Origin of the sequence: Bradyrhizobium sacchari (assembly GCF_002068095.1) — a bacterium.
GTDB classification, from domain to species: Bacteria; Pseudomonadota; Alphaproteobacteria; order Rhizobiales; family Xanthobacteraceae; genus Bradyrhizobium; species Bradyrhizobium sacchari.
The window spans coordinates 287,350-343,687 of the sequence record NZ_LWIG01000012.1 but is presented as its reverse complement, the minus strand read 5'-3'; the positions used below and the strand labels follow the sequence as shown (position 1 = coordinate 343,687).

Below are 56,338 nucleotides of genomic sequence, written 5' to 3'. Positions count from 1 at the left end.
ACGCGCGGCGGCAATCCTACGTCGATTCCAAGATGGCGGATCAGCAGACCCAGGGTCAGCAAATGCTGGATACGCTGAGGCTGACGCCCGGCGTTGATCCGAACGCATTGCCTGCCGACCCCACGGCGAGCCCGCCTCCTGCGGCACCGACGCCGACCGCGTCCGCATCAGACGCGCCGCTGGATACTNCCGGCTCGTCGCTTGCGCCCTTGGATCTCGATCCGGCGAACATTGACGGGCTCATGCCCACCGACATCGGTTTTGACGGCAATCTCGGCGCAACGACGGCCACCCCCGCTTCACCGCTGTCGCTGGGCACGACCGGCCTGCCGTTCGACAGTGGCTTGAACTCGAGCCTCGACCTGAACTCGAGCCCCGACCTGAACTCGAATCTTGGCCTGAGCCCGAGCCTCGATACCGGATCGACATCTGATCCGAATAGCAGCGCTCCACTCGGTCTGGATCCGGGGCTGGGGAGCAGCCTCAATATCGGGCTGGACAGCGGTCTCAATTCGGGTCTCAACAGCGGCTTCAATACAGGCTTCGACGGTGGCCTCAACTCGAGCTTCGACAACAGCATCAATTCGAAGCTCGACAACAGCTTCAATTCAAGCCTCGAGAGCAACTTCACCTCGAACGTGGGCAGCGGGTTCAATTCGGGCCTCGACAGCAGCTTCGGATCAAGCCTCGACAACAGCTTCAGCTCGAGCCTCGACAGCGGCTTCGGTTCAAGCTTCGACAGCAGCTTCAACTCCGGCCTCGACAGCGGTCTCGGGTCTTCATCGGGTTTCAGCGATTTCGGTGACAGCAGTTTTGGCGGCGATTCGTTCAGCAGTGGCTCGTTCGGTGGCGATATGGGGCCGGTGGTACTCGACCTCGCAGACCAGGGCATCCGGATCAACGGGCTCGACGATTCCAAGGCAGCGTTCGATGCCAATGACAACGGCGTGCCGAACCGGATCGCCTGGACGACGCCCGACGAGGGCCTGCTCGCATTTGATGCCAACGGCTCGGGCACAGTCGACCAGACCAAGGAGCTGGCGCTGCGGGAGTGGACGCCCGGCGCCCAGACCGACCTGCAAGGTCTCGGCACCTTCGACACCAATCATGACGGCGCGCTCGATGCGCCGGATCAGGACTTCGGCCGCTTCGGCGTATGGCGCGACGGCAATAGCAACGGCATCAGCGATCCCGGGGAGCTCAACTCGCTGGTCGAATCCGGCGTGAGCGCGATCTCGCTCGCCTCCGACGGCGTGCAGAGCCATCTGCCGGACGGTTCGACGATCTACGGTCAGGGCTCGTTTACCCGCACAGACGGCAGCAGTGGCCGGTTGGCCGACGTGGCCCTCGCCTATGGGTCCGACATCAATGCCGCGCGCGATCAACTCGTTGGCGCGATGGCTGTCGGGCCCGGCGGGGCGGCGGGCGCAACTGCGCCAATGTCGTCCCCCGTCGCGGTCATCGGGCCGATGCTCGCGGCCGACGTCGTGTCGCCGCTTCATGCAAGAGCTGCGTAGCGGCGCACCGCAGCTCTCGTTCCTCGACGAAGCCCGTCTAGATTGCATTGCGATCGGGCGAGTTCGGCCGATGGCTTGATTTGAAGGCGGCTTTCGCGCGCTCGCGCAGGCGCTGAAAGACCACGTAGAGCATCGGCACCAGGAATATCCCGATCGAGCTTGCGGCCAGCATGCCGGCAAATACCGCCGTGCCCACCGCGCGGCGGCTGAGCGCTGCAGCGCCCGTCGCGACGACCAGCGGCAGCAGGCCGAGGATGAAGGCGGCCGAGGTCATCATGACGGCGCGAAAGCGCATATGGGCGCCCTGGACGGCGGCCTCATCGAGCGCCATGCCCGCCTCGCGCTGCTCCTTCGCGAATTCGACGATCAGGATGCCGTTCTTGGCGGCGAGCGCGATCAGGACCACGAGGCCAATCTGGCCATAGAGATCGAGATTGAGCCGGGCGATCTTGATGCCGAGATAGGATCCGAGCACGCCGACGACGACCGAGAGCAGCACGGGGATGGGGATCACCGTGCTCTCATAGAGCGCGACCAGGAACAAATAGGCGAACAGCACAGCCAGCATCAGCACGATGCCGGTCTGGCCGGCGGCCTGCTGTTCCTGATAGGCGGTGCCGGTCCATGCGAAGGTGTAACCCGACGGCAGCACGGCATCGGAGATCTCGGTCATGGCAGCCATCGCGGTGCCCGAGGAGATGTTCGGCGCCGGGCTGCCGTTGACGGTCACCGAGCGGTAGTTGTTGTAGCGGGTGATGACCTGCGGTCCGGTTACGATCTTCAGCCCGGCCAGCGATCGCAACGGCACCATCTCGCCGGTGCTGTTGCGCACATAGATCCGCCAGATGTCCGAGGTGTCGGCCCGGTCGAACGCCTCGCCTTGAAGATTAACCTGCCAGGTCCGGCCGAACAGGTTGAAATTGTTGACATAGATGCCGCCGAGCGTGGCCTGGAGCGCGGTGAAGATGTCGCTAACGGTGACGCCCAGCGCCTGGGCCTTGCGGCGATCGATATCGAGATAGAGCGACGGGTTGGTCGCGGTGAATGTCGAGAACACGCGCGCAAGCCTTGGGTCGGCATTGGCGGCGCCGATCAGCGCGTTCGTCACGCTGGAGATTGCGGCTGGAGTCTGTCCCTCCAGCGCCTGCAACTGATATTCGAATCCGCCTCCGGTCGAGAGCCCGATGATCGGCGGCAGGTTGAACGGCAGCACGTTGGCCTGTCGAATCTGCGCGCCGGCTGCAAACATCCTGGCGATCAGCGCCTGCGCCGAATCCGCCGCCGCCTTTCGGTCGGCGAAGGGTTTCAGCCGCGCCACCACCAGCGCGCTGTTCGGCTCTGAGGCGCCGTCGAGCAGCGAAAAGCCGATCACGGCCAGGACGTGGTCGACGGCCGGCATCTGTTTCAGGATGTCCTCGACTTGCCGCGTGACTGCGCTGGTCCGCGCCACCGATGCGCCATCGGGCAATTGCACCGAGGTGAAGAAGGCGCCCTGATCCTCCTCCGGCAGGAATCCCGTCGGCGTGACCAGCGACAGGCCGAAGATGCTGCCGGCAAAGACCGCCACGAGCAGGAGCGACAAGGAGGCCATGCGCACCAGGTGGCGGACGCCGTCGCTGTAGCGATCGCGCACCCAGTCGATTCCGCCGAGCACGCGGCCGATGAGGCCGCGGCGCGGGCCGCCGTGGCGCAGCAGCAGGGCGCACAGCGCCGGCGAGAGCGTCAGCGCGTTCAATGCCGAGATCATCATGGCGGCGCTGATCGTCACCGCGAACTGACGGAACAGCGTGCCCGAGATGCCGGGGATGAATGCGATCGGGACGAACACCGATAGCAGCACCAGAGTGATGGCGATGATCGGCGCGGTGATCTGCCTCATGGCCTTCTTGCTGGCCTCCGGCGGCGACAGGTCGGGCTCCTCCGCCATGACGCGCTCGACATTTTCCACCACGACGATGGCGTCGTCGACGACGATACCGATGGCGAGCACCATGGCGAGCAGGGACACCGTGTTGGCCGAATAGCCGAAAGTGAGCAGGACGGCGAAGGTGCCCACCAGGCTGACCGGTACGGCAATGGCCGGGATCGCCGTGGCTCTGAGGTTTCCGAGGAACAAATAGACCACGACCACCACCAGGACGAACGCCTCGCCCAGCGTCCGCAACACCTCCGCGATCGTGTCGCGGACGAAACTCGTGGAGTCGTATTGCACGAGATGGCTGAGGCCTGCAGGAAACCGGGCGGACAGCCGCTGCATCGTCTGTGCCACCGCGCGCGCGGTGGTCACCGCGTTGGCGCCCGGCGCGAGATAGATCGCGACCGGAACAGCGGCGCGTCCGTCGATCCGCGCTTCGCTGTCGAGATTTTGCGCCCCCATCTCGACGCGGGCGACGTCTTTCACCAGCAGCGACGATCCGTCCGGATTGGAGCGCAGCACGATGCTTGCGAATTGATCGACGGTGGCGAGGCGGCCCAGTGTCTGCACGTTGAACTGGAACTGCTGATCGTTGCTGATTGGCCGCGCGCCGATACGGCCGACAGGGGCCTGGACGCTCTGCGTGCGAATTGCGGCGATCACATCCGCCGGGGTCAGGCCGAGGCTGGTGAGCCGCTGCGTATCGAACCAGATCCGCATCGAATAGTTCATCCTGGCGAACAGATTGGCCTGGCCGACCCCGGGCGTGCTGGCAATCGCGTCGAGCACGTTGATGATCGCGTAGTTGGTGATGAAGAGCGGATCCTGACGGCCATCGGCACTGTACAGCACCAGGAACTGCAGGATCGACGAGGACCGCTTCTGCACCGTCACGCCCTGCTGCTGCACCTCCGTGGGCAATTGCGACAGCGCACTCTGCACGCGGTTGTTGACGTTGACGGTGTTAATGTCGGGATTGGTGCCGAGCGCGAACGAAACCGTCAGCGTGTAGCTGCCGTCGTTGGCGCTGGTCGATTTCATGTACAGCGCGCGGTCGACGCCGATGACCTGAGCCTCCAGCGGCTGGGCCACGCTGCTCTCGACCACTTCGGCCGAGGCGCCGGGAAAGGTCGCGGCCACGGTGACCTGGGGCGGAACGATATCCGGAAACTGCGCTACCGGAATCTGCGTCATCGCCAGCGCGCCGGCGATCGTGATGATGAAAGCGATCACCATGGACAGCCGCGGGCGATCGACGAAGACGTCCGATATCATGGGCTGCCGTCCGCCGGCCGCGTCGGGGCACGGGTTGCGTGGTCGGCCAGTGGCGCCGGCCCGGTCGGTGCGCCCTTCATGCTCGACAGAATGAGTGCGCTCGCCGGATCCGGAGCGACGGTCTGGCCGGCACGAACCCGCTGCAGGCCCTCGGCGATCACCTTGTCGCCAGCCGCTAGCCCATTGATGACCGCGGCGATCGTCGGGGTCGATTGTCCGAGCTGAATGCGCCGCTGCTCGGCCTTGTTGTCCGTGCCCACCACGAGAACATAGTCGCCCCGCTGGTCGGACAGCACCGCCGAGCGTGGGATCGCCAGCACCTCGATCGGCTGGACGCCCTCGAGCACCACGGTCACGAACTCACCATCGGTCAGCTCGTGCGCGATGACGCCTGCCGCGGACGGCGCGCGCAGGATCGGATTGGCGATTTCGCCCCGCACCGTGATCGTGTCGGTGTTCTGTGCGATGCTGTTGTCGACGAAGTTCAGCTTGCCGGACTGGCCGTACATGCGGCCGTCGGGCAGCCGCAATCGGATCACCACCGCCTCGAGGCCGCCTTGCGGACCGTATCGCTCGCGCAGCTCGAGCCCTTGGCGCAGCGGCACCGGAAAGGTGACGTACATCGGATCCTGGCTGACAATCGTGGTCAGCACGCCGGAGGACGGGCTGACGATGTTGCCTTCCGTCACCGCCGTGCGTCCGATCTTGCCGTCGATCGGCGCGCTGATCACGGTGTAGTCGAGGTTGATCTGCGAGGCCTGGACCTGCGCCTGCGCGGCCTGCACCTGGGCTTCCAGGCTGCGCTGGTTTGCAATCGCAGCGTCATAGGTCGACTGCTGCCCGGCCGGTCCTCCGAGCAGGGTCCGTGCGCGCTCCGTTGTCAGCCTGGCATTCTCCAGCGTCGCCTCGAGCTGCGCCACTTGCGCCTTCTTTGCGGCAAGATCGGCTTCGAATGGACCGCGCTCGAGGCGATAGAGCTGGTCACCCTTCTTGAGCTCGGCGCCCTCGTTGAAGAGCCGCTGTTCCAGAAAGGCGGTGACGCGGGCGGCAACGTTGACCCGGTTGATCGCCTCGATGCGGCCGAGAAACTCGCTGCTCTCGGTGATCGGCCGCCGTGTCGCTTCGACGATTCCAACTGAAGGCACGGCGGCGGCAGGCTGCGTCCGGGCAGCCCCGCCGGCCAGCGCGATCATGAGATCTGCCGCCAGCAGTCGGATCGCGACGTCGGCAAGGTTCATCGTCCGCTCCTTGCTCCAGGCTCGGCACGGCGGACCGGGTCACTTCCGCGCGGTCCTGTCGCTGCGTGCGGGTTCGTCGTAGCCCTTGCGATGGCTGTAGAACATCAGTGCGATCAGGCCGCAGCCCGACACCAGGACGAGGACCGCAGCCCCGGCCAGGATGACATTGCCGTAGACCGGCATCGCCGGCGTCGAGCGCCAGACCGATACGCAAAACCAGGTCGCGGCAACGAGAAGTGCGGCCAGCACGGCGGCGAAGACCCATTGGTAGTTGTTGCGCACGATTGCCTCCATCACCTTGGCAAGGGCTCGGCAAGTGTCCTAGCGCCAGCGCCATCCGCAATGACGACGGCCGCGATGCCACCAGCAAACCCAGCGGCGGCGGCGACGACGCGGCGGTGGGGGACCCCAGCCGGGACGCGGTGGCGGCGCGCCCCAGCCCGGGCCCCAACCCGGACCGGGTCCCCACTGCGCCGGCATGACAGGGATCGCTGACCCGCCGGCCCGCCCGGGATCGGGGTCGACCGGCATCGCCTCCGCGACGCCGATGAGGCGAACGCCGACGGTGCCGATCGCGGCCGCGGCAATGGCGCTCGTTGCAAGACCGAGGAAGGCACGGCGGTTGGGAGCATTCATTGTGCTTGTCTCCTTTGTAATTCGGCCGTCCGCAGCGACTGCAGCGCGTAGAGCAACCACGCAAGACCATGCGAGATCAGGTCGACACCGAGCAGGAAGCCAAGCGCCCAGACGCTGATGTCGGGGAAGCTGAACAGGATGAGCACGCCGGCGATGACGGCGAAGATGCCGGAGATCAGCATCATCCAACCGTTCAGATGCCAGTAGGCAAAACTCAGCACGCACCGGATGACGCCGGACGCGAACAGCACCGCGCCGAGGAAATAGGTCAGGATCAGTGCGCCGGAGGCCGGTTGGGTCAGCAGGATGAGGCCGAAGACGAGGTAAAGGGCGCCGAGAACGATCCGCCACAGGAAGCCACCCCATTCCTTGGTCCAGAACGCATGCGCGATCTCGAATCCGCCGGCGGCGATCGCGGTCAGTCCGATGAACTTGACGCTGATGATGGTGGCAAAGGCGAGGTCGCCGAGTGCAAAGAAGCCGGCGGCGATCAGGACGGCACCGAGGAGAGCACAGACCCAGAGGGGCGGAGGGCCCAGCACGTCGATACCGGATCGGCTGTCATAGGCTGTCATGCGATCCTCCGGACAACAATGGTTCCAACGACAGACGGTGAAGCCTAGCGGCGAACCTGTCACGCCGACATCGGACGAAACCCTGAGCCACCGGCGGGGAATGTTCGCATCCTTATTGCGGCCCGCGCGGCCCCAATGTCAGATGGGTCACGCCGGCCGCGAGATTGAGCCCGATCGATCTCTCGATCGAGATCGGCTGCAGCATGATGCTCCGCCTCGAGCCGCCGATCAGGACATTGGCGCCGAGGCCCGGACCCAATGCAAAATTGCCGCTCGCGCCGACATAGCTGCCGCGGAGCGTGCCAGGGCCAATCCGCGAATTCCGGGCGAAGACCGCCCAGGACAGTGTACCGGCGCTGGTCACGCCAAGATCGAGCCCGACTCGCCTGATCCTTCCCTCGTAGACGTATTGCCGTGGCGGACGCAGGCCGGTGAACACGCAGCGCATCGCCTGTGTCGATCCGAGCACCAACCCGACGCGAGGTTCGGAGAAGCACAGCAGCCTGCCAATCCTGAACCTCTCGGCGCGCGCGGACACGGTGGTGCAAAGAACGGTCAACGCGCAGATGGCCGCAACAAATCGCAATGTTCGCATTCAAGCCTCCGTCTGGTGTTGGGCTCTGGTCGCTGCGCCCGCAGGGCGACCGTCCTGGCGCAGCCAGAACGAGATCGCGAGGCCGATCAGCAGCACGGCGCCGAGCAGGAAGAAGAAGATGGACTGCTTCAGCCAGGATATCGCCGGGACGGCCGCGCCCATCGCAAGGCCGAGAAAGGCGATCTGCAGCGACAGAAGACTCACGCCCGCAAGGAACGTGCCGAGCGCGAGCAGCGTCAGCAGCACGAGACCGGTCGCCGGCGTCGGGAGCATCTGCTGAACCCCGGAGACCAGCATGATGTTCATCGTGATCAGGACCGCGATCCAGTGCAGTGCCTGGGTCCATATCAGGCGGATACGCATCTGCCTGCCTTGCGTCTCCGGCCATTTGGTGATGACGCAGACCACGCCGATGGCAAGCGCCAAAAATTCCCAATAGCCGACGAGCGGTTGGTGCGAGACGTTCGTATAGGCGACGCCTGCGATGGCGAGCAGCAGCGCTACGGCATACGGAAGCTGTTGCCAGAGAAAATGGCCTGCCCCTGCGTGCGTCGGGGGAGGCTCGGGGACATCGCGTGGCTGTGCATCGATTTCGCTCATGGCGGGTCTCATGAATTTTCCGTGGTCGGCTCGCGGCGGTCGCCGAGGTAGTCCTCGACGTAGAACCGGATGATCGCGACCCGTCCGACGGCGACGAGCGGCATCGCCAGCGCAATGCCCATGACGCCAAACAGGGCGCCGAGCAGGACGATCGCAACCAGCGTCCAGGCTGGGGGCGTCTCGACCGCCCGGCGCTGGATCAGGGGGCCGATCACGTAGCCCTCGATCGACTGGATGATGGTGTAGACGGCGACGGCCCAGATCAGCAGCGAGGCGCCGAGCGGCATCGCCACCAGCGCGATCGGGATCGCGGCGACGATCGGCCCGAGATAGGGGATGAAATTCGACAAGCCCGCCTGCAGACCCAGTAGGAACGGCCCCGGAAGTCCGATGAGATAGAGCGCGGGCCAGACGCAGAGAGTCATCAGGATGATGCGGATCAACTGGCCGACGAACCACAGCCGCATGACGTTGCCGATCTCGTCCATCACGGCGCGCGTGCGAGCGCGATAGGGTTGTCTGACCAGCACGACCAGGCTCTCGCGGTGGCTGGTGGGATCGAAGGCAAAGAGAATACCGAGGAACACGACCACGAGCACGCCGGTCAGGAGGCTTGAGGCGCCGCCCAGCAGGAATTGCGCGTGGCGGAGGAACCGGCCCTGATCGGCGAACAGCCATTGGGCGAAGTCGCGCCCCCATTCCGGTCCGAGCAGGTCCACGCCATAGGACAACAAGTGTTCTTGAAGAATATCGACCTGTGCATCCATGACTTTCAGCAGCAGGCGCGTCTGCTCTGGCAGCTTGCCGGCGCCCCAAACCAGTCCAAAGCCCGACAAGGCCGAGAGCAGCATGAGAACGAATGTCAGGCGCCAGATGCGGCTGAGCGGGAGGACCGGCGCCAGGGCGCGCGCTGCGGCATCCAGGAAGGCGGCGAACAGTACCCCCGCGAAGACGATGAGAAGGCTGGACACCGTTTGCCACACCAGGAACAGGGCAACGGCTACGGCGAGCAAAGTGAGGCCGATCGCGAGCAGGCGCGGCCCTCCGGCCTGTTCGGATTGGTCGACGGAGCTCTCGTGCAGAACGACCCCGCGCACCCGCTCTGGTCCGATCCTGGGATCGCTCATTGATCGGTCCGCCGCCATGTGGCCATGCCTCAGGTGCGAACGCGGCGGCTGCCGTAATGCGGATGCTTGCCGCCACGATGACGCCAATAGCGATGCTTGAACGGATTCGTATTGGTGTTGGGTCTGGCGTCGACTGGCGCGGCCGCGCCGGTCTGCTTCGGTGCCGCGACGGTGCCGTCCTTCGGCTGTGCCACGCAAATGGTCGATGGTGACACGACGGCCACCACTGCGCCCAGCATCAAGCTGCGATACACGGTCCAGATGTTCATACTCGCCTCCATGCGGTCAGCGACGATCAGTCAGATCGAGATGGCTCCGACAGCCAGCCCATAGATCCCGGCGCCTGCCGCGATCGCGATCGCGCCGAACAGGACGGACTCGATCGGCCTGAACAGCCTCTCCTTGCGCTCGCGCTTGGCGATCAGGAACAGCAACGTTCCCGGCGCGTAGAGAATTGCGGACAGCAGGAGGAATTTCGGGCCGCCGGCGTAGATCATGCCGGCCGCGTAGAGCGTCGCCACCGCTGCAACGATTCCGTCGGTGGTGCGGGTGCGCCCGCCGGCATGATACGCCTCGCCGGTCGATGCGAGCTTCAGGCCGTACGCCGCGACGAGAAGATACGGGATCAGCGTCATCGCGCTCGTCATCTTCAGCGCGAGCGTGAAGGCATATTCGGCGAACCAGCTCACGAGGAGAAATGCCTGTATCACGCAATTCGTGAGCCAGAGTGCGCCGACAGGCACCTTGTGCGCGTTCTCGCGCGCGAGAAAGGCCGGCATGGTGCGCTGGACCGCCGCCGAGTGCAGGATCTCGGCCGCAAGCAGCGACCAGGACAGGTAGTTTCCGAGGATCGAGATCAGCAAGGCGATGCTGATGAACACGCCGCCCCAGCGGCCGACCATCGCTTCCATCACGCCCGCCATCGACGGTGTCGGCAGACCTGCGAGCTCACCCCGCGGCAGGATGCCGTAGGACAGGAGCGTCACGAGCACGAGGAGACAGAGCACCGTCAGGAAGCCGGTGACCGTCGCGATGCCGATGTCGGAACGCGTCCTGGCATAGCGCGAATACACGCTTGCGCCCTCGATTCCGACGAAGACGAACACCGTGAGCAGCATCGTGCCGCGGACCTGGGCCAGTACGTCCCGCGCGTCCGGCCGCTCCGCACCCCAGAAATTCTCCGAGAACAATTCGCCGTTCAGGGCGATCGCGGCCACGATGATGAACAGCAGGATCGGAATGATTTTCGCGAAGGTCGTGGCGGTGTTGAGCGCGGCTGCCCCCTTGATGCCGCGCAGCACCAGGACATGGACGCTCCACAACAACAGGGACGCCGAGGCGATCGCGACCGGCGTCGTGCCGTCGCCGAAGACGGGGAAGAACTGCCCGAGCGTAGCCTTGATCAGGATCAGACAGGCGACGTCGGCGAGGCAGCAGCCGATCCAATAGCCAGCGGCGGAGGCAAAGCCGATATAGTCGCCGAAGCCGTCCTTGGCGTAAGCGTAGATGCCGGCGTCGAGCTCCGGCTTGCGCCGGGACAGCGACTGGAACACGAAGGCCAGCGTCAGCATGCCGGTGCCGGCAATCATCCACGCGATGATCGCGCCGAGAGCGCCGGTGGTGCGTCCGAACTGGGCCGGCAATGCGAAGATGCCGGAGCCGACCATCGACCCGATCACAAGCGCAATCAGCGCGTTGCGCGAGAGTTTCTGATCGGCCTCGTTCGCCGCCATGACGGATGGCCTTCCAATCCGAGACGGCCGCAGTTGCAACGGCCGCCTCATGCGAAGACCTTAGAGGTCCGCACCCCGTGCGCCCATCAGGGATTCTCTGTAGGGAGCAAGGCAGGAAATCGGCGGGAGCGTGGAGCGCCAGGTGCGGACAGTGTCAGCCCTTGCGAAGCAAGGCGGCGGCGCTCTCCTCGCTCGCAGAGCGGGAGAGGGACCCCGTGGCCCGGGCAACGAGCACGACACTGCCACGGAAGAATTCGCCGGCCTTTGCCAGCTCGGCGGCTAGGCGGCTGGCATGCAGAACGGCTGCGTCCTGCTCGGCATATTCGCATCCGATCCCGTCGGTCGAGACACCGTACTTGTCGGCGATATGGAAGAAGAAGCGCATGCGCGCGGAATAGGCCGGACCGCGGCCGGCTTCCAGTGACAACGGTGTAAGGTGCCTCCGCCAAAAGACTTAAGGGCGGCAGACGGAGGTTCCCGAGTTGCGGATTGGTAATGCACTGCTGCTGCGGAACCGCTCTGGCGCCGCAGGCGATTGGATGGGAGGAGGGTGGTTTTCACCGACGGCCATCGGGAGATTGTCCGATGTCAGTCGGCAGATTCAAGGGCTAGCGTGACCTCACGCGGCGAGTGCCAAAGGAGGCGAGCGATGTCGAACTATGATCACAACCTGACGGCCACGGACGCTGCCGGCGGTTTGACCGCGGTGGATGCCGGATTGCGCGATTACATGCTGCGGATCTACGGCTACATGGCGGCCGGTGTCGGCTTGACCGCCGTCGTTGCCTGGGTGACCTACCAGGCCATCGGCCCCGAGTTGCTCCAGAGTCCCCTGATGTGGGTCTTCATCCTGGCGCCGCTTGCCCTGGTGTTCTTCATCGGCTCACGCATCAACACACTGTCGGTGTCCACGGCGCGGATCCTGTTCTTCGTCTATTCGGCGCTGGTCGGCGTATCGCTTTCGATATTGCTGCACATCTATACCAGTTCGTCGATCACCCGCGTCTTCTTCATCGCGGCCGCGATGTTCGGGGCGCTTAGTCTCCTCGGTTACACCACCCGGCGCGACCTCTCCGGATTGGGCACCTTCCTGTTCATGGGCCTGATCGGAATCATCGTCGCGAGCGTGGTCAACCTGTTCCTGGGGTCGACCGCGCTCGACTGGCTGATCTCGATCGTGGGCGTCGGCGTGTTTGCCGGCCTGACGGCCTACGATACCCAGCGGATCAAGGGGATGTACGACATCTCGGATGACCACACCGTCGCGGGCCGCAAGTCGGTCGTTGCCGCGCTGTCGCTCTATCTCAATTTCCTCAACCTGTTCTTGATGCTGCTGCGACTTGCGGGCGGCCGCCGTTGAGACGCCGGAGCGCGGCGGCTCAGGCCGCCGGCCGCTCCACGCTACTGGCGAGCGCCTCGCGCAGCGCCGCTTCCTTGGTCTCGTCGAGCGAGGTCTTGAGCACGACGCCGCCGGCATCCTTGATTTCCTTGATCACCTTGTCCGCCGTCATATGCTTGATCAGGACGAACAAGGCGGCGTTACCGGGCTGGAGACTCCCCGACAGATTCTTCATGAAGGAATCGTCGATGCCAAAGTCGGAGAGCGCGCCACCCAGCGCGCCCGACGCGGCGCCCACCGCGACCCCGAGGATCGGATTGAGAAAGAGGACTCCGATGAGGAGGCCCCAGAAGCTCCCGGTCATCGCGCCCATGGCTGTGGTGTTGACGAGCTGATTGAGCTTGATGCCACCCGAATCCGACTTCACGGCGATCACGGCGTCGCTGATCGTGATCAGATATTCCTTCTGCAGCTTGAGCAGCCGCTGACGCACTTCTTCGGCTTTTGCCTCGGACGGATAGACGATCGCGACCAGATCGGACATGGAGACCTCCCGTTGGATCGAGAATGCGGACCGCAATGCTGGTGCGACGGTATCCCGCGTGCGCCGCCTCCGGGATCAGAGGAAACCCTGCCCCCGGCGGATGAATGTCCCAATAGGCACTGCAGCAGCGCCCCGCCTTGGAGGTTGGGCGGCGCGTGAGGCTCTCGCTACTGGATGATTGCCTGATCACCTGCACCGCGCGTCGGTCGATCATGTCTCGGGCAGGAGGCGTCGATCACGATTGTATCCGCGGGCGCTCAGTAGATTTACCGATACAAGGACGATGGTTGCTCGGCAAAATCATGTCTGGTGAAGTCGATCGGTGATCACCTCATGCCGACGCTCAGGATGATGGTTGTTGCAGGCGCGGCCGCGCTGCTGCTGGCGGCCTGTGAAAGGGACGCTGCCAGCGACATCGCACCGGCGCCACGCCCGGTTCGCACGACAACAATCGAGAAACGGGAGTCGCCGACGCCCTTCGTCTTCACCGGACATATCGAAGCCGAGGACGAGATGAGCGTCGCGTTCCGAATTTCCGGGCGGCTGCTCGCGAACAACATCAGGCTCGGCGATCGCGTCGAGGCCGGCCAGCTTCTGGCGCAACTGGAATCGCAGAACGAATTGAATGCGCTGCGTCAGGCGCAAGCGGCTCTCGCCGCGGCGCAAGGACAGCTCACCCAGGCACGCAATCATTTCGAACGCCAGCAGACATTGCTCGCCCAGGGATGGACCACACGCGCCAATTTCGAGGCGGCAACGCAGGCGCAACAGACGACGCAGTCCCAGGTCGACGCCGCCGAGGCCCAGTTGAGCGCCGCCCACGACCAGGTCAACTTCACCGAATTGCGGGCCGATGCGCCGGGCAAGATCATCGAGACGGGGCCGGCCGCCGGCGAGGTGATCCAGGCCGGACAGACCATTGCGCGGATTGCGCGGCAGGATGGCCGCGATGCGATCTTCGAAGTGCCCGCCCAATTGATCCGCGCGGCTCCCGCCAATCTGCAAGTGACCGTCAGCCTGACGGACGATCCGGCAGTGAGCGCGCACGGGCGTATCCGGCAGGTTGCCGCACAGGCGAACCCGGTCACGCGGACTTTCGAGGTGAGGGTGGGGCTCACCGATCCCCCCGCCGCGATGCGGCTGGGGGCCACGGTGGTCGGTCGCGCCGAGGCGAGCGCCGGACCGATGATCGATATTCCGGCAACAGCGCTGACCAGGATGAACCGGCAGCCGGCCGTCTGGATCCTCGATCCCTCGACCAAGACGGTCTCCGTCCGGAACGTCGATGTGCTGCGGTTCGATCAGGCGCAGGTCATCATCTCGCAAGGGCTCGACGCTGGCGAAATCGTCGTGACAGCGGGCGTCCAGGCGCTTCACCCCGGCCAGAAGGTGCGCATTCTCGGGTCGGAGCCATGACCGGCTTCAACCTCTCGGAATGGGCGCTCGAGCGCCGCTCGCTCGTCATCTATCTCATGCTTGTCGCCGTGCTCGCCGGCGCACTGTCCTATGTCCGGCTCGGCCGGAACGAGGACCCTGCATTCACCATCAGGACCATGGTCGTCCAGGCGGCGTGGCCGGGGGCGACGGCCGCAGACACGATGAAGCAGGTGACGGAACGGCTCGAACGTCAGTTGCAGGAGACGCCGCATCTCGACTTCCTGCGCAGTTTCACCCGGCCCGGCCTCACTACGATCTTCGTGAATTTGAAGGGAAGCGCCAACGCGAGGGATGTCTCCGATACCTGGTATCAGGTGAGGAAAACCATCGGGGATATCCGCCACACGCTTCCCGTCGGAATTGTCGGCCCGGCGTTCGACGACGATTTCGGCGACACGTTCGGCATCGTCTACGGCTTCACCAGCGACGGTTTTACCCAGCGCGAGCTGCGCGACCGGGTCGAGGCGATTCGATCGCGCCTGCTGGGCGTGCCAGACGTTGCGAAAATCGAGCTGCTGGGTGCCCAGGACGAAGTGATCTTCGTCGAATTCTCCAAGAAGGAGCTCGCAAATCTCGGCGTCGATCGGACCGCCCTGATCGCCGCTCTGCAGGCTCAGAATGTCGTGATGCCGACCGGGACGATCCAGACCGGGGCCGAGCGAATTTCGCTTCGGGTGTCGGGAAGCTTCCAGTCCGAGCAGGACGTCGCCGGCATCAACTTCGCAGCCGGTGGCCGCATGCTCCGCCTGAGCGATCTTGCGGCGGTGCGGCGCGGCTATGCCGATCCGCCGCAGCCGCTGTTCCGGATCAACGGCCATCCGGCAATCGGGCTCGCGATCGCCATGCGCGACGGCGGCGACATCCTCGCCCTCGGCAGGAACGTCAAAGCCGCGATGGCGGCGATCACCGCCGACCTGCCGATCGGTATCGAACCGAGCCTGATTGCCGATCAGGCCGTCGTAGTGGACAAGGCGATCGGCGAGTTCATGACCTCGCTGGTACAGGCGATCGCCATCATTCTCGCGGTGAGCTTCGTCAGCCTCGGTCTCCGCCCCGGCCTCGTCATCGCGCTGGCGATTCCGCTCACCCTTGCGATCGTGTTTCCGAGCATGGAGCTACTCCGCATCGACATGCAGCGAATATCCCTCGGTGCCCTCATCATCGCACTGGCGCTGCTGGTCGACGACGCCATGACGACGACGGATGCCACGCTCAACCGGTTGGCGCTCGGCGAAAGCAAGATGGTGGCCGCGAGCTACGCCTTCCGCACCCATGCGCTCGCCATGCTGGCCGGGACGCTGGTGACCATCGCCGGGTTCATTCCTGTCGGCTTTGCCGCCAGCTCCGCCAGCGAATACACCTTCTCGCTGTTCGTGGTGGTTGCGATCGCGCTGCTGGCATCGTGGTTCGTCGCGGTCATCTTCGCGCCGTTGCTGGGCGTCGCCATCCTTCGGCCGCCCAAACAGACGGGCGCTGCCGCTCCCGGAGCGGTCTTCCGGCTATATCGGCGCCTTCTGGTGCTGGCGATCCGCGCCAGATGGCTGACGCTGGGCGGGACGGCGGCGCTCTTCGTCGCATCCGTGCTCGCACTCCCCCTGATTCCGCAACAGTTCTTCCCATTGTCCGACCGGCCGGAGCTGCTCGTCGACATCAGCCTGCCGCAGAACGCCTCGATCTTCGCCAGCGAAGCCGCGGCCAGGCGCCTGGACGAGACGCTGACCGGTGATCCCGACGTTGGTCATTGGAGCACCAATGTCGGCCGTGGCGCGATCCGCTTTTATCTGCCGCTCAGCGTCGAGTTGCCGAACGAGTTCTTCAGCCAGGCCGTCGTCGTCGCCAGAAATGTTGCGGCGCGCGAGCGCTTGCGCGCAAAGCTGGAGCGGTTCCTGGCGGATGAATTCCCGAACGCGATCTCGTCGGTTTCGCCGCTCGGTCTCGGACCTCCGGTCGGATGGCCGCTGCAATATCGCGTCAGCGGTCCCGACGTCGAGCGCGTGCGTGACATCGCCCTCGAGGTGGCGCGGATCCTCGGCTCCGATCCGAGTGCCAGAAGCACGAACTTCGACTGGATGGAGCCGGAACGCCAGGTGCGCATCCGCGTCAATCAGGATGAGGCGCGCCTTCTCGGCTTGAGTTCGCAGGCGGTCTCCACCGTCCTGAATACCGTGGTCTCCGGTACCCCCGTGACACAGGTTCGCGACGATATCTATCTGGTCAACGTCGTGGCCCGGGCCACCGACGAACACCGTGTCTCGCTGGCGAGCTTGCGAACGCTGCAGGTGCCGATCCCCGGTGGGCGGACCGTTCCGCTGAGCCAGTTTGCCTCTTTCGAATACGATCAGGAATTCCCCTTGATCTGGCGCCGCGACCGCGTGCCCACCCTGACGGTGCGGGCTGCCATTCCCGACGGGGTACTGCCGGAGAGGATCGTCAATGCGCTGGCGCCCGCCATCGCCAAGCTGAGGGCAACGTTGCCGCCGTCCTACGATGTCGTGGTCGGCGGCACTGTGGAGGAGAGCCGGAGGTCGCAGGCGTCCGTCATGGCCGTCGTACCGGTGATGCTGTTCGTCATGTTCACTGTTCTGATGCTCCAGGTGCAGAGCTTCCCGCGGCTTTTGATGGTCGTCAGCGTGGCACCGCTTGGTCTGATCGGCGTCGTCGCGGCGCTGCTGCTGTCGGGACAGCCGCTCGGATTCGTCGCCATCCTCGGCGTTCTCGCGCTGCTCGGCATGATCAGCAAGAACGCGGTGATCCTGATTGGGCAGATCGAGGCCGAACGCGCTCAAGGAAAGGGACCCTGGGAGGCCGCGGTCGATGCCAGCAGCTCGCGTTTTCGTCCGATCATGCTGACGGCGATCTCCACTGTCCTCGGCATGATTCCGATTGCGCCGACCGTGTTCTGGGGGCCGATGGCCTTTGCGATCATGGGGGGACTGCTGGTCGCAACCGTCCTGACGCTCGTCTTTCTGCCGACCTTGTACGTGGCCTGGTCGGGCGGAAAAGAACCGGTCACGACTTCGGATTCGGCCGGCGCTGCTTGAGCGTCGTTCCGTGAGGGTAATCCCGGACTCCGACTGGGTGATCACCTGATAGGCCGCCTTCATGCCAGGGCGCATGGTTCGGCCTCGGAATGAGCAGGCCGGCCAAGACTGTCGTCCAAGATATCGTCGAAGGCACCGGTCATCGTTCGCGGTTCGAGGTCTTCCCATGACTGCGACGCCAACGGCCCAAAAGCTTTCGTTGTTCGCACTGACGGCAATGGTCGTCGGCTCCATGGTCGGCTCGGGCATCTTCTCGCTGCCGCGAACGTTCGGCATCGCCACCGGCCCGTTTGGCGCCATCCTCGCATGGTGCATCGCAGGCGGCGGCATGTACACGATGGCGCGCGTGTTCCAGACCCTGGCTGAGCGAAAGCCGGACCTCGATGCCGGTGTCTACGCCTACGCGAAGGCAGGTTTCGGCGACTATCCCGGCTTCCTGTCGGCGCTCGGCTACTGGACCGGCAGTTGCATCGGCAACGTGTCCTACTGGGTCCTGATCAAGTCCACGCTCGGCGCGTTCTTTCCCGTGTTCGGTGACGGCAATACGGTCACCGCGATCATCGTCGCCTCGATCGGGATCTGGCTGTTCCATTTCATGATCCTGCGCGGCGTGCAACAGGCTGCCGCGATCAACACCATCGTCACCATCGCTAAGATCGTGCCGATCCTGATCTTCATCGTCATCCTGGCATTTGCCTTCAAGGCCGACCTGTTCCGCACCAATTTCTGGGGCGGCGAGGGGATGCCGGACAAAGGTCTGTTCGATCAGATCCGTGCGACCATGTTGGTCACGGTGTTCGTCTTTCTCGGGATCGAGGGCGCCAGCGTCTATTCCCGCTACGCCAAGGAGCGGTCCCATGTTGGTATCGCGACGATCATGGGCTTCGCGGTCGTCACGAGCCTCATGGTGCTCGTGACCATGCTGCCCTATGCCGTGCTGCCGCGTGCCGAGATCGCGGATGCGCGGCAGCCGTCGATGGCGACGGTGCTGGAGGCAGTGGTCGGACATTGGGGCGCCGTCTTCGTCAGCATCGGACTTCTGGTCTCGGTGCTCGGAGCCTATCTCGCCTGGTCGCTGATCTGCGCCGAGGTGCTCTCCGCAGCCGGCCGGACCAGGGATATGCCCCGCGTGTTCGGCACCGAAAACGCCAACAAGGTGCCGGCCGCAGCGCTGTGGCTCACCAATATCGTCGTACAGCTGTTCGTCATCAGCACCTATTGGTCGCGGGATGCCTTCGCGCTGATGCTCAATTTGACGAGCGTCATGAACCTCATTCCGTTTTTCCTGGTCGCCGCCTACGGGCTCTTGCTGGTCAAGCGGGGGGAGACCTATGAAAAGAGCCCGGGCGCACGGCGACGCGACCTGATCTTCACCGGCATCGCCGTCGTCTACACGCTGTTCCTGATCTATGCCGCCGGGATGAAATATCTGCTCCTGTCGGCAATCCTCTACGCCCCCGGCACGGTGCTGTATTTCTGGGCGCGCCTCCAGCAGAAGGCGAGAATCTTCACTTCGATCGATTGGGTCATCTTCATCGCGGCCGTGATCGGCGCCGCGGTCGGGATTCATGGCCTGGCCACCGGCTACATCACTATCTAGGCGAGGCATCTCCCATGGCGACAGCGCAGGCATCGGATTCAAGGATCCCGTTCGGTGTTCATTCGGAAGTCGGCCAGCTGCGCAAGGTGATGGTCTGCTCGCCGGGCCGTGCGCATCAGCGCCTCACGCCCACCAACTGCGACACCTTGCTGTTCGACGATGTGCTGTGGGTCGACAATGCCAAGCGCGATCACTTCGACTTCGTGCAGAAGATGCGCGACCGCGGAATCGACGTCGTCGAGATGCACAATCTGCTCTCCGACACGGTGGCCATTCCGGAGGCAAGGAAATGGATTCTCGATAACCAGGTGGTTCCCAATCAGGTCGGGCTCGGGCTGATCGACGAGCTGCGCGGCTATCTGGAAAGCCTCAAGCCTCGTGAGCTGGCGGAGACGCTGATCGGCGGACTGTCGACCCACGATTTTCCCGAGGCCCATGGCGGCGAGATGCTCAGGCTGATCCGGGAGGCGGCGGGCATGACCGAATATCTGCTGCCGCCTCTCCCGAACACGCTGTACACGCGCGATACCACCTGCTGGATCTATGGTGGCGTGACGCTGAACTCGCTGTTCTGGCCGGCGCGCCATGAAGAGCCGATCCTCGCCGCTGCCATCTACAAGTTCCATCCGGACTTCGCCGGCAAGGTCAATGTCTGGTGGGGAGATCCGACGCAGGATCACGGCCTCGCCACGCTGGAAGGTGGTGACGTGATGCCGATCGGCAAGGGCAACGTTCTGATCGGGCTGAGCGAGCGGACCTCGCGGCAGGCGATCAGCCAGCTTGCTGCGGCGCTGTTCAAGAAGAAGGCGGCCGAGCGGGTGATCGTGGCCGCGATGCCGAAACTCCGCGCGGCGATGCATCTCGACACCGTCTTCACCTTCGCCGATCGCGATTGCGTGCTGCTCTATCCCGATATCGTCAACAACATTACGGCATTCTCCTATCGCCCGGCGGACAATTCCGCCGGCCTCGAGCTGTGGAAGGAAGAGAAGCCCTTCGTGGACGTGGTCGCAGAAGCGCTCGGCCTGAAGAAGCTGCGGGTCGTGGAGACCGGCGGGAACGCTTATCTGCGCGAGCGAACCCAGTGGGACAGTGGCGCCAATCTAGTCTGCGCATCCCCCGGCGTCGTGTTCGCCTACGACCGCAACACCTACACCAACACGCTGCTGCGCAAAGAGGGAATCGAGGTGATCACCATCGTCGGCGCAGAACTCGGGCGGGGGCGCGGCGGCGGTCATTGCATGACCTGCCCGATCACCAGGGACGCGGTTGACTACTAGGCGCGCGCGATCTGCGGCTTGTGCCAACGCCGGTTGGTTGTATCAACCAGTGATTTAAAATCGTGACATTAACACGCCACAATCATTGCGCAGCGTGACGCCGAAGCGGTCTGCGCAGCAGCATCGGGGGTGGCCGCCATGCGAAGCTCTGGATTTGTCCTGCCGATCGTCGGCCTGCCCGTCCTCGGCTTGCTGAGTGCTGGCACGGCCGGGGCGTCGGACCTTGATCTCAACGAGTTCAAGACGAGCCCGGTTGCCGCTGTGCCCTACTATTCCGCACCATCCTGGAGTGTCGTCGGTTCCGTTTCGCCGACCTTCACCGACAACGCGCTCTTCACCCGCGACAATCGCAAGTCGGACATCTATTACGAGCCTGACGTCAGTGTCAGGCTCGATGGGAACCTTACCAACGACCTGTCCTACCGGCTCTATGCGCGGGCCCAGTACGAAGCCTTTTCGCGGGAGAAGGACGGCAACTTCGCCGTGGCGCGCATGGGCGCGCGCCTGACCGAGAACTGGAACGGCTGGCGCTTCTCGGCCATCTATGAAAACCGATACGATTTCGACGGCGTTTACCGCGACCTCGCATTCACGTCCCATGATGTAATGGGTTCGGTGGCGCGCGATTTCGGCGTTGGCAGAGCGACTTTCTCGCCGCTGCTGCTGCTGACTTATCGGTTCTCGGACCTTGCAGAAGCGCGCCGCTGGCGCTTTGACGCCGTCCTCGGCATCGAGGTCAAGCTCGATCCCAGATGGTCGGTCGTGAGCACACCGCTGTTCGAGGCTTTTTGGTTCACCGATGGGCTCAATACCGGCCGTCAGGATCAGATCTATTCGGTTGATCTGGGACTGAAGTATAATTTCGCGAGCAATGTGTCGCTCACGACCACCGTGCTATACGAAGCGCGAACGTCGAACGTGCCGCTGCGGCGATACAGGGACGTTCGCGTCGGCCCGCGCCTGGATTTCGCCTTTTGAGTGAGGCCTGAAAAATGCCCGCAAGACGTCTGCTGACGCTGACCTGCATCGTCGCCGGAAGTCTGGCGGCATCGGTCGCGCTCGCCGATCCGCGCGATGCTGTGGATCGAGCCCAGCGTCTCGATACCGATGCGCTTCGGGACGATGCCGCAACGCACCGTCTGCAGCAGCCGTCGCACCCCCTCGATATTGCGCCGCCCCGCCCTGCACCGAAGGCGACGACAGCGAGGAAGAAGAAGTCGGGCACCAGCAGCAGCCGCTAGGCTGGTCGCGCATCGTGACGGGCCGGCGCGTGCCGGGATTGGTGCTGGTGAATTGTGGCAGGCGTGCTGCTGCTTATCGGTACAACCACGTTGCCGCACCCTCGCGACCATCCACATTGATTTTGAATCTCTCTTGCATCGGATTTGACGTCACGGGCGTGGCACAAACTGCATATCGGCGCCGCGGAAAGCACGCCTCACGAGTTCGAGATTTCAATGCAGCAGCAATACTACCTTATGGTGTGGGCGCGCCGCGAGGTGTATGATCGGTGGGCCGTAGTGGCGTGCGTCTTCCGGATCGTGGTGGCGCACGTCTCGGCGGTGGGGCGGGGAGGGGACCTGCGATATCATCGCCAATATCGGCATCGCCGGAACACAGTGGGTGCGTACCGTGAAGCTACATGGTTTCCCCGACAGTGAGTCGAATCGAGGCGGTCTGGAGAAGAGCTGGCTGCGCATAGGTTCGCAAGACTCCATCGACGGACTCTATTGGATGTCTTCGGCGGATCTTCTGTTCGCCGCGCGCGCGACCCTCCGCGGACGCTTTGCTTATGAAGGTATCAACCCGGCATTCGAAGCCCAACTCGGCGTATCATCGGAAGACGTCAGCGACATGGACATCTTCGATTGCCTGGGGGCGGACGACGCAAGGACCGTCTGCGAGGCGTTTCGGGCAGGGCTGGCGGAGGGAGCGGAGGTCAGGATTCGCCAGCGGCTTGCGCTTGGCGGATCGACGCGTCCGATGGACACGACGGTCACGCCGATCGTGGACGGCGGTGTGGTCCGGCTGGTCGGCAGCCACCGCGAGCTGCGCGCGGCTCCTTTCGAGCAGATCGCCACATGCGTCGACGGGCTCGATGTCAACGTCGACCTGCTCTCCATTCAGGAGGGCATCCAGCAGCGGATCGCTGCTGATCTGCATGATTCGACCTGTCAGCATCTGGTCGCCGCCAGCCTCGGCCTGATGCGGATGCGGAGCAATCTCGCAGACGTACCCTCGGCCGAGCGGCTCTGTGACGACATCGATTCGTCGATCGATGAAGCCCTCCGCGAGCTCCGCGCCTTTGCCTATCTCCTGCATCCGCGCAATCTGGCAGGTGAGGGATTAAAGGCCACGATCGAGCGATACGCGGAAGGATTTGTCGAGCGCACCTCGTTGCGGGCGACCGTGAGGATCGTGCCGGATGTGGATCGGCTGCCGTATGAAACGAAGCGCTCCCTGCTGCGCGTCGTTCAGGAAGCTCTCACGAACGTCTTCCGTCATGCAAAGGCGACGGAGGTGGCCATCGTCATCGACGTTGCCGACGGCCGCTTCCTGCTGACGATCAGCGACAATGGACGCGGTCTTCCCGAGATTGGGGGGCGCGGCCGCAAGGAGGGATCGATCGGGGTCGGAATCCCCGCGATGCGGGCGAGACTGCATGAGATCGGAGGTACGCTCGACATCAAGTCCAATCGGATAGCGCCGCATTCCGGTACCGTCTTATGCGCGGTGTTTCCTCATTGTCTCGCCGCGAATAGGCGGAACCGGCGAAGAGCCACGAGCATCGCGAGGACTGATGCAGGCACACGATCAGCGAAAGAACACTAGCCCGCGGCGGCAGGCCGGAAGTGGAAGTGCGGCCGAACTGCCGTGAAGGACTTGGAGCGTGCTGCCATGAAACGAATTCTCATAGCCGACGATCACGAAGCGGTGCGGTCTGGTCTGCGAGCGGTGCTCGAACAGCGGGCGGATTGGGAAGTGGTCGCTGAGGTCACTGACGGCGGCAAGGCGGTCGCTGCGGCGATCGAGAGCCACCCCCACGTCGCCATTCTCGATTTCTCGATGCCGCGCATGACCGGCGTCGAGGCGGCGCGGCGGATCCGGGAGTATCCGCTGCAGACGGAGGTCCTGATCTTCACCGTGCACAATTCGGGCGTGATCGCACAGCAGGCGTTCGAAGCCGGCGCGCGTGCGTTCCTGGTGAAGTCTGACGCCAACAAGCTGCTGGTTGCGGCGGTCGAGGCATTGCTGCTGCACAGGCCGTTCTGCACCGCGGCCTGCACGACGGAATTCGATCGCGGGGCGGACGCCGACGGTGAGCGGCATCACGAACTGACGGCGCGCGAGCAGCTCGTGGTCAAACTGGTTGCCGAAGGCTACAGCAACAAGGGCATCAGCGCGATCCTCAATCTCAGCGTCAAGACAACCGAGGCGCACCGGGCGGCTGCGATGCGCAAGCTCGATGTGAACTCGACGGCGGGCCTCGTCCGATACGCGGTGCGGACCGGGCTGGTCGAGGCCTGAACGGTGACGTTGGCGGGCCGACCCGAGGCGTCAGTACCTTCGCCGGGACGTCTCAGGGTTTTGTTGGATAACGCTTGCCGCAGGGCGCCGTATGATCGCGTGACATTACGGCCGGTCACTGCCGTTGTCCGCCCGGTCGGATAGGGCCGGCAAACGGGAACGACGTCGTGAAACGCATCTTGATTGCGGATGATCATGAAATCGTGCGTTCCGGCCTTCGCGCGATCGTTGGAGCGCGTTCCGACTGGATCGTGAGCGGAGAGGCCACCAACGGCGAACAGGCGGTCGCGCTGGCGCTCGAAACCCGACCGGACATCGTTATTGTCGATTACTCCATGCCGATCATGAACGGCCTGGAGGTCAGCCGTCGCCTCAGGACGCTGCATGTGCGAACCGAGGTGCTGATCCTGACCATGCACGAAAGCGAGGAACTCCTGACAGAGGCGATCCTGGCCGGCATTCGCGGTTTCCTGTTCAAGTCCGACGCCCGCAAGCACCTGATTTCCGCCATCGAAGCCTTGCTCGACGGCAGGCCCTACTTCACCAGCGTCCTTCTGGAGAAGCTGCTTCACGAATACCAGGCGAACAAGCAGAACCGGGCCGACATGCTGCTGACATCACGCGAGCAGAGCGTGGTTCAGCTGATCGCGGAAGGGAACACCAACAGGTCGATCAGCGCGATCCTGAATCTGAGCGTGAAGACGGTCGAGACCCATCGCGCCTCCGCCATGCGCAAGCTCAGGATGTCTTCCACCGCCGAGCTCGTGCGCTACGCCGTGCGCAAGAAGCTGGTCTCGCCCTGAACGCCCTGTGGTCGGACGCCGCGCGGCACGCTCCGTCAGCGCACGGTCGAGATCGAGGACGCGCGTTGACAGCGGCGTCGATGCCGCCGCCGACCTCGACCGCCAGCACAGCATCTCCGGACCGGCGGAATCGCGGCACCGCGTAGAGTGCATCATTCATTCAACATGCCCGTTCATGCCGTCGCGAGGGTGTTGCAGCCATGCATGCGTTCGAAAAGCATCAACGCCCCATGCAAGCTTGCGGGCCGAATTTGTCGTGACGCACACCGCTTATCATGGGTATATCGAACCTGCACGCCAAATGAGGACGACGATGGCTCTGATCGATATGAACTGCGACATGGGCGAGGGTTTCGGCGTCTATACGCTCGGCGATGACGCCGAGATGCTGCGGACCGTCACCTCCGCCAACATCGCCTGCGGCTTTCATGCCGGCGATCCGCTCGTCATGCATCGCACCTTGAGCGAAGCGAAGGCCAATGGCGTACAGGCTGGTGCGCATCCCGGCTTTCTCGATCTCTGGGGTTTTGGCCGCAGGCCGATCCAGGGCGAGCGCCCCGCCGACATCGAGAAGATCGTGCTCTACCAGGTGGGCGCACTGATGGCGCTGGCGTCCGACGCCGGTCACACCGTCCGCCACGTCAAGACCCACGGCGCGCTCGGCAACATCGCCGCGGAAGATCGCGATCTCGCCGAAGCCGTCGCGCGCGCGATCCGCACCATCGACCGCAACCTGATCTTCGTGGTGATGCCCGGTCAGGAGACTGAGCGGGCCGGCGAGAAATTCGGCCTGCCGCTGGTGCGCGAGATCTATGCCGATCGCGCTTATGCGGACAACGGCAATCTGGTGTCGCGCCGCCTCGCCGGAGCCGTGATTCATGACGCCGAGGTCGCCTCCGAAAGGGTCATTCGCATGATCGAGGACCGTGCGATCACGTGCCTCTCGGGAGTGCGATTGCCGACCCGCATCGACAGTGTCTGTGTCCACGGTGATACGCCCGGCGCGGTCGCGATGGCGCAACGCCTGAAGGCGCGCCTTGCCGCGGCGGGTGTCACGCTGGCGCCGATGGCTGAGGTCATCAGTGCATGATCGTCCGCGAGCCGGACGGGTCTAGACGTGGATAGCGTGGCCTAGCGCCTTGAAGGCGGCCTCCTGGATGGCTTCGCCCAGCGTGGGATGGGCGTGGATCGTGCCGGCGATGTCCTGCAAGACCGCGCCCATCTCGATCGCAAGGCCAAAGGCGGCAGAAAGCTCCGAGACGCCCTGTCCAACAGCTTGGATACCAAGGACGCGCTGATTGTCGGCCCGGGCGACGACGCGCACAAAGCCGGGCTCGCCATGGCGCGTCATCGCGCGGCCGTTGGCTGCGAACGGAAACTGTCCAACCTTGATCTCGATACCAACTCGGCGGGCCTCGTCCGGTGACAAGCCGGCGGAGACGATCTCGGGATCGGTGAAGCAGATCGCCGGGATGCACTGCTTGTCCCATGCGCGTGGCATGCCGGCGGCGATCTCCGCCACCATCTCGCCCTGCGCCATGGCGCGATGGGCCAGCATCGGCTCGCCCGTGACGTCGCCGATCGCATAGATGCCGCGCATCGAGGTCTCGCAATGCTGGCCGATCCGGATGAAGGGGCCGTCCATGTCGAGCACGAGTTGCTCCAGTCCCAATGTGGCGGTAACAGGTGCGCGCCCGACCGTGACGAGGATCTTGTCGGCCGGCAGGCTGCGCTCCCGGCCGTCTGCGGTCTCGACGCGCAATCCGTCGCCCTGTGCGGTCGGGCCGAGCGCCTTTGCGCCGGTCAGCACCTCGACGCCGAGCGCGCTCAGGCGTCTTGTGATCGGAGCGGTCAATTCGGCATCGTAGAGCGGCAGGATGTTCTCCTGCGCCTCCACCACGGACACCTTGCTCCCCAGCTTGGCGAAGGCCGTCCCGAGCTCGAGCCCGATATAGCCGCCGCCGACGACGACAAGGGATCTTGGCGCTTCTGCGAGCGAGAGCGCGCCGGTCGAGGAGATGACCCTGCCGCCGAACGGCAGCGACGGCAGCTCGACGGGTGCCGAGCCGGTCGCGATCACCACTGTCTCGGCCTTGATCGTCTTCGGACCGGTCTCGGTCTCGACGACGATCGTCTTGCCGTCGCGGAAGCGAGCATGGCCCTGAACGATCTTGACCTTGGCCTTGCGCAGCAGCGCGGCGACGCCGTTGTTCAGCCGCTGGACGATACCGTCCTTCCAGGCGACCGCCTGCTTGAAGTCCAGCGCGGGCGCTGCCGCGGTCAGGCCGAACGGCGTCTTGCCTTTCGCCGCCTCGGTCAGCTTCTCGAATTCCTCGGCAACGTGAATCATCGCCTTCGAGGGAATGCAGCCGACATTGAGACAGCTTCCGCCCAGCTTGCCGCGTTCGACCAGGACGGTGTCGAGGCCGAGCTGGCCGGCGCGGATCGCGCACACATAGCCGCCGGGGCCGCCACCGATAACGACAAGCTGACAAGTGATCTCGGTCATTGCTTCTTCCGCCTCAGGGATCGACGAAGATCGTCGCCGGATTCTCCAGCAGCTCCTTGAGCCTCTGCACGAAGATGGCGGCGTCCCATCCGTCGATGACGCGGTGGTCGAAGCTGGAGGAGAGGTTCATCATCTTGCATGGCACGAACTGCGCGCCGTCCCAGAGCGGACGCACCGCGATCTTGTTGACGCCTACAATGGCAACCTCGGGGTGGTTGATCACCGGGGTGGTCGCAAGGCCGCCGAGCGCGCCGAGCGAGGTGATGGTGATGGTCGAGCCGGTCAGTTCCTCGCGCGTCGCGGTGCCCTCGCGGGCGCGCTGCGCGAGGCGGTTCAGCTCGCTGCTGCAGTCCCGCAAGTCGCGCGCTTCCACATGCTTCACCACGGGCACGACGAGGCCCGACGGGGTCTGGGTCGCAATGCCGATATGGATGCCGGCATGCTGATGCACGATGCCGGCCTCGTCGTCATAGAGCGCGTTGAGCGCGGGTTGTTCGGCGAGCGCCTTCGCCATGGCGCGCATCAGGAACGGCAGCAGCGTCAGCTTGGGCTGTTCCGGCGTCGGCTTTTTGTTCAGCGTCGCGCGCAGTTCCTCCAGCGGGGAGACGTTGACCTCCTCGATGATGGTGATGTGCGGGATGCGCGACTTCGACAGCGCCATCTTCTCGCCAATGCGGCGGCGCAGGCCCACCACCTTTATGTCGGTGACGGCCGTCTTCGGGGCCATGCCGCGACCGTGGACCGGGGCCGGTCCACGTGCCAGGAAGGCGTCGATGTCCTCATGGGTGATGCGTCCGGCGGGGCCCGTACCGTGGACCTGGCGCAGGTCGATGCCGGCCTCGCGCGCCTTGAGGCGTATCGCGGGCGAGGCCAGCGGCTTCTCGCCCGGCACGCGGCGGACCGCAGACGTGGGCGCCGGCCTGGCTTCGATCGCCGCGGGGGCAACGCGGGCGGCGGGCGCAGGCCGGGCATCCGGGGCTTCGGCCTTCGTTACGGCCGACGGTGCCGCGACGTCTTTCGTCGGCGCCTCGTCTGACGGCTCCGAGGCATCGTCGCCGGCCACCTTGAGCTTCACGAGCGTCGAGCCGATCGCGACCGCTTCACCGATCTGGGCGCCGATCCAGCTGATCTCGCCCGCGAGCGGCGAGGGAATTTCGACCGAAGCCTTGTCGGTCATCACGGTGGCAAGCAAATCGTCCTCGCGAACGAGGTCGCCCATCTTGACGTGCCATTCGACCAGCTCGGCTTCGGCGATGCCTTCGCCGATATCCGGAAGCTTGACGCTGCGCTCGCCCATCAGCTCGCCTCCACGATGTCGCGCAGCGCCTGCCCGAGCCTGACAGGGCCGGGGAAATAGTCCCATTCTTGCGCATGCGGGTAGGGCGTGTCCCAGCCGGTGACGCGCATCACCGGCGCTTCGAGATGATAGAAGCAGTGCTCCTGCACCAGCGCCGTGAGCTCCGCGCCGAAGCCGGAGGTCAGGGTTGCCTCGTGCAGCACGATGCAGCGGCCCGTCCTGGCGACCGAAGCGGCGATCGTCTCGAGATCGAGCGGAAGCAGGGTGCGCAGGTCGATCACCTCGGCGTCGACCCCGGTCTCCTCGACAGCGGCGAGGGCGACATGAACCATCGTGCCATAGGCGAGGATGGTGACAGCCTCGCCGGCGCGTCGCGTCACGGCCTTGCCGAGGGGCGTGGTATAGTGTCCTTCCGGCACTTCTGAGAGCTCATGCCTCGCCCAGGCGGTGACCGGGCGATCGTGATGACCGTCGAACGGGCCGTTGTAGAGCCGCTTCGGCTCCAGAAAGATGACGGGATCCGGATCCTCGATGGCCGCGATCAGCAGGCCCTTCGCGTCATGGGGATTGGACGGCACCACGGTCTTCAGTCCCGCGACATGCGTGAACAGCGCCTCGGGACTCTGGCTGTGGGTCTGCCCGCCGAAAATACCGCCGCCGGTCGGCATGCGGATGACCAGCGGACAGGTGAAGTCGCCGGCCGAACGATAGCGCAGGCGCGCTGCCTCCGAGACGATCTGGTCATAAGCCGGATACATGTAGTCGGCGAACTGAAGCTCGACGCAGGGGCGCAAGCCGTAGGCGGCCATGCCGATCGCGGTGCCGACGATGCCGCATTCGCTGATCGGCGCGTCGAAACAGCGCGAGACACCGTATTTCTGCTGCAGGCCCTGCGTGCAGCGGAACACGCCGCCGAAAAAGCCGACGTCCTCGCCATAGACCACGACGTCGTCGTTGCGCCCCATCGAGACGTCGAGCGCCGAGCGAATTGCCTCGATCATCGTCATGCGCGGCATGGCTCAGACCCCGATCTGCTGGCGCTGGCGCCGCAGGTGCGGCGGCAGCTCGGCATAGACGTCCTCGAAGATGTCGCGGGCCGAGGGCTTGCTGCCCGAATGCAGCGTGCCGAAGCTCTCGGCCTCCTTCTGCGCGGCGATGACATCGGCGAGGATCTCGGCCTCGGCCTGCTTGTGGCGCTCCTCAGACCAGGCCCCCGCTGTGATCAGATGCTGCTTGAGCCGGATCACGGGATCACCCAGCGGCCACTCCTCGGACTCGTGCTTCGGCCGGTAGGCGGATGGATCATCCGAGGTCGAATGCGCGCCGGCACGGTACGTGACGTATTCGATCAGCGTCGGCCCGAGGTTGAGCCGGGCGCGCTCGATCGCCCATTTCGCCACCGCATAGGTCGCAAGATAGTCGTTGCCGTCGACCCTGAGCGCCGGGATACCGAAGCCGAGGCCGCGCGCAGCGAAGGTGCCGGAGCCGCCGCGCGCAATGCCCTGGAAGGTCGAGATCGCCCATTGATTGTTGACGACGTTGAGGACGACGGGAGCCTTGTAGGTCGAGGCGAACACGAGAGCGGCATGGAAATCGGACTCGGCCGTCGAGCCGTCGCCGATCCAGGCCGCGGCGATACGGTTGTCGCCCTTGATCGCCGAGGCCATCGCCCAGCCGACGGCCTGAACGAACTGGGTGGCGAGATTGCCGGAGATCGAGAAGAAGCCGTGCTTCCGGGACGAGTAGAACACCGGAAGCTGACGTCCCTTCATCGGGTCGTTCGCGTTGGAATAGATCTGGCACATCATGTCGACCAGCGGATAGTCATGGGCGATCAGCAGGCCGGCCTGACGGTAGGTCGGGAAGTTCATGTCGTCTGGACCGAGCGCGATGCGGAACGCGCAGCTCACCGCCTCCTCGCCGGTGTGCTGCATGTAGAAGGATGTCTTGCCCTGACGTTGCGCCATCTGCATGCGCGCGTCGAAGGTACGCAGGGTCATCATGTGGCGCAGGCCGGCGACCAGCTCATCCTGCGAGAGGTCCGGCACCCATGGCCCGATCGCCCGGCCTTCGTGATTGAGCACGCGGATGATCGAATAGGCGAGATCACGAATCTCTTCGGGCGGCACATCGACCGGCGGACGCCGGACCGAGCCGGCCTTCGGAATCGAGACGCCCGAGAAATCCGGCTTGCCTCCCGGCCGGCTTGCAGGCTCCGGAACGTGGAAGTGAAGTGGCGTGGGGCTGGTCATGGGAGCATCCGCTCGTTTGCGGGGTGTGAGGCGGCAACACCCGGTTGATCGGACTGTTCGCGCGAAAGCTCCGCGATGCGAAGGTCCATGATCGCCGGATGCCGTGACAACCGGTCCGCAAGGTCCGCGCAGTCGGCCGACGGCTGGACTTCAAGAACCATCCGTATGGTTCGGTTCCCGTCGGGGTGCGTGGTCATAGCGACCTGGTCGAGGCCGAAGCCGAAACGTGCGGCGTCGAGGACAAGCCGAACGATGCCGTCAAAGGGGTCGGACGTGGTGGCGGTCACGCTGACGGATCGGCGTTGTTCAGGTTGCATGTCACGTTCTCTCGCGGCACAATGATAATCTCTTCATTCGCGAAGATTTCCCAAAAATCTGGCGGAATGGCCGAAATCCCGGAAGATTGTCCCGCTAGGCTGCAGAAAGACAGAAGGATCAACCGATGCCCGCCAAGCGCAGCCCCGTCGAGGAACTCGATCAGTTGGACCGCCGGATTCTCTCGGCACTTTGCGAGAACGGCCGCGTGACGACGAGTGCGCTGGCGGAGCAGGTCGGGCTCTCAAGCTCGCCGTGCTGGACCAGGGTGAAGCGCCTGGAGGAAAACGGCGCGATCGAGAAGTATGTCGCGGTGCTCAATCACGCAAATCTGGGATACAACAACATCGCCTTCGTCGAGATCTCGCTGGACAAGCACGACGACAAGGTGCTCGATCGCTTCGGCACCGCCCTCTCGCGTATCCCGGAGGTGATGGAAGCCTATCTGGTGACTGGCGAATACGATTATCTCATCAAGGTCGTGGTGCGAGACACCGATCACTACGAGCGCTTCCTGCGACAGGCATTGTACAGGATACCGGGCATCCGGCAGTCGCGAACGACCTTCGGCCTGCGCACCCTGAAGCGCCAGATTTCGATCGATCCCTCCAAGGCCGGGCGGCCCTGACATCCGCTTTGACGCCTGCCCGAGGCGAAGAATCACCGTTATGAGAGCGCGAAAACAAACTACGGCGGGGCATCGGTCCATCGCCTCTGTCGAGACAGGAGTACTTCGATGACGAAAGCTGAGATCCGATTTCCGGTCGACGGCCGAACCCGAAAGATGTTCGTCGATGGCGCGTGGGTGGAAGCCCGCTCGGGCAAGGTCTTCGAGACGCGTAACCCCGCGACCGGCGAAATCATCGGTCGCGTGCCGCGTGGCGAGGCGGCCGACATCAACGACGCGGTCGCCGCGGCCCGTCGCGCCTTCGTGGGACCGTGGAGCCGTTTCAAGCCATTCGAGCGGCAGGCGCTGCTCCTGCGGATCGCCGACCTGTTCGAGAAGCACTGGGAGGAGATCAGCCAGTCCGACACGGCCGATATGGGAATGCCGATCGTGCGGACGCGGGCGAACAAGCTCCGCGTGATCGGCATGCTGCGGTACTACGCCGGCATGGCGACCGCGCTCCACGGCCAGACGGTGGACAATTCGCTTCCGGGCGACATCGTCTCGTTCACCCGGAAGGAGCCCATCGGCGTGGTTGGCGCCATCATCCCGTGGAATGCGCCGACGGCTGCATCGGTCTGGAAGATCGGGCCCGCGCTCGCGACCGGCTGCACCATCGTGCTCAAGCCGTCGGAGGAGGCGCCGCTGACGCCGCTGTTGATCGCGGATCTGATGAACGAGGCCGGCGTGCCGCCCGGCGTCGTCAATGTGGTGACCGGGACCGGGCCGGAGGCCGGCGCGCCTCTGGCCGAACATCCCGGCGTCGACAAGATCGTCTTCACCGGGTCCACCGCGACCGGCCAGGCCATCATTCGCGCGTCGGCGGGCAACCTCAAGCGGGTGTCTCTCGAGCTTGGCGGAAAGTCGCCGGTCATCGTCTGCGCCGATGCCGACCTCGACAAGGCCGTGCCGATCGCTGCGATGGCCGCGTTCGCCAATTCGGGCCAGATCTGCATCGCCGGCTCGCGCCTGTTCGTGGAGCGCAAGATCCACGATGAATTGGTCGACCGGCTCGGCAAGTTCGCGTCAGCGCTGAAGATCGGCGATGGCGCGGATCCGACGACAGAGATCGGGCCTCTCGTTTCCCAGCGACAGCTCGATAAGGTCGAAGGCTTCCTGCAAAGCGGGCGCGACGAGGGCGCGAAGGTGGTGGCCGGCGGCCGTCGCGCGAAGGAGGGCAGTCTCGCCAAGGGCAACTTTGTCGAGCCGACCGTGTTCGCCGATGTCTCCGACGACATGCAGATCGCCCGTGACGAGATCTTCGGCCCGGTTATTTCCGCTCTGCCGTTCGATACTCTCGACGAGGCCGTAGAGAGAGCCAATGCGACGCCGTACGGGCTCGCGGCAGGTGTCTTCACGCGCGACGTCAGCAGGGCCCACGTGATCTCGCGCAGCCTCCGTGCAGGGTCGGTGTGGGTGAACACCTATCACGCAATCGATCCCGCGATGCCCTTCGGCGGCTACAAGATGAGCGGTTATGGCCGCGAGGGCGGCAACGAGCACCTCGACGAGTACCTGCAGACGAAGGGTGTGTGGATCAAGCTGGACTGACTTTGGGACGGCTGCGATTAGGGCGCTCGTTCGATGTGAGCGCGGATTGCCTCTCGCTCGGCATCGATCCAGCCATGCTCGCGGGCCTTGGCCACCATCACCGCATAGCCCTGATCCCAGCTTGCATCGTCGGGCCGGCCCGGCAGCGTCGGGACCAGATCGATTGAGACGAGCGCTTCGCGATCGTCAAGAAACGTGATGCCGTTCCATCTCTGTGTATCGGTGCGGACATCGACGCGCAGGATCAGCTTGAACTTCCTGAAGTCGAATGGCTCGGTCAGACGGACGGCACCACCGTCCAGGCATTCGATGATCACGCTGCGGCTCCTTCTTGCGCTCGCGGCCGGTCTGGTGGTGATGCCGGGATCCCCGCCAGGGATGTGGCTAAAGAATGATCCGGACCCGAAGGGCCGCGTTAGCGCAAAGTGCGAAGCGGTTTTCCGGAAGGATCATGCGTGGACAACAACATGAAGCGCGATGACGATTCATCCAAATCTCATCGCGCTTTAGGCTTGGGGCAGCGCGCGCAGCGCGCCCTGGAAGTTGACGAGGGGATCGCCGTTGCCGCCGCGGGTGGCCACGATCCTGCCGATGAAGAGACCGTGCGTGCCCACCACCTGGTGGTGGTGCAGCACGCATTCCAGTGCGCCGATTGCCGGTTCCAGCAGCGGCACGTCGAGAGTGCCTTGCTCCCACGGCGCCGTGGCGAAGCGGTCGATGCCCTTGGCGCCGCCGGCGAAACGCAGCGCCAGATCCTCCTGCCCGCTGCAGAGGAGACTGATCCCGAAGCGGCCGTTGGCGAGGATAGCGGCGTGTGTTTCGGAGCTTGAGTTGACGCTGACGAGAAGGCAGGGCGGGTCCATGCACAGCGAGGTGACGGAGCTGACCGTCAGCCCGCGCCGTGTGGTTTGCGTTCCCGTCGCCACGATGGCGACGCCGCTCGCGAGGTTGCGCATGGCCAGCCGAAACTCGGCGGCCTCGACCGAACGGACATCGGTCATTTGAGACGTCTGGCATCCCATGACTTGCCTCCGAACCTCGCGCCTCGCCGGTCGCGCTTATGCCGGAACCGCTTCGCTCGCGACCTTGCCGCGGCCGGATTTCAACTCCTTCCGGATCGCAGGGATGATCTTGGTGCCCCACAATTCGATCTGGCGCAGCATCGTGCGCTGATCGAAATCGCCGAGCTGGGTCTGCAGCGCGATGTGGGTCGGCTTGAGAATGCTGATCTCTTCCAGCATGCGGTCGATCACCTGATTGACGCTGCCGACGGGCAGATTGCTGCGCATCGTCTCCAGGCTCATGTCGTTCGGTCCCGCCTCCTCTTTGATCAGATAGCCGTCGTCGCTTTGGGCGCGCCGGAACTTGAGGCTTTCGGAGAGCCGGCGCTGGAAGCGCGCATTGTCCAGATAGGACTGGATCTCGCTGTCATTATCGCTGGCATAGGCGCAGCGCAGGAAACCGAAGCGGGTGTCGTCGATGGAGCGGCCTTCGTTGGCTGCGATCCCCTCGAGACGTTCGCGCAGTGCCTTGATTGCGTCGATGCCGTTCAGTAGAGCGGTGACGAACAGATTGTGGTTGTCGCGAATGGCGCGGCCGAGCGTCTCGCCGTGGCCCGAGGTGACCCAGATCGGCGGCATCGGTTTCTGCACCGAGCGCACCGCGATGGCGGTCGGCGGCATCTTCAGGTGCTCACCCGAATAGGAGAAGATGCGGTCTTTTATGCCGGCGTGAAGCACGTCGTAGAATTCGGCAAACAGCGCGTGCGAATGGTCGAGGTCGACGCCGAAGCGGTCGAACTCGAACTTCTGGTAGCCGGAGCCGATGCCGAGATCGAGGCGCCCGTTCGAGACCGTGTCGGCAAAGCCGATCTCGCCGAGCAGCCGTGCCGGATTGTACAGCGGCAGCACGCAGACGGCGGTACCGAGGCGGATGCGCTTGGTCAGGCCCGCGCAATGCGAGACCATCATCAGCGGCGAAGGGCAGAGGCTGTAATTGTTGAAATGGTGCTCGGCGTACCAGGCCGTATCGAAGCCGGCGTGCTCGGCGGCGACCGTCTGCTCGACGGCGTTGTTGATCACCTGCTGCGAGCTCTGATGATAGCCGCGCTGCTGCGCCAGAATGAATACGCCGAATTCCATCGATTGCTTCCTCCGCCTCGTTGTGGTCGCGCTTGCGATCCACGTGGTCGCGCTTGCGATCCACGCCGTCGCATTTGCGATCCGCCGGTCGCTCTTGCGACGCGTTCTCATCACGTTAGGGGCTTGAGCATTTTCGAACAATTGACGTAATCTGATCATGTCCTTTGCAAAATCTGAAAAGATCGATGAACCGCCTCCAGGCCATGGAATTGTTCGTCAGCGCCGTCCGTGAGGGCAGCTTCTCGGCCGCCGGGCGCCGCGTGGGGTTGTCGCCGGCGTCGGTGTCGCGTTATATCGGCGAGCTCGAGGCGCAGCTCGGCGTGCAGCTTCTGAACCGCAGCACGCGCCATCTCGGCTTGACCGATGCCGGCAAGATCTTCTTCCAGCGCACCGAGCAGGTGCTGCACGGCATCGAGGATGCCGAGGCCGCAGCGCTTTCGCTGCAGACTGCGCCGCGCGGAACGTTGCGCGTGCACTCGCGGACGCTGTTCGGCATCAAGGTGCTGTCGCCGCTGATCCCGGGCTTTCAGAAGCTCTATCCGGAATTGAAGGTGGAACTGCGCCTGTCCGAGCGGCGTCCCCAGCTTCGCGAAGATGAATTCGACGTCGACTTCCAGATCCAGGCGGCGAAAGACCCGGCCCTCATGCAGCGAAGGCTGCTGCGGAGCGAGCGGATTCTCGTGGCTTCACCGGACTATGTTGCCCGGATGCCGAAATTGCGCGAACCGGAGGACATCACCCGTCACAATTGCCTGACCTACTGGATGGGTCCGGACGACGTGGTCTGGAAGTTCATGCACCGGAACAGGCTGCGCGAGATCGTCGTGCCGTCGTCCTTCAGCAGCAACAACGGGGTGGTGCTTTGCGAACTCGCCGCCGGCGGGCATGGCATCGCCCTGCTGGATGATTACACCGTGGCAGAGGAGCTGAAGAGCAGGCGCCTGCTTCGCCTGCTGCCGGGCTTCCGGGTGACGAATTCCACCTTCGACGAGGGCATGTATGCGACGTTTCTCCAGAGCAGCTATCTGCCGGAAAAGATCAGGGTGTTCGTGGACTACATGGCGGAGCACGTGCCGAAGCAGGTGAAGAGATCGGCGCGGTAGCCGCGCGGCCGGTCAGCCCGCGCCAAATCTGTATGCCGGCAGGCCGCGAACGCCGAGACCCTCGACGGCGAACAGGCCGCCGGCATCGGGGTGGTCGTCGGCCAGCGCGTGGCTGCGCGAGATCGAGGTCACGTAGAGGACGTCGAGACCGGGGCCGCCGAAGCTCACGCTGGTGGGATGACGGACCGGCATGTCGATCGTCCGTACGATCCGTCCGTCCGGCGCAAACCGCGCGATCCTGCCGATGCGCACGAGCACGGACCAGAGGTGGCCGTCCGCATCGACCGTTGCGCCGTCGCAGCCGGATCCCAGCGCTTCCGTGTCGACGAAGACGCGCTTATTCGCGAGGGGGCCGTCCGCCCTGTAATCATAGGCCCAGATGATCCGCCTTGCGCTGTCGGCGAGGTAGAAGGTCCGGCCGTCCGGGCTGAAGCATGGTCCGTTGCTCACGGCAAGGTCCGTCTCCAGCAGTTGCAGCGTGCCTGATGCGTCCAGTCGATAGAGGCCGCCAAGTGGCGCTTCATCCGGCGCGCGGTCGCCATGCATCGTGCCCGCCAGAAACTGGCCATGCGGATCGGCCTTGCCGTCGTTGAGCCGCACCTTTGGATGATCCAGCCCGATCAGTGGACCTTCCGTCAACGCGCGCTTGTCGAAATCGTAAGCCGCAAATCCGTTGCGGAGGGCAAGGACCGCGCCACTGTCGCCTCGCAGCGCCAGCGAGCCGATCGGCGCGGGCACGCCGAACTGCTCGGTCGCGCCGGTCGTGGGATCGAGCCTGTGGATCAATCCGGCCAGAGCGTCAATCCAGTAGAGGCGCTGCCCGCGCTCGTCCCACACCGGGCTCTCACCGAGCTGGTCCCTGGTGGCGCCGATGCGCCTGATACGGGCTGCGCTCATGGTTCCTTCCGCGGGAATCGCCGGGCTTGACCGATCGGTCGGTGAAAACCTAGTTTCATTCTAAAGACTCTCGGGCTGACGAATGGATAGCGGAGTTCATGACTGAACTGTCAACGATGAAGGACGGCGTTGCGAACCAGGCCGAGGCCTCGGACCGCGTGCTGCAGATCCTCGCCGAGGCTGGGCGCCTGTTCGCCAGCAAGGGTTTCGAGGGCACTTCGATGCGCGACATCGCGCTCGCCTGCGGCATCTCCAAGTCGCTGCTCTATCATCACTTCTCCAACAAGGACGAGATCTACGCACGCGTCGCGGTCGGCTCGACGCTCGAGCTCTATTTGTTCGTGCGCGACCGGATTCCCGACGGGCCGCCGTCGCAAAAGATCCGCGCTTTCATGGTCGCCACGGCGGAATATTTCCGCCGCTACCGCTGGGCCTGGATCGCCTCGACGACCGCCTTCTGGAACGACCCCGACCGCCAGCGGCACAAGGAGCGGCTGACGCGGCGAGACCGTTTCGAGAATTTTCTGCGCGGCCTGATCCAGGAAGCGATCGATGCCGGCGAGATTCGCAAGGTCGATGTTCCCATGACCGGGCGGCTGATCCTGTCCTCGCTCAACTGGATGCATCGCTGGTACAATCCCAACAAGTCCGCGACCCCCGAGCAGATCGCCGACACCTTCTTCGACATGATCTTCAACGGCCTGCGCAGCGGCGAGCTTGTCGAACTTCCGGCGGCGGAGCCGCCCAAGGCCGGCCGGCGCAAATCGCGCTGACCAGCGGGAGGCGGCCGCGCCTCAATCCAGAACGATGTTCTGCGCCTTGATCACCGGTCCCCAGAGCGCGGCGTCCTTGGCCAATTGGGCGTCGAGCCGTTCCGGCGCACCGGTATCGACCATCAGGCCGTCGGTCTCGAGCTGCTTTGCGATCTCCGGCTTCTGCATCGCGGCGTTGGCCGCCGCGTTCAGCCGCGCGACGACGTCGCGCGGCGTGCCCGCAGGCGCATGCAGCGCGGTCCAGAACGAGGCCGTGAGGTCGGGATAGCCGGATTCGGCGAGCGTCGGGACATCCGGAAAACTCGCCATGCGCTTGTCCGATGAGAGCGCGAGGATGCGGAGCTGGCCGCCGCGCGCATGCTCGATCACGGCGGCGGGCGTGGCGAAATTGAGATCGCACTCCCCCGACAGTGTCTCCATGATCGAGGCCGGGTTGTTGCGATAGGCGACCTCGGTGACGGTAAATCCCATCGACTTGCCCATCATGATCCCGAACAGATGCGTGACGCTGCCGGGGCCCAGCGTCGCGTAGAACAGCGGCTTGTCGCGGCTCTTTGCGTAGGTGACGAAGCTCTTGACGTCGGTGGCCGGCGTGCGCGCGTTCACCGTCAGCGAAAGTGGCCCGTTGCAGAGCATGGCGACGGAGGCGAAGTCCTCGAGCTTGTAGGGCAGGTTCTTGCGCAGCAGCACGTTCAGCGAAATCGGTCCGGTGCCGCCGGCGAGCAGCACCGATCCGTCCTTCGGCGCGCGCGCCACATATTGCGACCCGACGATGCCGTTGGCGCCGGGCTTGTTGTCGACCAGCACCGGCTGGTCGAGGCTTTCCGCCATGGCCTTCGCGATCGAGCGCATCAGGCTGTCGATCGAGCCGCCCGGCGCATAGGGCACGATGATGAAGATCTGCGATGCGCGCGCCCTGACGATTGCAGGCGCGCCGAGCGGCGCGGCGAGGGCGCCGGCGATCAGGGCGGTCGCCCGGCGTCGGCTGATCCTGGGCATGGAAATCCTCCTTAGGGGTCGTTCTTGCTTGCTGCGAAATCTATCGGCTGACCGATCGGTCGGTCAATAGGACGGCGAGGGGATATTGCAAGCCGCGGCAGTTGGTGTTATCAGCACAAAAAGCTGACCGATCGGTCAGGCGTCGCGATGCGACCACAAGCAATACGAACAGAAGCCTAGGAGGAAGCCCATGTCAGGAGATATCGTCACCCTCGAAGTGTCCGACAACATCGCGCTGGTGACGCTGAACCGGCCTCCGGTGAATGCGCTCGATCGTGCCATGCGTGACCGTATCGTGGGGGTGTTCGACGAGATCTCCGAGCGCCAGGACGTCAGGGTCGCGATCCTGACCGGCGCCGGAAAGGTGTTCTGCAGCGGTGCGGATCTGAAGGACCGGCCGGACCCAGCCAAGATCGGCGCATTTCACAGCCACAACCGGATCACGCGCGAGACCGGCAACTGCATCCGCGAATGCGCCAAGCCGGTCATCGCCGCGATCAACGGTGTTGCGCTGGGCGCCGGTGTCGGCCTGATGGCCTCCTGCGACATCTTCTACGCCTGCGAGGAAGCCGTGTTTGGCATGCCCGAGATCAATGTCGGCCTCGCCGGCGGCGCTGCGATGCTGAACACGCTATTCGGCCGCTCCCTGATGCGCCGGATGTTCTTCACCGGCTATCGCGTGCCGGCCGCCGAGCTCTACCGCCTCGGCATCATCGAGGCCTGCACGACCAAGGAAAACCTGCTTCCCGAAGCGATGAAGCTCGCGCGCGAGATCGCCTCGAAGAGCCCGATTGCAATGGAGTACGCCAAGAACGCGGCAAACATGGTCGAGCTGATGCCGCCGCGCGATGCCTACCGCTTCGAGCAGAACATCACGATGGCCCTGTCCAAGACGGAAGACGCCAAGGAAGCGCGCATGGCGTTCCTGGAGAAGCGCGCGCCGGTGTTCAAGGGGCGCTGAGATGCGGCCGGGAGAAGGTCTCGACGCGCTGATGTCGCCGCGTTCGATTGCGATCATCGGCGCCTCGCAGGAGGCAACCAAGATCGGCGGCCGGCCGGTTGATCTGTTGTGCCGGCACGGCTATGCCGGCCGTATCTATCCGGTCAATCCGAAGGCCGCGATGGTGCAGGGGCTGCAAGCCTACGCCTCCGTCGCCGACCTGCCGGAGGCGCCCGACCTCGCCATCATCGCGGTCGATGCGGAACGCGCGTGCGAAGCCGTCGAGCAGTGCGCCGCCCGCGGTGTCCGCAGCGTCGTCGTCTTCTCCTCGGGCTTTGCCGAGCTCGGCGAGCAGGGCCGCGCCATGCAGGAGCGGCTGCGCGTTGCCGCGCGGGGCAGCGGCATGCGCCTGCTGGGGCCGAATTGCCTCGGCGCCGTCAGCGTCGCCGAGAAGAGCATCGCGACGTTCTCGATCGTGCTCGAGCACGGCATGCCGGCCGCCGGTTCGCTCGGCATCGTGTCGCAGAGCGGCAATCTCGGCAGCTACACCATGCGCCTTGCCAGCGAGCGCGGCGTCGGCGTCAGCCGCTTCATCACCACGGGCAACGAGTGCGACATCGACATCGCCGACGGCATTGCCTGGATGGCGCGCGATCCCGCCACCAAGGTGATCCTGTGCTGCCTCGAGGCGTGCCGCGACGCCGGCCGCTTGATCTCCTCCCTGGAAGAGGCACGCGATGCCGGCAAGCCCGTCATCGCCATGAAGATCGGCACATCTGCGGCCGGTCAGGCCGCAGCGGCCTCGCACACTGGCGCCATGGCCGGATCGGATGCCGTGTTCGACGCGCTGTTCGCCCGTTGCGGGGCAGTACGTGTGCGCAGCATCGACGAGCTGATCGATCTCGGTCACGCCGCATCGATCCTGCTGCCGGACCGGTTGCCGAAGGGGCCGGGCATCGCGATCCTCACGGCGTCGGGCGGCTTCGGCGTGCTGCTCGCGGACGCCGCGCAATCGGCCGGGCTGACCTTGCCTGAGCTCGGCGAGGACACGCAACGCCAAATTCTGGAGCTGGTGCCCTTTGCGTCGGCCCGCAATCCGGTCGATGCCACCGCGCAGATGTCGAGCCGTCCTGATCTCCTCGAGAAGATCATGACCGCCGTCGTCGCGGACGAGCGAACCGACACGGTGATCCTGCCGCTGCCGTTCTCGCTGCACCTGCCGCGCTTGCGCTCGATCTATATGAATACACTGCGCAACATGCGTGCGCAATTTCCTCGCCGCCCGATCGTCCTGTGTGTCGACGGCCCGGATGATGCGCTGGCCGAGCTGCATGCGCTCGGCTTTCCGACAATCGAAAGCTTCGACGGCTGTTGCGCGACCGTCGCCGCGCTGGTGCGGTTGCAGGCCGCGGCGCAGCGGCCGCAGGACAAGCCGGCGCCGGTCGTGCGGGCGGCGCCGCCTGCTGCCGACGCCTTCCGCCACGAGCTTGGCGCCAAGCGCGCGCTGGCCGAGGCCGGCGTTCCGGTTCTGACCGAACGTCTCGTCCGGGATGCGGATGCGGCGGCGCGTGCCGCCACCGAGATCGGTTATCCCGTGGTGCTGAAGATCGCATCGCCCGATCTGCCGCACAAAACGGAGGCCGGCGGTGTTGTCGTTGGCCTCGGTTCGGAAGCCGACGTCCGGCGCGCCTACGCCCAGATGTGCGACCGGGTCGCCACCAGGGCCCCTGACGCTGCGATCGACGGCGTGATCGTGGCGCCCATGGCCAAGGGTGTTGCCGAGCTGATCCTCGGCAGCCGCATCGACCCGGTGTTCGGTCCGGTGGTGATGGTCGGTCTCGGCGGCATTTTCGCGGAGATCCTGCAAGATTCCGCCGTGCAGATGGCGCCGGTCAGCGAGGCGCAGGCGATGGCGATGCTGAAATCGCTCAAGGCGTTCGCCGTGCTCGATGGTGCGCGCGGGCGGCCACGCGCCGACCTCGACGCCGCGGCCAAGGCCGTCGCCGCGTTGTCGCGCTTTGCTGCCGCGCATGCCGACACGATTGCGGAAATCGACGTCAATCCGCTGCTGCTTCGCGCCAGGGGCGAGGGCGCAGTTGCGCTCGACGCGCTGCTGATCCCGCACGGAGAGCGGCCGGTGGGAGGCCACTGAACTCATCGACAAGAGGCCGCAGAAGCAGGCCCAGAGGAAACGCGAGCAAGCAGGAGGATAAGATGGTGAGAAGGACGATCTCGGCGCTCGGCATGATGGCCTTGCTGCTGACGAATGCACCCTTGCAAGCGCAAGGCATCTCGGGCGACGTCGTCAAGATCGGCGTCATGAACGACCAGAATGGTCCCTATGCCGACAATTGCGGTCTTGGCTCGGTCGCGGCCGCCAAGCTCGCGGTCGCCGATTTCGGCGGAACGGTCGGCGGCAAGAAGATCGAGCTCGTCATCGCCGACGACCAGAACAAGCCCGATGTCGGCGTCGCCATCGCCATGCGCTGGGTCGACAATGAAGGTGTCGATGCCATCGTTGGCTGCTCGGCCTCCTCGATCGCGCTTGCGGTGCAGGAGATGATGAAGAGCCGCAAGAAGCCCTACATGCTGGCCGGCACGGCGGGCTCGTTCTTCACCAACGACAAATGCTCGCCGATGACCACGCAATGGGTGGTCGACACCTATGCGCAGCCGAAGGCCACGGTGAAGGCGCTGCTGGCGCAGGGCGTCGACAGCTGGTTCTTCCTGACCGTCGACTACGCCTTCGGCAAGGCCTGGCAGGCCGACGCAACCAACTTCATCAAGGCCGGGGGCGGCAAGGTGGTCGGCTCGGTGCTGCATCCGCTGAATGCGTCGGACCTGTCCTCGTTCCTGCTGACGGCGCAGGCCAGCGGCGCCAAGGCGATCGCGATCGCCAATTCGGGCTCTGATTTCGCCAATACGATCAAGCAGGCGCAGGAGTTCGGGCTGACCAAGTCGCAGCTGCTCGTCCCGCTCGGTCTCATGATCAGCCAGACGCACGGGATCGGTCTGAAGGATCTGCAGAACGTGCGGCTGACGACGCCGTTCTACTGGGACATGACGCCGGAGAGCCGGGCCTTCGCCAAGCGCTATGCCGAGGCAACCAACGGTCAGCTGCTGAATGAGGGCAAGTCGGCCACCTACAGCGCCATCACGCACTACCTCAAGGCGGTGGCCGCAAGCGGTTCCGACGATGGCGATGCCGTGATGCGGCAGATGAAGAATACGCCGGTCAACGATTTCGAGATGAAGAACGTCAGCATCCGGGCCGACGGCCAGGTGATGCGGCCGCTCTATGTCGCGCGGATCAAGACGCCGGCGGAATCCAAATACACCTACGACTATTACGAGATCACCGGCACGATCGCGCCTGAGGATGCGTGGCGGCCGGCGTCGGAGAGCGCCTGCGACCTTCTCAAGTCGCAGTGAGGAACGAGCAGCCGGACATGCCGGCAGGTATGGTGAAAGCGGGAAGCAGGCGATGAGTGTACTCGAAGCGGTGTCGACGCAATCCGTCGCAGGAGAAGGTCTGACGGGCGAAGCCTATCGCGATGCGATTCATCGCTGGCTGCATGCGAATCTGCCTGCCAGCTTCCGCAGCGATAGCGCCGCGTTCGCGCCGCCCACGCAGCAGCAGTCGGTGGCTTGGGAGGCGGCGATGTACCGCGCCGGCCTCACCGGCATCACCTGGCCGCAGGCCTATGGCGGGCACGGCCGCTCCTTGCGCGAGCATCTCATCGCCAATCAGGAGATCGGCCGGCTTGCGATGCCGGAGAGCGTCAACTCGATCGGCAAGGAGCTCGCCGGTCCGATCATCCTGGCGGTCGGCACCGAGGAACAGAAGCGGCGCTTCCTGCCCGCGATCCTCGAGATGCGCAACATCTGGTGCCAGGGATTTTCCGAGCCAGAAGCCGGCTCCGATCTCGCCGGGCTTCGCACCCGGGCCACGCAAACCGGCGACGGCTGGCGTATCAACGGCCAGAAGATCTGGACCAGTGGTGCCTATCGTGCGCAGCGCTGCCTGGTGCTGGCGCGCACCGGGGCGCTGGAGGATCGCCATCGCGGCCTTGCCATGTTCGCGGTGCCGCTCGATGCCAAGGGCGTGCGCGTGCGCACCATCAAGTCGATCGACGGCCGCGAGAGCTTTTGCGAGGTGTTCTTCGACGAGGTCGAGGTTGCCCAGCAAGACGCGATCGGCGCGCCTGACGAGGGCTGGGCCGCCGCCATCCGCGTGCTGGAGATCGAACGGGCGACCAACCGCATGTATCGCGCCTGGCGCTTCGAGAACGAGCTGCGCCATCTCATTTCGGCCTGCAAGGCCGATCCAGCGCTGTCGGCGATGGTTGCCGACCGGCACTACGCGGTCAGGCTCGGCGAGGTCGCCGTCGAAATCGAGGTCTTGAAGGCGCATGTCGAGACCGCCGTCGAGGCGCTCGCGAGCGGTGACAAGATCGGCGCGCGCGGCAGTCTTGCAAAGCTCTATTGGAGCGAATCGCATCAGCGCTTTGCCGCGCTCGCGATCGAATTGCTGTCGCAGGCATCGCTGCCGCAGACACCGGCGATCAAGGTGGCGCGGCGCCGGTTCGAGGCGATCTATCTCGCGGCGCGCGCCGAGACGATCTATGCCGGCACGACCGAGATCCAGCTTGGCATCATCGCCGATCGCATCCTCCAGCTGTCGCGAGGCAAATGATGCCTTCCCAGGGCAAGGTCGCGGGCTTGCTGCACGATCGTCTGGTCGTGGTGACCGGGGCGGGCCAGGGGATCGGCCGCGCCATCGCGCTCGGCGTCGCCGCTGCCGGGGCGAGGGTGGTTCTGACCGATCTGCGGCTGGACCGGGCCGAGGCCGCCGCCCGCGAGATCAGGGACGGGAGCAAAGAGGCAACCGCCTATGCGCTCGATGTGACCGATGCCGCGGCGTGCACTGACGTGGCGAAGCGCGTCGACGAGGACATCGGCCCCGCCGACGTCATCGTCAACAATGCCGGAATCATCATCCGGGAGCCGATCGACAGCCCGCGCGCGCACGAGAACTGGCGCCAGGTCTTCGACGTCAACGTCAACGGCACGTTCAACGTGGTTCATGCCTTCATCCCCGCGCTGCGCAAGACGCGCGGGACCATCATCAATATTGCCTCCGCGGCGGCCTTTGGCGGCATGAATGGTGCGCTCGGCTATTCGCCGTCCAAGGGCGCGGTGAGGCTGTTCACGCAGGCGCTCGCCCGCGATCTCGCGCCTGACGGCATCCGGGTCAATGCCGTCGCGCCGGGCATCATCGCGACCGAGATGAGCGAGAGCACGCGGGACAATCCGGCGAGGCTGTCCGGGCTGATGGCGCGCACGCCGATGAAGCGCGTGGGACAGCCTGATGAAATTGCCGGGCCGGTAATCTTTCTGGCCTCGGCGATGGCGTCCTATGTCAATGGCGTCATCCTGCCGGTCGACGGCGGTTATCTCGCCTAGTGAACGAACGTAGTCGCACGGTTTTCGAAGAGGATAATGATGAGCATGGCCGAAGCACTTCAGCCCGACGAGTTCGCGGCAACCGCGGTACGCGCTGTGACCGCATGTGCCGGTCTCGGCGTACGCGAACAGGCGCAAAATCTCGCCGGCGACGGTCTGCTCGGAATCGTCGCGGATGAAGAGGTGGGGGGACTGGCTCTGCCGATTGGTTTCGCGGTGCCGGTGATCGCCGCCGCTCACGCCGGCTTGCTCGGCTTTCCGCTGCTGGAGACCATTCTCGTCAGCCGGCTGTTGCAGTCATCGCTGACGCGTCTTGCCGCCGCGATCGTGTCCGGCGACAAACTGGCGACGATCGCCTGGCAGGGCGAGGCATTTGCCGAGCGGGACGGCGGGTTGTTGCTGCTGAACGGTTCGCTCGCGCGCGCGCCGAGCGCTGCGTCGGCCGACCACATCCTGGTGCGGATGAGCGGCGGCGCCGCGGCGCTGATCCCGGCCGATGCCAGGGGTGTCGTGGTGGAGGACGCGGCCGGCCTCGACCTGACGGTGCCGGAGCACGTGGTGCGGCTGGAGAAGGTCGAGGTCCCCCACGGCTCCATCCTGCCGGCCGGCACCTGGGATCTGCTCAGCTCGGATGCCAATGTGCTCCGTGCCGCAGCCATCCTGGGATCGGCCGAAGCGTGCCTGGCGCTCGCGCAGGAGCATGCCTCGACGCGCCGCCAGTTCGGCCACGCCCTGTCCTACAACCAGGCCATCCGCCATGCGCTGGCGCGCCAGAAGCTCGGCCTCGAGAGCATTCGTCACGCGATCACGCGCAGCCTGTCGGAGGTTGGCGGTCCAGTGCAGCGCGATGCCGCGTTCCTGGCAGCCGTGACCTACGGCGGTTCGATCAGCGAAGGCGCGCTCCAAATCCATGGCGGCATGGGTTTCACCTGGGACGTGCCGGTGCATCGACATCTGCGCCGCATCCGCACGCTCCAGGCCCAGGGTGATGCCAGCGGCCTGATCAGCACCTTCGGCCGCAATTACGTATCGGAAGTTGCTCCGTTTGCCGAGGCAGGAGCTTGAAGGACAATAGCGTGAGGGAGACAGCCATGACCGAAACCAGGGATCAGACGCTCGCGGGCCGCGTCGCACTCGTCACCGGCGCCGGCAACGGCATCGGCCGCGCAACAGCGCTCAAGCTCGCCGCGCGCGGCGCGATCGTCGGCGTCAATGATTTGAAGCCGGAATTCGTTGACAGCACCGTGGGCGCGATCAAGGCAGCCGGCGGCAACGCGGTTGCCGTGACGCAGGATGTCTCCAGCCGCGACGGCATGCGGCAGGCGGTTCTGGGATTGGCGCAGCAGCAAGGTCGCTTCGATATTCTCGTCAACAACGCGGCATGGGTGCGCTATCAATCCGTCCCGGACATTGCCGCGGAAACCGTCGATCGCATGCTCAACATCGGCTTTAAGGCGATCATCTGGGGGATCCAGGCCGCCGCGGAGGTGATGGATGCGGAGCGCGGCGGCGCCATCGTCAACGTCGCCTCGGTCGCCGGCCTGATCTCGGCCAAGAACAGCATCGTCTACAGCGGCATCAAGGCCGGCGTCATGGGCATCACGCGCGCTGCCGCGGCGGAGCTCGGGGAGCGCAACATCCGCGTCAATGCCGTGGCGCCATCGGCGATTCCAACCGAAGGAACGATGCGCAACCGCAACGCCGAGCTCGACGCGCGCCGGGTCGCACGAACGCCGCTGGGCCGGCTCGGCACGGTCGACGACATCGCCAAGGCGATCTGTTTCCTCGCCGGTGACGAGGCCGGCTTCATCTCGGCGCAGGTGCTCACCGTCGACGGCGGCATCACCCTGACCAACATTGCCTGACGGGACAAGCGCGATGGCCGACCTGACGCCGGAACAAGAAGTGTTGAAAGAGGCCTATATCAAGGCCCGCGGCTATTGGCGGCCCTGGACGGAAGGCCTGTTGCGTTTTGATCCCGAGTTTCTTCAGGCCTACGGCAGGTATGCGGGCTATGCCGCGGAGAAGGGGCCGCTGTCTCGCAAGATGTGCGAGCTGATCTACGTCGCGCTCGACGGCTCGTCGACGCATCTATTCCGCTCCGGCCTTGCGCTGCACCTTCGCCTCGCGCTTCAGGAGGGCGCGACGGCACGGGAGATCATCGACGTGTTTCGCCTCGCGACGTTGCAGGGGCTGGACGGCTGCAACGTCGGCATCGGCATCCTTGCCGAGGAATTGGCGCGCGCTGGAATTCAGGCCGATCATTCCGAACTCACGAAAGAGCAGCAGGCGTTGCGCGATGCCTATGTGGCGCAATTCGGGGACTGGCCGGATTTCTGCGAGCAATGGCTGCGGAGCGATCCCGGCTATTTCGCCGTCCTGCTGGATCTCCTCGCCGATCGGCCCGCTGGCGACGGCCTTGACCAGCGCTCGCAATGTCTGATCTCGCTGGCGTTGAACGCCTGCTTCACCGCGCTCAATCCGCAAGGGCTGCGTGTGCAGATCAAGCGGGCGCTGCGGCTCGGCATCGGCCAGCGGGAGATCCGTCAGGTTCTCCAGATGACAGCGCATCTCGGCGTGCATGCCTGCGCCATCGGCGTGCCGGTCCTGATGGAGGCCCTCGAGGGACGCCCCGAGAATACCGGCGAGGGATCGGGCGACGGAGGGCGGGAATGAAAGGATTGGCAATCCGCAATCACAGAGCCTTCGCCTCCGGTGCCCTGTTTCTCGCCTTTGCAATCTTCTTCTTCGTCACGGCGCTGCAGTATCCCGCAGGCACGGCGGCTAAGATGGGGCCGGGCTATTTCCCGCGCCTGCTCGCGATCGTGCTCGCTACCATCGGTCTCGTCGTGATCCTCAGTGCAATGAAGTCGGCGGCGGGCCGGGAGACGCTACGCGCATGGGATATCAAGGGCCTCGCCTGGATCACCGGATCCGTCATCCTGTTCGGTGCCCTCTTGTTCCCGCTCGGGCTGGTCGGCGCGCTGTTCGTGCTGATCATGGTGTCGAGCAGGGCCAGCCCCGAATTCACCTGGACGGGCGCGTTGACCAACGCGGCGGTGCTCATCGTGCTGTGCCTTGCCGTCTTCGTCTATGGCCTCGGCCTGCCATTGCCCGTGTGGCCGTCCCTTCTCAACTGAGCGAGCCGGGCGATGGATCTCTTCCACAATCTGGCGATCGGCTTTGCCACGGCGGCCCAGCCCGCCAACCTGCTCTACGCCTTCTTCGGCTGCCTGCTCGGCACCCTGATCGGCGTGCTGCCCGGGCTCGGTCCGCTCGCGACCATCGCGATGCTGCTGCCGATCACCTATGCCCTGCAACCGGACGCCGCGCTGATCATGCTCGCCGGCATCTATTACGGTGCGCAATATGGCGGCTCGACCACGGCCATCGTCGTCAATCTGCCCGGCGAGTCCTCGTCCGTCGTGACCACGATCGACGGCTACCAGATGGCCAAGCAGGGCCGCGCCGGCGTCGCGCTCTCAACAGCGGCCATCGGCTCCTTCTTCGCCGGATGCGTGGCCACGCTCGCTCTTGCAGCCCTCGCGGGCCCGCTGACGGCGACCGCGCTGCTGTTTGGCCCGAAGGAATTCTTCGCGTTGATGATCCTGGGCCTGATCCTTGCCTCGGTGCTGTCGAGCGGTCCGTTCCTCGAGGGCATCGGCATGGTCGTGCTCGGCATGCTCCTGAGCCTCGTCGGCACTGACCTCAACAGCGGCAGTCAGCGCTTTGCCTTCGGCATCCCCCAGCTGTTCGACGGCCTCGATTTCGTGCCGCTGGCGATGGGCATCTTCGGCTTCGCCGAGATCGTCAAGAATCTCGAGCAGGACGACAAGCTGTCGGTGGTCACCCAGAAGATCACCAATTTGTTTCCGACCCGTGAGGACTTCCGCCGCATGGTTCCGGCAATGCTGCGCGGCACGACGCTCGGCACGCTGCTCGGCGTCCTCCCCGGGGGCGGCGCGGTGCTGTCGTCCTTTGCGTCCTATACGCTGGAGAAGAAGCTGTCGCGGCATCCCGAGCAGTTCGGCAAGGGCGCGATCGAGGGCGTTGCGGGCCCGGAATCCGCGAACAATGCCGGCGCCCAGACCTCGTTCATTCCCCTGCTGACGTTAGGGGTTCCCTCCAACGTCGTGATGGCGCTGATGGTCGGCGCCATGAACATCCACAACATCCATCCGGGCCCGGAAGTGATGACGAAGAATCCGACCCTGTTCTGGGGCCTGATCGCCTCGATGTGGGTCGGCAACCTCATGCTGCTGATCCTCAACCTTCCGCTGGTCGGGCTGTGGGTGAAGCTGCTCACCATCCCCTATCGCTACCTCTTTCCCGCGATCATGGTGTTCTGCTCGATCGGCGTCTATTCCATCAACAGCGGAACGTTCGAGGTCTATGAGGCGGCCGTGTTCTGCGTGTTCGGCTACGTCCTGATCAAGCTGCAATTGCCGGCGGCGCCGCTGCTGCTGGGCCTGGTCCTGGGCCCGGCCATCGAGGAGAATTTCCGCCGCGCCATGGTGCTGTCACGGGGCGACGCCACCGTGCTGCTGACCTCGCCGATCTCGGCGAGCCTCCTCGCCGCGGCCGCCATCGCGATCATCCTGATCATGCTGCCGACGATCCGCGCGCGGCGCGAGGAGGCGCTCCAGGAATGAGGCCGGGCAGAAAGGTCATCTGACGGGCCGCCCGCGCGCGGCTATTGCCGGGCAGCGATGGCGGTCATTTCGAGTTTCACGCCAGGCCCGAGATCGGCTACGCCGATCGCGGCGCGTGCCGGCAGGTGGGTTTCCGCAAAGTGCGCCTTCCAGGCCGCATTGAACGCGGCCTTTTCCTTCAGGTCGGTCATGTAGATGGTCACCTGAAGGACGTTGGCGAGGTCAGATCCGAGCGTCTTCAGCAGGCGCGCCAGCTGCCCGAGGACGTCATTGGCTTGGCCCGACATGTCGAGGCTGGTGTCCTCGGGGACGATTCCACCGATGTAGAGCACGCCGTTGTGCTCGACCACTTCGTGGAGCAGACCTTCGTAGGGCAGGACGCGCTGGATCATGATGAGACCGATGTTGCTGGAAGGGATGGGCGGGCATATCGCACATTTCTCCGTCCATGTCCTTTGAAGAGATCGATGCGAAACCTGATCGACAGATGGGGACCGTGGCGTCCGAGTCGGATCATTAAGGCATTGATATTGGGATAATAAACGGCTCTCGCGTTGCCCTCGATCATTCCGTGAAATGTTTGCCAAGCTGTCCTTGCGCGCGCCAGCCCAGCGTTTCCGCTGCCCCTGATCACGACGACATCGGGGTGTGGATCGGTATACTGCCACCACGCCCCGGAACGAGGATCAGACGATGGACGATACGATTGGCTTTCCCGACCCCGGCCTCGACCTCTCGGACGGCTTCAAGCCGCACACCTCGCATTGGGGCGTGTTCTCGGCGCGCAATGGCGCGGCCGGGCTCGAGGTCAGGGCCTATGCGGGTGATCCCGATCCGAACGGCATCATCGACAATTTCCCCGGCGCGCTCCGCCATCAGGCACGCATCGCCCAGCCGGCGATCCGCCGCGGCTGGCTCGAGCGCGGGCCCGGTCCGGACGACCGCCGCGGCCGCGATGAATTCGTCTCCGTCAGTTGGGAGAAGGCACTCGATCTCCTCGGTGACGAGCTCTGCCGCATCCGCGACACACGCGGGCCCGGCGCCGTGTTCGGCGGCTCCTATGGCTGGTCGAGCGCAGGCCGCTTCCATCACGCCCAGAGCCAGGTGCATCGCTTCCTCAACATCGCGATGGGCGGCTATGTGCGCTCGGTGAACACTTATTCCTCCGGCGCGTCCTCGGTGCTGCTGCCGCAGATCCTCTGCGGCTACGAGGACATCACCAAGCGCAACGTCACCTGGGAGCAGATCGCGACCGAGACCGACATCGTGCTGGCGTTCGGCGGCATGGCGCTGAAGAACTCCATGGTGGCCGGCGGCTCGATCAGCAAGCATGTCGAGCGCGGTGCGATGGCGGCGGCGCGCAAGCGCGGCTGCGAATTCATCCTGGTCAGCCCGCTCCGTGAGGATCTGCCGGTCGAAGCCGGCGCCGAATGGATGAGTTGCGTGCCCGGCACGGACACCGCCTTGATGCTCGGCATCGTCCATACGCTGGTGAGCGAGAAGCTCCACGACCAGGCCTTCCTCGATCGCTACGCCGAGGGCTGGCCGGTCTTCCTGCGTTATCTCACCGGCGAAAGCGACGGGCAGGCAAAGCACGCCGAATGGGCCGCCGCGATCTCTGGCGTCGAGCCGGAGACGATCCGCTCGCTCGCGCGCCGCCTTGCCGGCAAACGCGCACTGATCACCGTCTCGCACTCGCTCCAGCGCGCCGAACATGGCGAGCAGCCGGTGTGGATGGGCATGGTGCTGGCGGCGGCTCTCGGCCAGATCGGCCTTCCCGGCGGCGGCTACGCTTACTCGCTCGGGGCGATCGGCTATTACGGCCGCCGCGTCAACGACGTGCCGGGGCCGACGCTGGGGCAGGGCCGCAACGGCGTGCGCGACTTCATTCCGGTCGCGCGCATCGCTGACATGCTGCTCAATCCCGGCACCTCCTATCGCTACAATGGCGAGACGCGCACCTATCCGGACATCCGCCTCGTCTACTGGGCCGGCGGCAATCCCTTCCACCATCACCAGGACATCAACCGCCTGCGCAAGGCGTTCGCGAAAGCAGACACCTTCGTCGTGCACGAGCTCGCCTGGACTGCGACCGCGCGGCATGCCGACATCGTGCTGCCCTCGACGATGACGCTGGAGCGCGAGGACATCGGCTATTCCAGCAACGATCCGCTCATGGTCGCGATGCACCGGATCGCTGAGCCGTTCGGCCTTGCGCGCGACGACTACGAGATCTTCGCCGATCTCGCCGAGCGCCTCGGTGCGCGCGAACCCTTCACCGAGGGACGCACCTCACGCCAGTGGCTGGAATATCTCTATGAGCCGACCCGCGCCTCGCTCGCCAAGCGCGGCCTGGAGGCGCCTGACTTCGACGAATTCTGGCGCCGCGGCAGCCTGGTCGTGCCGCAGCAGCCCGACGATGGCGGCCGGCTGCGCCGCTTTCGCGAGGATCCGGTCAATCATGCGCTGCCGACGCCGAGCGGCCGCATCGAGATCTTTTCGCAGAAGATCGCCGGTCATGGCGACGCGGACTGCCCTGGCCATCCGGTCTGGCTCGAGAAGACCGACGTGCCCAAGCCTGGCGCGCCGTGCTTCCTCGTCGCCAACCAGCCGGTGACGCGCCTGCACAGCCAGCTCGATTTCGGCGGCCACTCGCTTGGCGCAAAGCATCGCGGCCGCGAGGTCGCGCGCATGAACCCTCGCGATGCCGACGCGCGCGGCATCAAGGACGGCGATATCATCCGCTTGTTCAACGAGCGCGGTGCGTGCCTTGCCGCCATCCACGTCACCGACGGGATTGCGGCCGGTGTCGTCCAGCTTCCGACCGGCGCCTGGTATGACCCCATGGATCCCGAGGACGACGCCCCGCTCTGCGTTCACGGCAATCCCAACGTGCTCACCCGCGACATCGGCACCTCGTCCTTCGCGCAGGGCTGCACCGGGCAGCTGACAACGGTCGAGGTCGAGAAGTTCACCGGCAACCTGCCGCCGATCCGTGCCTTCGATCCGGTGTGACGGAGCGCGGGGTCCGCAAGGCGCGGAGGCATCAGTTAGGCGGCCGCGCTGGCGATCCAGTCTCTCTCCGCGGCAGGACGGCGCCGCGACGGTGCTTCGACCTCAAGGGGTTCGCTCTTGCTGCCGAGCCGCCAGCGTGCCGGCGATTGACCGCTGATGCGCTTGAAGACAGTCGAAAAATGCGCCTGCGTCGAGAAGCCGACGGCAAGCGCGATCTCGGCCAGCGGCCGCCCTGTCGTCGCCAGCAGCGTCTTCGCATGTTGGATCCGGTGATTGAGCAGATATTCGCGCGGACGATAGCCGGTCGCGGCGCGGAATTGCGCCGCAAAGTGCATCCTGGACAGGCCAGCGACGCTGGCGAGTTCGGACAGGCTGATGCTGCGGTCGAAATGATCGGCGATATGCTGCTCGACGCGTCGCAGCCGCCATTTCGGCAATGCATTGACCCGCGCGCGTGGCAGCTCCAACCGCGTGAGATGCATCGCAAGGGTCTGGACGATACAGCGCGCGAATGGACGGTCCGCGGCATCGCCATGCTCGATCAGCGCCTTGGCGAGTTCGACGGCGAGCGGATCGCGCAGCAGGACGAGGTCGTCGACTCCGTCGGTCGCAGGCGATTGCGTCGTGAACTGGTCAGCCGGGATGTGGAAGTGAAGGAAGGCACAGGGCGCCTGGAATTGTGCAGAGAGAGGCTTCGACGGCGCGCTGACATAGAGCGTGCCTGCGGGCATGGTTCCGTCGAAGATGATCTGGCGGTCTCGCGTCAATTTCGCGCGCGTGGTTTTCAGGGCGATACCGACGAAATACCGGTCCATGGGCGTCGTCGCCTCGTGCGACGAGGCAGTTCGAGCGTCTTGCCATTGTGAGATCGTGATGTCCTCCATCGCCGCATCCGGGCGGCGATCGAGTCTGCGCCATTCATTCTCTTTGGGGATCGCCTGCGCCGCCTGATGGACCTGGTGATCCCGCGGGCTGGCCTGAACGTCAATCCAGGCATGTGCCGCCTGCAAGTCTGTAAACATCGCTCGTCCCCTTTCCGCGTCGCGGCCGCTGGTGGCGACCGGCAACCTCTCAAGCCCAAAACCGTCAACAAGGCTTTCGAGAAGGCTTTCCATGCTCGGAGGATAGGCGCGGGCCCGACAACAAGCCCGTTAGTGCTGATTAGGATGTGTTAGATTTTGTGCGAGCGCACAAGGTGTGACAGCCCGTCGCAGTGGTCCAACTTCGGCAAACTTTTCAACTTCTTGCGTCGCCGGCCATGATTGTGCCGTGCGCATTCCACCGTCGAGCCCGCGATGGGCTCCGATCGTCTTCGCCAGCAAGCGGAATCATCCGGCTGGTGTTGTTCGGGGGTAGCACTGACGAAATGCCCCGTTTAGCCCTTTTGCCCGTCGAGCCGCGCGAGGAAGTCGCGCATGTGCCCGGCGATCTCGTCGGTCGCCTCGTCGAGCGCGAAATGGCCGGCCTCGAGCAGGTGGACTTCGGCATCCGGTAAATCGTCGCGATAGGCGGTGGCGCCGGCGACTGTGAAGGACGGATCGTATATGCCCCAGACCACCAGCGTCGGCGGTTTCGTCTTGCGCAGCCAGTCCTGCCATTTCGGGTAGGACACGACATTGGTCCGGTAGTCCAGGAACAGCGTGGTCTGGATCTCGGCCTGGTCCGGACGCGTCAGAAAAGCGTATTCGTCGGTCCAGGTATCGGGGTCGTAACGCTCGGGATGCGGACTGGAGCCGAGATGCCGCTGGCGCGTCGCCGCCAGAGACGTGAAGTTGGCCTTGAGCGCGTCGAGCTCGCGCGCGGGATCGGCCCAGTATTTGCGGCGCGTTTCCCACAGCGGGCTCAATCCCTGCTCATGCGAAACGGCGTTCTGGATGATGATGCCGCGGACGCGCTCGGGATGCGCCAGCGCCATGCGGAAGCCGACCGGTCCGCCATAGTCCTGCATGAGCAGGACGTAGCTGGTGAGACCAAGCTTCGTGGTGAGCTCGCCGATCACGCCCGCGATGTTGTCGAATGTATAGCTGAAATCGGATGGCGGCGGCGCGCTGCTGTGGCCGAAACCGGGATAGTCGGGTGCGATCAGGTGATACTTGTCGGCGAGCAGCGGCAGCAACGGCTCCCACATCCGTGAGGAAGAGGGAAAGCCGTGCAGCAGCAGCACAGCCAGCGCGTCGGCAGGGCCCGCTTCGCGATAGAACACCTCGAGGCCCTGAATCTCGGCGGTGTGATAGCTGATCGAGCGTCGGCTCGATCGCAGATCCTGCGTCGGGGCCTGCACGCTGGTTGGCGCGCCGACGCTGCTACTCGAACGTGGCATCAAAAATCTCGACATCCATCAGCACGGGCTTGGCGTTCACGGTTCCGTCAGGCTGCAGCGTCTGCGCACGCCGCAGCGTCGGCACCACGATGCCGCCAAAACTGTCATGGGCCCAGGAGTAGTGCACGACCTTCATCCCGAACAGATCGTGATCCGTTCGCCGCTGCAGTGCGTTCTCATCGAAATAAAAGATCTGATCGGGCGCGAGCGTGATCAGGCTCGGAGGGAATTGTGCGCGCAGCCGCCGCCAGGTCTCGGTGTTCTCGTGCCACGGCGGCAGTTCCTCCAGCACGACGTCGGGATGGGCGAGCAGGAATGGATTGGTCAGATAATTCCAGATCGCGACGCCGCAAAAGAAGACGAGGTGCAACTCGTCCGTAAGCGCGGCCGAGCCGGCCTCGGAGAACGCAAGGCCTGGATCGCGCCAGGTCCGCAGCACCTCGCCATCGAGGCTTTCCATCGTGATCGCATCGGGCTGGAAGGAGCCCGAATACTCCCCGCCGGTGATGCCGGTGAACCGGACGGATTGCGTCCGGGTCGAGCCTTCTGCGGTCACATCCTTGAATTCCCTGGCATGTCCGGCACTTGCGAACAGCGTTCCGCCGACGGACAAATGGAGCGTGAACCGGCTCAGGCTGTTCCAGCGGGCCAAACCGCC

Annotated in this window: 53 protein-coding genes; 27 read left to right on the top strand and 26 right to left on the bottom strand. The window is 64.9% G+C overall.

The window, feature by feature from the left end:
- Positions 1 to 209: 209 nt before the first annotated feature.
- A complete protein-coding gene (locus A5906_RS43525) occupies positions 210 to 1,517 on the top strand; it encodes a hypothetical protein (protein ID WP_210189980.1) in 1,308 nt (435 codons plus the stop codon).
- A gap of 37 nt (positions 1,518 to 1,554) precedes the next feature.
- Here the strand turns inward: A5906_RS43525 and A5906_RS16825 are convergent, their stop codons facing one another.
- The 11 genes from A5906_RS16825 to A5906_RS16775 form a co-directional block, all read right to left on the bottom strand.
- Positions 1,555 to 4,707, bottom strand: coding sequence for an efflux RND transporter permease subunit (locus tag A5906_RS16825; RefSeq protein ID WP_080136482.1), 3,153 nt, complete (start codon positions 4,705 to 4,707; stop codon positions 1,555 to 1,557).
- Complete coding sequence (locus tag A5906_RS16820; protein ID WP_080136481.1) at positions 4,704 to 5,945, bottom strand: efflux RND transporter periplasmic adaptor subunit; 1,242 nt, start codon at positions 5,943 to 5,945, stop codon at positions 4,704 to 4,706. Before A5906_RS16820 ends, A5906_RS16825 begins: the two co-directional genes overlap by 4 nt.
- A gap of 39 nt (positions 5,946 to 5,984) precedes the next feature.
- Entirely contained in the window at positions 5,985 to 6,227 is a 243-nt protein-coding gene (locus tag A5906_RS16815; protein ID WP_245326758.1) for a hypothetical protein, read from the bottom strand.
- A 39-nt stretch (positions 6,228 to 6,266) separates the two neighbouring features.
- Positions 6,267 to 6,581: a twin-arginine translocation signal domain-containing protein gene (locus tag A5906_RS16810; protein WP_080136479.1), complete on the bottom strand. Its 315-nt coding sequence runs from the start codon at positions 6,579 to 6,581 to the stop codon at positions 6,267 to 6,269.
- Positions 6,578 to 7,156 carry an HdeD family acid-resistance protein gene (locus tag A5906_RS16805; RefSeq protein WP_080136478.1) on the bottom strand — a complete coding sequence of 193 codons (579 nt, stop codon included), beginning with the start codon at positions 7,154 to 7,156 and terminating at the stop codon, positions 6,578 to 6,580. The genes A5906_RS16810 and A5906_RS16805 overlap by 4 nt, the downstream gene beginning before the upstream one ends.
- Before the next feature lie 112 nt (positions 7,157 to 7,268).
- The gene (locus A5906_RS16800) at positions 7,269 to 7,751 is read right to left on the bottom strand and encodes a DUF992 domain-containing protein (protein WP_080136477.1); all 483 of its coding nucleotides are present in this window, start codon (positions 7,749 to 7,751) and stop codon (positions 7,269 to 7,271) included.
- Positions 7,752 to 8,351 carry a hypothetical protein gene (locus tag A5906_RS16795; RefSeq protein ID WP_080136476.1) on the bottom strand — a complete coding sequence of 200 codons (600 nt, stop codon included), beginning with the start codon at positions 8,349 to 8,351 and terminating at the stop codon, positions 7,752 to 7,754.
- 8 nt (positions 8,352 to 8,359) lie between these two features.
- Positions 8,360 to 9,478, bottom strand: a complete 1,119-nt coding sequence (locus tag A5906_RS16790) for an AI-2E family transporter (RefSeq protein ID WP_080136573.1) — start codon at positions 9,476 to 9,478, stop codon at positions 8,360 to 8,362.
- A gap of 29 nt (positions 9,479 to 9,507) precedes the next feature.
- Positions 9,508 to 9,747, bottom strand: a complete 240-nt coding sequence (locus A5906_RS16785; RefSeq protein ID WP_080136572.1) for a hypothetical protein — start codon at positions 9,745 to 9,747, stop codon at positions 9,508 to 9,510.
- Between the two features lie 30 nt (positions 9,748 to 9,777).
- Positions 9,778 to 11,211, bottom strand: a complete 1,434-nt coding sequence (locus A5906_RS16780; RefSeq protein WP_080136475.1) for a basic amino acid/polyamine antiporter — start codon at positions 11,209 to 11,211, stop codon at positions 9,778 to 9,780.
- A 154-nt stretch (positions 11,212 to 11,365) separates the two neighbouring features.
- Positions 11,366 to 11,638, bottom strand: coding sequence for a DUF6894 family protein (locus A5906_RS16775; RefSeq protein WP_245326757.1), 273 nt, complete (start codon positions 11,636 to 11,638; stop codon positions 11,366 to 11,368).
- A 222-nt stretch (positions 11,639 to 11,860) separates the two neighbouring features.
- Between A5906_RS16775 and A5906_RS16770 the strand changes: the two genes are divergently transcribed.
- A complete protein-coding gene (locus A5906_RS16770) occupies positions 11,861 to 12,571 on the top strand; it encodes a Bax inhibitor-1/YccA family protein (RefSeq protein WP_080136474.1) in 711 nt (236 codons plus the stop codon).
- A 19-nt stretch (positions 12,572 to 12,590) separates the two neighbouring features.
- On the opposite strand, the gene A5906_RS16765 is transcribed toward A5906_RS16770, so the two are convergent.
- A complete protein-coding gene (locus tag A5906_RS16765; RefSeq protein ID WP_080136473.1) occupies positions 12,591 to 13,094 on the bottom strand; it encodes a DUF1269 domain-containing protein in 504 nt (167 codons plus the stop codon).
- A 333-nt stretch (positions 13,095 to 13,427) separates the two neighbouring features.
- Between A5906_RS16765 and A5906_RS16760 the strand changes: the two genes are divergently transcribed.
- From A5906_RS16760 to A5906_RS16710, 10 genes are all read left to right on the top strand, one after another.
- Entirely contained in the window at positions 13,428 to 14,510 is a 1,083-nt protein-coding gene (locus tag A5906_RS16760; protein ID WP_080136472.1) for an efflux RND transporter periplasmic adaptor subunit, read from the top strand.
- Positions 14,507 to 17,572: an efflux RND transporter permease subunit gene (locus A5906_RS16755; protein ID WP_080136471.1), complete on the top strand. Its 3,066-nt coding sequence runs from the start codon at positions 14,507 to 14,509 to the stop codon at positions 17,570 to 17,572. Before A5906_RS16760 ends, A5906_RS16755 begins: the two co-directional genes overlap by 4 nt.
- A gap of 166 nt (positions 17,573 to 17,738) precedes the next feature.
- Complete coding sequence (locus tag A5906_RS16750) at positions 17,739 to 19,172, top strand: basic amino acid/polyamine antiporter (RefSeq protein ID WP_080136470.1); 1,434 nt, start codon at positions 17,739 to 17,741, stop codon at positions 19,170 to 19,172.
- A gap of 14 nt (positions 19,173 to 19,186) precedes the next feature.
- A complete protein-coding gene (arcA, locus tag A5906_RS16745) occupies positions 19,187 to 20,452 on the top strand; it encodes an arginine deiminase (RefSeq protein ID WP_080136469.1) in 1,266 nt (421 codons plus the stop codon).
- Between the two features lie 138 nt (positions 20,453 to 20,590).
- Entirely contained in the window at positions 20,591 to 21,430 is an 840-nt protein-coding gene (locus tag A5906_RS16740) for an outer membrane beta-barrel protein (RefSeq protein WP_080136570.1), read from the top strand.
- A gap of 14 nt (positions 21,431 to 21,444) precedes the next feature.
- Entirely contained in the window at positions 21,445 to 21,693 is a 249-nt protein-coding gene (locus A5906_RS16735) for a hypothetical protein (RefSeq protein ID WP_080136468.1), read from the top strand.
- 382 nt (positions 21,694 to 22,075) lie between these two features.
- A complete protein-coding gene (locus tag A5906_RS16730) occupies positions 22,076 to 23,284 on the top strand; it encodes a sensor histidine kinase (RefSeq protein ID WP_245326756.1) in 1,209 nt (402 codons plus the stop codon).
- Positions 23,285 to 23,350: 66 nt separating this feature from the next.
- A complete protein-coding gene (locus A5906_RS16725; protein WP_080136467.1) occupies positions 23,351 to 23,980 on the top strand; it encodes a response regulator in 630 nt (209 codons plus the stop codon).
- A gap of 167 nt (positions 23,981 to 24,147) precedes the next feature.
- The gene (locus A5906_RS16720; RefSeq protein ID WP_080136466.1) at positions 24,148 to 24,783 is read left to right on the top strand and encodes a response regulator; all 636 of its coding nucleotides are present in this window, start codon (positions 24,148 to 24,150) and stop codon (positions 24,781 to 24,783) included.
- A 313-nt stretch (positions 24,784 to 25,096) separates the two neighbouring features.
- Positions 25,097 to 25,873, top strand: coding sequence for a LamB/YcsF family protein (locus A5906_RS16710; protein WP_080136465.1), 777 nt, complete (start codon positions 25,097 to 25,099; stop codon positions 25,871 to 25,873).
- A 21-nt stretch (positions 25,874 to 25,894) separates the two neighbouring features.
- Here A5906_RS16710 and lpdA read toward each other — a convergent pair whose 3' ends face one another.
- The 5 genes from lpdA to A5906_RS16685 are packed head-to-tail and all read right to left on the bottom strand — an operon-like array spanning position 25,895 to position 31,158.
- Positions 25,895 to 27,292, bottom strand: a complete 1,398-nt coding sequence (gene lpdA / locus A5906_RS16705) for a dihydrolipoyl dehydrogenase (RefSeq protein ID WP_080136464.1) — start codon at positions 27,290 to 27,292, stop codon at positions 25,895 to 25,897.
- A gap of 13 nt (positions 27,293 to 27,305) precedes the next feature.
- Positions 27,306 to 28,589, bottom strand: coding sequence for a dihydrolipoamide acetyltransferase family protein (locus tag A5906_RS16700; RefSeq protein WP_080136463.1), 1,284 nt, complete (start codon positions 28,587 to 28,589; stop codon positions 27,306 to 27,308).
- Positions 28,589 to 29,605, bottom strand: a complete 1,017-nt coding sequence (locus A5906_RS16695) for an alpha-ketoacid dehydrogenase subunit beta (protein WP_080136462.1) — start codon at positions 29,603 to 29,605, stop codon at positions 28,589 to 28,591. The genes A5906_RS16700 and A5906_RS16695 overlap by 1 nt, the downstream gene beginning before the upstream one ends.
- Positions 29,606 to 29,608: 3 nt before the next feature.
- Positions 29,609 to 30,841: a 3-methyl-2-oxobutanoate dehydrogenase (2-methylpropanoyl-transferring) subunit alpha gene (locus A5906_RS16690; protein ID WP_080136461.1), complete on the bottom strand. Its 1,233-nt coding sequence runs from the start codon at positions 30,839 to 30,841 to the stop codon at positions 29,609 to 29,611.
- Positions 30,838 to 31,158, bottom strand: coding sequence for a hypothetical protein (locus tag A5906_RS16685; RefSeq protein WP_080136460.1), 321 nt, complete (start codon positions 31,156 to 31,158; stop codon positions 30,838 to 30,840). Before A5906_RS16685 ends, A5906_RS16690 begins: the two co-directional genes overlap by 4 nt.
- Before the next feature lie 125 nt (positions 31,159 to 31,283).
- Here A5906_RS16685 and A5906_RS16680 point away from each other — a divergent pair, with 125 nt between their 5' ends.
- Together A5906_RS16680 and A5906_RS16675 are read left to right on the top strand one after the other, a co-directional pair.
- Complete coding sequence (locus tag A5906_RS16680; RefSeq protein ID WP_080136459.1) at positions 31,284 to 31,784, top strand: Lrp/AsnC family transcriptional regulator; 501 nt, start codon at positions 31,284 to 31,286, stop codon at positions 31,782 to 31,784.
- A 108-nt stretch (positions 31,785 to 31,892) separates the two neighbouring features.
- Entirely contained in the window at positions 31,893 to 33,374 is a 1,482-nt protein-coding gene (locus tag A5906_RS16675; RefSeq protein WP_080136458.1) for an aldehyde dehydrogenase family protein, read from the top strand.
- Between the two features lie 17 nt (positions 33,375 to 33,391).
- Here A5906_RS16675 and A5906_RS16670 read toward each other — a convergent pair whose 3' ends face one another.
- The 3 genes from A5906_RS16670 to A5906_RS16660 all read right to left on the bottom strand — a co-directional run bounded on the left by A5906_RS16670 (position 33,392) and on the right by A5906_RS16660 (position 35,515).
- Positions 33,392 to 33,691: a hypothetical protein gene (locus A5906_RS16670; protein ID WP_080136457.1), complete on the bottom strand. Its 300-nt coding sequence runs from the start codon at positions 33,689 to 33,691 to the stop codon at positions 33,392 to 33,394.
- Between the two features lie 189 nt (positions 33,692 to 33,880).
- Entirely contained in the window at positions 33,881 to 34,375 is a 495-nt protein-coding gene (locus A5906_RS16665) for a flavin reductase family protein (protein WP_080136456.1), read from the bottom strand.
- Positions 34,376 to 34,432: 57 nt separating this feature from the next.
- On the bottom strand, positions 34,433 to 35,515 hold the full coding sequence (locus tag A5906_RS16660; RefSeq protein ID WP_080136568.1) for an LLM class flavin-dependent oxidoreductase: 1,083 nt from the start codon (positions 35,513 to 35,515) through the stop codon (positions 34,433 to 34,435).
- A 185-nt stretch (positions 35,516 to 35,700) separates the two neighbouring features.
- Between A5906_RS16660 and A5906_RS16655 the strand changes: the two genes are divergently transcribed.
- Positions 35,701 to 36,618 carry a LysR family transcriptional regulator gene (locus A5906_RS16655; RefSeq protein WP_080136455.1) on the top strand — a complete coding sequence of 306 codons (918 nt, stop codon included), beginning with the start codon at positions 35,701 to 35,703 and terminating at the stop codon, positions 36,616 to 36,618.
- A gap of 12 nt (positions 36,619 to 36,630) precedes the next feature.
- On the opposite strand, the gene A5906_RS16650 is transcribed toward A5906_RS16655, so the two are convergent.
- A complete protein-coding gene (locus A5906_RS16650) occupies positions 36,631 to 37,515 on the bottom strand; it encodes an SMP-30/gluconolactonase/LRE family protein (protein WP_080136454.1) in 885 nt (294 codons plus the stop codon).
- Positions 37,516 to 37,613: 98 nt separating this feature from the next.
- Here A5906_RS16650 and A5906_RS16645 point away from each other — a divergent pair, with 98 nt between their 5' ends.
- The gene (locus tag A5906_RS16645; protein WP_136615279.1) at positions 37,614 to 38,288 is read left to right on the top strand and encodes a TetR/AcrR family transcriptional regulator; all 675 of its coding nucleotides are present in this window, start codon (positions 37,614 to 37,616) and stop codon (positions 38,286 to 38,288) included.
- Between the two features lie 21 nt (positions 38,289 to 38,309).
- Here A5906_RS16645 and A5906_RS16640 read toward each other — a convergent pair whose 3' ends face one another.
- Positions 38,310 to 39,287 carry a tripartite tricarboxylate transporter substrate binding protein gene (locus A5906_RS16640; protein WP_080136452.1) on the bottom strand — a complete coding sequence of 326 codons (978 nt, stop codon included), beginning with the start codon at positions 39,285 to 39,287 and terminating at the stop codon, positions 38,310 to 38,312.
- Positions 39,288 to 39,477: 190 nt separating this feature from the next.
- Between A5906_RS16640 and A5906_RS16635 the strand changes: the two genes are divergently transcribed.
- The 10 genes from A5906_RS16635 (at position 39,478) to A5906_RS16590 (ending at position 50,345) form a co-directional block, all read left to right on the top strand.
- Positions 39,478 to 40,248: an enoyl-CoA hydratase/isomerase family protein gene (locus A5906_RS16635; protein WP_080136451.1), complete on the top strand. Its 771-nt coding sequence runs from the start codon at positions 39,478 to 39,480 to the stop codon at positions 40,246 to 40,248.
- A gap of 1 nt (position 40,249) precedes the next feature.
- Positions 40,250 to 42,379 (top strand): acetate--CoA ligase family protein, encoded by a 2,130-nt coding sequence (locus A5906_RS16630; RefSeq protein WP_080136450.1) that lies wholly within the window; start codon positions 40,250 to 40,252, stop codon positions 42,377 to 42,379.
- A 62-nt stretch (positions 42,380 to 42,441) separates the two neighbouring features.
- Positions 42,442 to 43,659 (top strand): ABC transporter substrate-binding protein, encoded by a 1,218-nt coding sequence (locus A5906_RS16625; protein ID WP_080136449.1) that lies wholly within the window; start codon positions 42,442 to 42,444, stop codon positions 43,657 to 43,659.
- Positions 43,660 to 43,711: 52 nt separating this feature from the next.
- On the top strand, positions 43,712 to 44,923 hold the full coding sequence (locus A5906_RS16620; protein ID WP_080136448.1) for an acyl-CoA dehydrogenase: 1,212 nt from the start codon (positions 43,712 to 43,714) through the stop codon (positions 44,921 to 44,923).
- Positions 44,920 to 45,693: an SDR family NAD(P)-dependent oxidoreductase gene (locus A5906_RS16615; RefSeq protein WP_136615278.1), complete on the top strand. Its 774-nt coding sequence runs from the start codon at positions 44,920 to 44,922 to the stop codon at positions 45,691 to 45,693. The genes A5906_RS16620 and A5906_RS16615 overlap by 4 nt, the downstream gene beginning before the upstream one ends.
- Positions 45,694 to 45,738: 45 nt before the next feature.
- Entirely contained in the window at positions 45,739 to 46,758 is a 1,020-nt protein-coding gene (locus tag A5906_RS16610) for an acyl-CoA dehydrogenase family protein (RefSeq protein ID WP_245326755.1), read from the top strand.
- A gap of 26 nt (positions 46,759 to 46,784) precedes the next feature.
- A complete protein-coding gene (locus tag A5906_RS16605) occupies positions 46,785 to 47,558 on the top strand; it encodes an SDR family NAD(P)-dependent oxidoreductase (protein ID WP_080136446.1) in 774 nt (257 codons plus the stop codon).
- Between the two features lie 13 nt (positions 47,559 to 47,571).
- Positions 47,572 to 48,369: a carboxymuconolactone decarboxylase family protein gene (locus A5906_RS16600; protein ID WP_080136445.1), complete on the top strand. Its 798-nt coding sequence runs from the start codon at positions 47,572 to 47,574 to the stop codon at positions 48,367 to 48,369.
- On the top strand, positions 48,366 to 48,833 hold the full coding sequence (locus tag A5906_RS16595) for a tripartite tricarboxylate transporter TctB family protein (RefSeq protein ID WP_080136444.1): 468 nt from the start codon (positions 48,366 to 48,368) through the stop codon (positions 48,831 to 48,833). Before A5906_RS16600 ends, A5906_RS16595 begins: the two co-directional genes overlap by 4 nt.
- 12 nt (positions 48,834 to 48,845) lie before the next feature.
- Positions 48,846 to 50,345 carry a tripartite tricarboxylate transporter permease gene (locus tag A5906_RS16590; protein ID WP_080136443.1) on the top strand — a complete coding sequence of 500 codons (1,500 nt, stop codon included), beginning with the start codon at positions 48,846 to 48,848 and terminating at the stop codon, positions 50,343 to 50,345.
- Between the two features lie 41 nt (positions 50,346 to 50,386).
- On the opposite strand, the gene A5906_RS16585 is transcribed toward A5906_RS16590, so the two are convergent.
- Positions 50,387 to 50,737 (bottom strand): RidA family protein, encoded by a 351-nt coding sequence (locus tag A5906_RS16585; RefSeq protein ID WP_136615277.1) that lies wholly within the window; start codon positions 50,735 to 50,737, stop codon positions 50,387 to 50,389.
- A 301-nt stretch (positions 50,738 to 51,038) separates the two neighbouring features.
- Here A5906_RS16585 and A5906_RS16580 point away from each other — a divergent pair, with 301 nt between their 5' ends.
- A complete protein-coding gene (locus A5906_RS16580; protein WP_080136442.1) occupies positions 51,039 to 53,360 on the top strand; it encodes a molybdopterin guanine dinucleotide-containing S/N-oxide reductase in 2,322 nt (773 codons plus the stop codon).
- Between the two features lie 35 nt (positions 53,361 to 53,395).
- Here A5906_RS16580 and A5906_RS16575 read toward each other — a convergent pair whose 3' ends face one another.
- The 3 genes from A5906_RS16575 to A5906_RS16565 form a co-directional block, all read right to left on the bottom strand.
- Positions 53,396 to 54,382 (bottom strand): helix-turn-helix domain-containing protein, encoded by a 987-nt coding sequence (locus A5906_RS16575; protein WP_080136441.1) that lies wholly within the window; start codon positions 54,380 to 54,382, stop codon positions 53,396 to 53,398.
- Positions 54,383 to 54,735: 353 nt separating this feature from the next.
- Entirely contained in the window at positions 54,736 to 55,680 is a 945-nt protein-coding gene (locus A5906_RS16570) for an alpha/beta fold hydrolase (protein WP_136615274.1), read from the bottom strand.
- Positions 55,664 to 56,338: hypothetical protein (locus tag A5906_RS16565; RefSeq protein WP_201723791.1), on the bottom strand; the 675-nt coding region annotated here is incomplete at its 5' end. The genes A5906_RS16570 and A5906_RS16565, both read right to left, overlap by 17 nt.

Excerpts from the sequence above, each read along its gene's own strand:
- A5906_RS16635 (WP_080136451.1), top strand. The coding sequence starts at position 39,478 with ATGTCAGGAGATATCGTCACCCTCGAAGTGTCCGACAACATCGCGCTG.
- A5906_RS16645 (WP_136615279.1), top strand. The coding sequence starts at position 37,614 with ATGACTGAACTGTCAACGATGAAGGACGGCGTTGCGAACCAGGCCGAG.
- A5906_RS16765 (WP_080136473.1), bottom strand. The coding sequence starts at position 13,094 with ATGTCCGATCTGGTCGCGATCGTCTATCCGTCCGAGGCAAAAGCCGAA.
- A5906_RS16625 (WP_080136449.1), top strand. The coding sequence starts at position 42,442 with ATGGTGAGAAGGACGATCTCGGCGCTCGGCATGATGGCCTTGCTGCTG.
- A5906_RS16580 (WP_080136442.1), top strand. The coding sequence starts at position 51,039 with ATGGACGATACGATTGGCTTTCCCGACCCCGGCCTCGACCTCTCGGAC.
- A5906_RS16680 (WP_080136459.1), top strand. The coding sequence starts at position 31,284 with ATGCCCGCCAAGCGCAGCCCCGTCGAGGAACTCGATCAGTTGGACCGC.
- A5906_RS16825 (WP_080136482.1), bottom strand. The coding sequence starts at position 4,707 with ATGATATCGGACGTCTTCGTCGATCGCCCGCGGCTGTCCATGGTGATC.
- arcA (WP_080136469.1), top strand. The coding sequence starts at position 19,187 with ATGGCGACAGCGCAGGCATCGGATTCAAGGATCCCGTTCGGTGTTCAT.
- A5906_RS16785 (WP_080136572.1), bottom strand. The coding sequence starts at position 9,747 with ATGAACATCTGGACCGTGTATCGCAGCTTGATGCTGGGCGCAGTGGTG.
- A5906_RS16710 (WP_080136465.1), top strand. The coding sequence starts at position 25,097 with ATGGCTCTGATCGATATGAACTGCGACATGGGCGAGGGTTTCGGCGTC.
- A5906_RS16820 (WP_080136481.1), bottom strand. The coding sequence starts at position 5,945 with ATGAACCTTGCCGACGTCGCGATCCGACTGCTGGCGGCAGATCTCATG.
- A5906_RS16755 (WP_080136471.1), top strand. The coding sequence starts at position 14,507 with ATGACCGGCTTCAACCTCTCGGAATGGGCGCTCGAGCGCCGCTCGCTC.
- A5906_RS16735 (WP_080136468.1), top strand. The coding sequence starts at position 21,445 with ATGCCCGCAAGACGTCTGCTGACGCTGACCTGCATCGTCGCCGGAAGT.
- A5906_RS16570 (WP_136615274.1), bottom strand. The coding sequence starts at position 55,680 with ATGCCACGTTCGAGTAGCAGCGTCGGCGCGCCAACCAGCGTGCAGGCC.
- A5906_RS16810 (WP_080136479.1), bottom strand. The coding sequence starts at position 6,581 with ATGAATGCTCCCAACCGCCGTGCCTTCCTCGGTCTTGCAACGAGCGCC.
- lpdA (WP_080136464.1), bottom strand. The coding sequence starts at position 27,292 with ATGACCGAGATCACTTGTCAGCTTGTCGTTATCGGTGGCGGCCCCGGC.
- A5906_RS16675 (WP_080136458.1), top strand. The coding sequence starts at position 31,893 with ATGACGAAAGCTGAGATCCGATTTCCGGTCGACGGCCGAACCCGAAAG.
- A5906_RS16620 (WP_080136448.1), top strand. The coding sequence starts at position 43,712 with ATGAGTGTACTCGAAGCGGTGTCGACGCAATCCGTCGCAGGAGAAGGT.
- A5906_RS16770 (WP_080136474.1), top strand. The coding sequence starts at position 11,861 with ATGTCGAACTATGATCACAACCTGACGGCCACGGACGCTGCCGGCGGT.
- A5906_RS16585 (WP_136615277.1), bottom strand. The coding sequence starts at position 50,737 with ATGATCCAGCGCGTCCTGCCCTACGAAGGTCTGCTCCACGAAGTGGTC.
- A5906_RS16655 (WP_080136455.1), top strand. The coding sequence starts at position 35,701 with ATGAACCGCCTCCAGGCCATGGAATTGTTCGTCAGCGCCGTCCGTGAG.
- A5906_RS16660 (WP_080136568.1), bottom strand. The coding sequence starts at position 35,515 with ATGGAATTCGGCGTATTCATTCTGGCGCAGCAGCGCGGCTATCATCAG.
- A5906_RS16640 (WP_080136452.1), bottom strand. The coding sequence starts at position 39,287 with ATGCCCAGGATCAGCCGACGCCGGGCGACCGCCCTGATCGCCGGCGCC.
- A5906_RS16780 (WP_080136475.1), bottom strand. The coding sequence starts at position 11,211 with ATGGCGGCGAACGAGGCCGATCAGAAACTCTCGCGCAACGCGCTGATT.
- A5906_RS16800 (WP_080136477.1), bottom strand. The coding sequence starts at position 7,751 with ATGCGAACATTGCGATTTGTTGCGGCCATCTGCGCGTTGACCGTTCTT.
- A5906_RS16750 (WP_080136470.1), top strand. The coding sequence starts at position 17,739 with ATGACTGCGACGCCAACGGCCCAAAAGCTTTCGTTGTTCGCACTGACG.
- A5906_RS16805 (WP_080136478.1), bottom strand. The coding sequence starts at position 7,156 with ATGACAGCCTATGACAGCCGATCCGGTATCGACGTGCTGGGCCCTCCG.
- A5906_RS16605 (WP_080136446.1), top strand. The coding sequence starts at position 46,785 with ATGACCGAAACCAGGGATCAGACGCTCGCGGGCCGCGTCGCACTCGTC.
- A5906_RS16595 (WP_080136444.1), top strand. The coding sequence starts at position 48,366 with ATGAAAGGATTGGCAATCCGCAATCACAGAGCCTTCGCCTCCGGTGCC.
- A5906_RS16615 (WP_136615278.1), top strand. The coding sequence starts at position 44,920 with ATGATGCCTTCCCAGGGCAAGGTCGCGGGCTTGCTGCACGATCGTCTG.
- A5906_RS16690 (WP_080136461.1), bottom strand. The coding sequence starts at position 30,841 with ATGACCAGCCCCACGCCACTTCACTTCCACGTTCCGGAGCCTGCAAGC.
- A5906_RS16725 (WP_080136467.1), top strand. The coding sequence starts at position 23,351 with ATGAAACGAATTCTCATAGCCGACGATCACGAAGCGGTGCGGTCTGGT.
- A5906_RS16685 (WP_080136460.1), bottom strand. The coding sequence starts at position 31,158 with ATGCAACCTGAACAACGCCGATCCGTCAGCGTGACCGCCACCACGTCC.
- A5906_RS16630 (WP_080136450.1), top strand. The coding sequence starts at position 40,250 with ATGCGGCCGGGAGAAGGTCTCGACGCGCTGATGTCGCCGCGTTCGATT.
- A5906_RS16760 (WP_080136472.1), top strand. The coding sequence starts at position 13,428 with ATGCCGACGCTCAGGATGATGGTTGTTGCAGGCGCGGCCGCGCTGCTG.
- A5906_RS16665 (WP_080136456.1), bottom strand. The coding sequence starts at position 34,375 with ATGACCGATGTCCGTTCGGTCGAGGCCGCCGAGTTTCGGCTGGCCATG.
- A5906_RS16695 (WP_080136462.1), bottom strand. The coding sequence starts at position 29,605 with ATGCCGCGCATGACGATGATCGAGGCAATTCGCTCGGCGCTCGACGTC.
- A5906_RS16600 (WP_080136445.1), top strand. The coding sequence starts at position 47,572 with ATGGCCGACCTGACGCCGGAACAAGAAGTGTTGAAAGAGGCCTATATC.
- A5906_RS16700 (WP_080136463.1), bottom strand. The coding sequence starts at position 28,589 with ATGGGCGAGCGCAGCGTCAAGCTTCCGGATATCGGCGAAGGCATCGCC.
- A5906_RS16650 (WP_080136454.1), bottom strand. The coding sequence starts at position 37,515 with ATGAGCGCAGCCCGTATCAGGCGCATCGGCGCCACCAGGGACCAGCTC.
- A5906_RS16740 (WP_080136570.1), top strand. The coding sequence starts at position 20,591 with ATGCGAAGCTCTGGATTTGTCCTGCCGATCGTCGGCCTGCCCGTCCTC.
- A5906_RS16590 (WP_080136443.1), top strand. The coding sequence starts at position 48,846 with ATGGATCTCTTCCACAATCTGGCGATCGGCTTTGCCACGGCGGCCCAG.
- A5906_RS16790 (WP_080136573.1), bottom strand. The coding sequence starts at position 9,478 with ATGAGCGATCCCAGGATCGGACCAGAGCGGGTGCGCGGGGTCGTTCTG.
- A5906_RS16795 (WP_080136476.1), bottom strand. The coding sequence starts at position 8,351 with ATGAGCGAAATCGATGCACAGCCACGCGATGTCCCCGAGCCTCCCCCG.
- A5906_RS16575 (WP_080136441.1), bottom strand. The coding sequence starts at position 54,382 with ATGTTTACAGACTTGCAGGCGGCACATGCCTGGATTGACGTTCAGGCC.
- A5906_RS16610 (WP_245326755.1), top strand. The coding sequence starts at position 45,739 with ATGGCCGAAGCACTTCAGCCCGACGAGTTCGCGGCAACCGCGGTACGC.